The 57,671-nt window shown below is 43.3% G+C and carries 56 protein-coding genes and 1 pseudogene (1 of these 57 running past the window's edge); 14 read left to right on the forward strand and 43 right to left on the reverse strand.

Annotated elements, in window-relative coordinates; all coding sequences use genetic code 11:
- Positions 1–26: 26 nt before the first annotated feature.
- The 32 genes and pseudogenes from AC1XUF_RS14960 to AC1XUF_RS15115 all read right to left on the reverse strand — a co-directional run bounded on the left by AC1XUF_RS14960 (position 27) and on the right by AC1XUF_RS15115 (position 34,703).
- Positions 27–377, reverse strand: coding sequence for an ISAon1 family transposase N-terminal region protein (locus AC1XUF_RS14960; protein WP_483342613.1), 351 nt, complete (start codon positions 375–377; stop codon positions 27–29).
- Between the two features lie 894 nt (positions 378–1,271).
- Positions 1,272–2,639, reverse strand: a complete 1,368-nt coding sequence (locus tag AC1XUF_RS14965) for a sugar transferase (protein WP_483342614.1) — start codon at positions 2,637–2,639, stop codon at positions 1,272–1,274.
- A gap of 202 nt (positions 2,640–2,841) precedes the next feature.
- A complete protein-coding gene (cmk, locus tag AC1XUF_RS14970; RefSeq protein WP_483342615.1) occupies positions 2,842–3,516 on the reverse strand; it encodes a (d)CMP kinase in 675 nt (224 codons plus the stop codon).
- 268 nt (positions 3,517–3,784) lie between these two features.
- Positions 3,785–5,002: a capsule assembly Wzi family protein gene (locus AC1XUF_RS14975; RefSeq protein WP_483342616.1), complete on the reverse strand. Its 1,218-nt coding sequence runs from the start codon at positions 5,000–5,002 to the stop codon at positions 3,785–3,787.
- 199 nt (positions 5,003–5,201) lie between these two features.
- Positions 5,202–5,651: a NanQ anomerase/TabA/YiaL family protein gene (locus tag AC1XUF_RS14980; RefSeq protein ID WP_483342617.1), complete on the reverse strand. Its 450-nt coding sequence runs from the start codon at positions 5,649–5,651 to the stop codon at positions 5,202–5,204.
- Between the two features lie 63 nt (positions 5,652–5,714).
- Complete coding sequence (locus AC1XUF_RS14985; protein WP_483342618.1) at positions 5,715–6,848, reverse strand: endo-1,4-beta-xylanase; 1,134 nt, start codon at positions 6,846–6,848, stop codon at positions 5,715–5,717.
- Positions 6,849–6,929: 81 nt separating this feature from the next.
- Positions 6,930–7,997 carry a 6-hydroxymethylpterin diphosphokinase MptE-like protein gene (locus tag AC1XUF_RS14990; protein ID WP_483342619.1) on the reverse strand — a complete coding sequence of 356 codons (1,068 nt, stop codon included), beginning with the start codon at positions 7,995–7,997 and terminating at the stop codon, positions 6,930–6,932.
- Between the two features lie 91 nt (positions 7,998–8,088).
- Positions 8,089–9,141, reverse strand: a complete 1,053-nt coding sequence (locus tag AC1XUF_RS14995; RefSeq protein WP_483342620.1) for a 6-hydroxymethylpterin diphosphokinase MptE-like protein — start codon at positions 9,139–9,141, stop codon at positions 8,089–8,091.
- An 18-nt stretch (positions 9,142–9,159) separates the two neighbouring features.
- Positions 9,160–10,257, reverse strand: coding sequence for a 6-hydroxymethylpterin diphosphokinase MptE-like protein (locus AC1XUF_RS15000; RefSeq protein WP_483342621.1), 1,098 nt, complete (start codon positions 10,255–10,257; stop codon positions 9,160–9,162).
- Positions 10,258–10,340: 83 nt separating this feature from the next.
- Complete coding sequence (locus tag AC1XUF_RS15005) at positions 10,341–11,099, reverse strand: HpcH/HpaI aldolase family protein (RefSeq protein ID WP_483342622.1); 759 nt, start codon at positions 11,097–11,099, stop codon at positions 10,341–10,343.
- Positions 11,100–11,105: 6 nt separating this feature from the next.
- Positions 11,106–11,783 (reverse strand): acylneuraminate cytidylyltransferase family protein, encoded by a 678-nt coding sequence (locus AC1XUF_RS15010; RefSeq protein ID WP_483342623.1) that lies wholly within the window; start codon positions 11,781–11,783, stop codon positions 11,106–11,108.
- A gap of 1 nt (position 11,784) precedes the next feature.
- Positions 11,785–12,240: a NanQ anomerase/TabA/YiaL family protein gene (locus tag AC1XUF_RS15015; RefSeq protein ID WP_483342624.1), complete on the reverse strand. Its 456-nt coding sequence runs from the start codon at positions 12,238–12,240 to the stop codon at positions 11,785–11,787.
- A complete protein-coding gene (locus AC1XUF_RS15020; protein ID WP_483342625.1) occupies positions 12,237–13,331 on the reverse strand; it encodes an AroB-related putative sugar phosphate phospholyase (cyclizing) in 1,095 nt (364 codons plus the stop codon). Before AC1XUF_RS15020 ends, AC1XUF_RS15015 begins: the two co-directional genes overlap by 4 nt.
- Positions 13,309–14,067: an SDR family NAD(P)-dependent oxidoreductase gene (locus AC1XUF_RS15025; RefSeq protein WP_483342626.1), complete on the reverse strand. Its 759-nt coding sequence runs from the start codon at positions 14,065–14,067 to the stop codon at positions 13,309–13,311. Before AC1XUF_RS15025 ends, AC1XUF_RS15020 begins: the two co-directional genes overlap by 23 nt.
- Before the next feature lie 147 nt (positions 14,068–14,214).
- Positions 14,215–14,814 carry a D-sedoheptulose-7-phosphate isomerase gene (locus AC1XUF_RS15030; protein WP_483342627.1) on the reverse strand — a complete coding sequence of 200 codons (600 nt, stop codon included), beginning with the start codon at positions 14,812–14,814 and terminating at the stop codon, positions 14,215–14,217.
- A gap of 29 nt (positions 14,815–14,843) precedes the next feature.
- Positions 14,844–15,836, reverse strand: coding sequence for a Gfo/Idh/MocA family protein (locus AC1XUF_RS15035; RefSeq protein WP_483342628.1), 993 nt, complete (start codon positions 15,834–15,836; stop codon positions 14,844–14,846).
- A 59-nt stretch (positions 15,837–15,895) separates the two neighbouring features.
- On the reverse strand, positions 15,896–16,813 hold the full coding sequence (locus AC1XUF_RS15040) for a phosphoglycerate dehydrogenase (RefSeq protein ID WP_483342629.1): 918 nt from the start codon (positions 16,811–16,813) through the stop codon (positions 15,896–15,898).
- A 48-nt stretch (positions 16,814–16,861) separates the two neighbouring features.
- Entirely contained in the window at positions 16,862–17,773 is a 912-nt protein-coding gene (locus tag AC1XUF_RS15045) for a glycosyltransferase family 2 protein (RefSeq protein WP_483342630.1), read from the reverse strand.
- 5 nt (positions 17,774–17,778) lie between these two features.
- Positions 17,779–19,140: an O-antigen ligase family protein gene (locus AC1XUF_RS15050; RefSeq protein ID WP_483342631.1), complete on the reverse strand. Its 1,362-nt coding sequence runs from the start codon at positions 19,138–19,140 to the stop codon at positions 17,779–17,781.
- 35 nt (positions 19,141–19,175) lie between these two features.
- Complete coding sequence (locus tag AC1XUF_RS15055) at positions 19,176–19,817, reverse strand: CatB-related O-acetyltransferase (RefSeq protein WP_483342632.1); 642 nt, start codon at positions 19,815–19,817, stop codon at positions 19,176–19,178.
- Positions 19,814–20,785 carry a hypothetical protein gene (locus AC1XUF_RS15060; protein WP_483342633.1) on the reverse strand — a complete coding sequence of 324 codons (972 nt, stop codon included), beginning with the start codon at positions 20,783–20,785 and terminating at the stop codon, positions 19,814–19,816. Before AC1XUF_RS15060 ends, AC1XUF_RS15055 begins: the two co-directional genes overlap by 4 nt.
- 412 nt (positions 20,786–21,197) lie before the next feature.
- A complete protein-coding gene (locus AC1XUF_RS15065; RefSeq protein ID WP_483342634.1) occupies positions 21,198–22,337 on the reverse strand; it encodes a polysaccharide pyruvyl transferase family protein in 1,140 nt (379 codons plus the stop codon).
- Positions 22,338–22,364: 27 nt separating this feature from the next.
- Positions 22,365–22,847, reverse strand: coding sequence for a KdsC family phosphatase (locus AC1XUF_RS15070; RefSeq protein WP_483342635.1), 483 nt, complete (start codon positions 22,845–22,847; stop codon positions 22,365–22,367).
- A gap of 12 nt (positions 22,848–22,859) precedes the next feature.
- Entirely contained in the window at positions 22,860–23,684 is an 825-nt protein-coding gene (locus AC1XUF_RS15075) for an SDR family oxidoreductase (protein ID WP_483342636.1), read from the reverse strand.
- 10 nt (positions 23,685–23,694) lie between these two features.
- Positions 23,695–24,684 carry a Gfo/Idh/MocA family protein gene (locus tag AC1XUF_RS15080; protein ID WP_483342637.1) on the reverse strand — a complete coding sequence of 330 codons (990 nt, stop codon included), beginning with the start codon at positions 24,682–24,684 and terminating at the stop codon, positions 23,695–23,697.
- Positions 24,681–25,406, reverse strand: a complete 726-nt coding sequence (locus tag AC1XUF_RS15085; RefSeq protein WP_483342638.1) for an acylneuraminate cytidylyltransferase family protein — start codon at positions 25,404–25,406, stop codon at positions 24,681–24,683. The genes AC1XUF_RS15080 and AC1XUF_RS15085 overlap by 4 nt, the downstream gene beginning before the upstream one ends.
- Positions 25,407–25,417: 11 nt before the next feature.
- The gene (locus AC1XUF_RS15090; RefSeq protein ID WP_483342639.1) at positions 25,418–26,299 is read right to left on the reverse strand and encodes an N-acetylneuraminate synthase family protein; all 882 of its coding nucleotides are present in this window, start codon (positions 26,297–26,299) and stop codon (positions 25,418–25,420) included.
- Positions 26,300–26,416: 117 nt separating this feature from the next.
- A pseudogene (locus AC1XUF_RS15095) lies at positions 26,417–27,052 on the reverse strand (ATP-binding cassette domain-containing protein); the annotation flags it as partial.
- Positions 27,053–28,336: 1,284 nt separating this feature from the next.
- Positions 28,337–30,727 (reverse strand): GumC family protein, encoded by a 2,391-nt coding sequence (locus AC1XUF_RS15100; protein WP_483342640.1) that lies wholly within the window; start codon positions 30,725–30,727, stop codon positions 28,337–28,339.
- A gap of 79 nt (positions 30,728–30,806) precedes the next feature.
- Positions 30,807–31,622 (reverse strand): polysaccharide biosynthesis/export family protein, encoded by an 816-nt coding sequence (locus AC1XUF_RS15105; protein WP_483342641.1) that lies wholly within the window; start codon positions 31,620–31,622, stop codon positions 30,807–30,809.
- Positions 31,623–31,831: 209 nt separating this feature from the next.
- Positions 31,832–32,572 carry a tyrosine-protein phosphatase gene (locus AC1XUF_RS15110; RefSeq protein ID WP_483342642.1) on the reverse strand — a complete coding sequence of 247 codons (741 nt, stop codon included), beginning with the start codon at positions 32,570–32,572 and terminating at the stop codon, positions 31,832–31,834.
- Between the two features lie 358 nt (positions 32,573–32,930).
- Positions 32,931–34,703 carry an ABC transporter ATP-binding protein gene (locus AC1XUF_RS15115; RefSeq protein WP_483342643.1) on the reverse strand — a complete coding sequence of 591 codons (1,773 nt, stop codon included), beginning with the start codon at positions 34,701–34,703 and terminating at the stop codon, positions 32,931–32,933.
- Positions 34,704–34,793: 90 nt separating this feature from the next.
- On the opposite strand from AC1XUF_RS15115, the gene AC1XUF_RS15120 reads away from it, so the two are divergent.
- Positions 34,794–35,435 (forward strand): 3-keto-disaccharide hydrolase, encoded by a 642-nt coding sequence (locus AC1XUF_RS15120; RefSeq protein WP_483342644.1) that lies wholly within the window; start codon positions 34,794–34,796, stop codon positions 35,433–35,435.
- A 5-nt stretch (positions 35,436–35,440) separates the two neighbouring features.
- Positions 35,441–35,908, forward strand: coding sequence for a YdeI/OmpD-associated family protein (locus AC1XUF_RS15125; RefSeq protein WP_483342645.1), 468 nt, complete (start codon positions 35,441–35,443; stop codon positions 35,906–35,908).
- A gap of 4 nt (positions 35,909–35,912) precedes the next feature.
- Here the strand turns inward: AC1XUF_RS15125 and AC1XUF_RS15130 are convergent, their stop codons facing one another.
- On the reverse strand, positions 35,913–36,839 hold the full coding sequence (locus tag AC1XUF_RS15130; RefSeq protein WP_483342646.1) for an AraC family transcriptional regulator: 927 nt from the start codon (positions 36,837–36,839) through the stop codon (positions 35,913–35,915).
- A 168-nt stretch (positions 36,840–37,007) separates the two neighbouring features.
- Here AC1XUF_RS15130 and AC1XUF_RS15135 point away from each other — a divergent pair, with 168 nt between their 5' ends.
- The 6 genes from AC1XUF_RS15135 (at position 37,008) to AC1XUF_RS15160 (ending at position 42,747) form a co-directional block, all read left to right on the forward strand.
- The gene (locus tag AC1XUF_RS15135) at positions 37,008–38,561 is read left to right on the forward strand and encodes an aldehyde dehydrogenase family protein (protein ID WP_483342647.1); all 1,554 of its coding nucleotides are present in this window, start codon (positions 37,008–37,010) and stop codon (positions 38,559–38,561) included.
- A gap of 12 nt (positions 38,562–38,573) precedes the next feature.
- Positions 38,574–38,939, forward strand: coding sequence for a DUF779 domain-containing protein (locus AC1XUF_RS15140; RefSeq protein ID WP_483342648.1), 366 nt, complete (start codon positions 38,574–38,576; stop codon positions 38,937–38,939).
- 189 nt (positions 38,940–39,128) lie between these two features.
- Positions 39,129–40,406 carry a DEAD/DEAH box helicase gene (locus tag AC1XUF_RS15145; protein ID WP_483342649.1) on the forward strand — a complete coding sequence of 426 codons (1,278 nt, stop codon included), beginning with the start codon at positions 39,129–39,131 and terminating at the stop codon, positions 40,404–40,406.
- A 230-nt stretch (positions 40,407–40,636) separates the two neighbouring features.
- Positions 40,637–41,293: a DUF1361 domain-containing protein gene (locus AC1XUF_RS15150; protein WP_483342650.1), complete on the forward strand. Its 657-nt coding sequence runs from the start codon at positions 40,637–40,639 to the stop codon at positions 41,291–41,293.
- Between the two features lie 11 nt (positions 41,294–41,304).
- Complete coding sequence (locus AC1XUF_RS15155; protein WP_483342651.1) at positions 41,305–42,036, forward strand: class I SAM-dependent methyltransferase; 732 nt, start codon at positions 41,305–41,307, stop codon at positions 42,034–42,036.
- Positions 42,037–42,747: a pseudouridine synthase gene (locus AC1XUF_RS15160; RefSeq protein ID WP_483342652.1), complete on the forward strand. Its 711-nt coding sequence runs from the start codon at positions 42,037–42,039 to the stop codon at positions 42,745–42,747.
- Between the two features lie 7 nt (positions 42,748–42,754).
- On the opposite strand, the gene AC1XUF_RS15165 is transcribed toward AC1XUF_RS15160, so the two are convergent.
- Positions 42,755–43,729 (reverse strand): c-type cytochrome, encoded by a 975-nt coding sequence (locus tag AC1XUF_RS15165; RefSeq protein WP_483342653.1) that lies wholly within the window; start codon positions 43,727–43,729, stop codon positions 42,755–42,757.
- Between the two features lie 204 nt (positions 43,730–43,933).
- Here AC1XUF_RS15165 and AC1XUF_RS15170 point away from each other — a divergent pair, with 204 nt between their 5' ends.
- From AC1XUF_RS15170 to AC1XUF_RS15180, 3 genes are read left to right on the forward strand one after another with little or no spacing between them, the layout of a single operon-like run.
- Complete coding sequence (locus tag AC1XUF_RS15170) at positions 43,934–44,470, forward strand: LVIVD repeat-containing protein (protein ID WP_483342654.1); 537 nt, start codon at positions 43,934–43,936, stop codon at positions 44,468–44,470.
- Between the two features lie 52 nt (positions 44,471–44,522).
- Positions 44,523–45,293: an LVIVD repeat-containing protein gene (locus tag AC1XUF_RS15175; RefSeq protein WP_483342655.1), complete on the forward strand. Its 771-nt coding sequence runs from the start codon at positions 44,523–44,525 to the stop codon at positions 45,291–45,293.
- Positions 45,290–45,982 (forward strand): DUF3575 domain-containing protein, encoded by a 693-nt coding sequence (locus tag AC1XUF_RS15180; protein ID WP_483342656.1) that lies wholly within the window; start codon positions 45,290–45,292, stop codon positions 45,980–45,982. Before AC1XUF_RS15175 ends, AC1XUF_RS15180 begins: the two co-directional genes overlap by 4 nt.
- A 68-nt stretch (positions 45,983–46,050) precedes the next feature.
- Here the strand turns inward: AC1XUF_RS15180 and msrB are convergent, their stop codons facing one another.
- The 6 genes from msrB to AC1XUF_RS15210 all read right to left on the reverse strand — a co-directional run bounded on the left by msrB (position 46,051) and on the right by AC1XUF_RS15210 (position 52,239).
- The gene (gene msrB / locus AC1XUF_RS15185; RefSeq protein ID WP_483342657.1) at positions 46,051–46,617 is read right to left on the reverse strand and encodes a peptide-methionine (R)-S-oxide reductase MsrB; all 567 of its coding nucleotides are present in this window, start codon (positions 46,615–46,617) and stop codon (positions 46,051–46,053) included.
- Positions 46,618–46,711: 94 nt separating this feature from the next.
- Positions 46,712–47,440 (reverse strand): bacillithiol biosynthesis deacetylase BshB1, encoded by a 729-nt coding sequence (gene bshB1 / locus AC1XUF_RS15190; protein WP_483342658.1) that lies wholly within the window; start codon positions 47,438–47,440, stop codon positions 46,712–46,714.
- 11 nt (positions 47,441–47,451) lie between these two features.
- Positions 47,452–48,528 (reverse strand): peptidoglycan DD-metalloendopeptidase family protein, encoded by a 1,077-nt coding sequence (locus AC1XUF_RS15195; protein ID WP_483342659.1) that lies wholly within the window; start codon positions 48,526–48,528, stop codon positions 47,452–47,454.
- A 77-nt stretch (positions 48,529–48,605) separates the two neighbouring features.
- Positions 48,606–49,565 (reverse strand): thioredoxin-disulfide reductase, encoded by a 960-nt coding sequence (gene trxB / locus AC1XUF_RS15200; RefSeq protein WP_483342660.1) that lies wholly within the window; start codon positions 49,563–49,565, stop codon positions 48,606–48,608.
- 176 nt (positions 49,566–49,741) lie between these two features.
- Positions 49,742–51,583: an OmpA family protein gene (locus AC1XUF_RS15205; RefSeq protein ID WP_483342661.1), complete on the reverse strand. Its 1,842-nt coding sequence runs from the start codon at positions 51,581–51,583 to the stop codon at positions 49,742–49,744.
- Positions 51,584–51,657: 74 nt separating this feature from the next.
- Complete coding sequence (locus AC1XUF_RS15210) at positions 51,658–52,239, reverse strand: 7-carboxy-7-deazaguanine synthase QueE (protein WP_483343111.1); 582 nt, start codon at positions 52,237–52,239, stop codon at positions 51,658–51,660.
- Between the two features lie 170 nt (positions 52,240–52,409).
- On the opposite strand from AC1XUF_RS15210, the gene mnmE reads away from it, so the two are divergent.
- Entirely contained in the window at positions 52,410–53,777 is a 1,368-nt protein-coding gene (mnmE, locus tag AC1XUF_RS15215; RefSeq protein WP_483342662.1) for a tRNA uridine-5-carboxymethylaminomethyl(34) synthesis GTPase MnmE, read from the forward strand.
- A gap of 383 nt (positions 53,778–54,160) precedes the next feature.
- On the opposite strand, the gene AC1XUF_RS15220 is transcribed toward mnmE, so the two are convergent.
- Positions 54,161–55,054 carry a LysR substrate-binding domain-containing protein gene (locus AC1XUF_RS15220; RefSeq protein ID WP_483342663.1) on the reverse strand — a complete coding sequence of 298 codons (894 nt, stop codon included), beginning with the start codon at positions 55,052–55,054 and terminating at the stop codon, positions 54,161–54,163.
- Between the two features lie 119 nt (positions 55,055–55,173).
- Here AC1XUF_RS15220 and AC1XUF_RS15225 point away from each other — a divergent pair, with 119 nt between their 5' ends.
- Positions 55,174–55,722 (forward strand): hypothetical protein, encoded by a 549-nt coding sequence (locus AC1XUF_RS15225; RefSeq protein ID WP_483342664.1) that lies wholly within the window; start codon positions 55,174–55,176, stop codon positions 55,720–55,722.
- A 427-nt stretch (positions 55,723–56,149) separates the two neighbouring features.
- A complete protein-coding gene (locus AC1XUF_RS15230) occupies positions 56,150–56,356 on the forward strand; it encodes a hypothetical protein (protein ID WP_483342665.1) in 207 nt (68 codons plus the stop codon).
- A gap of 53 nt (positions 56,357–56,409) precedes the next feature.
- Here AC1XUF_RS15230 and AC1XUF_RS15235 read toward each other — a convergent pair whose 3' ends face one another.
- Both AC1XUF_RS15235 and AC1XUF_RS15240 read right to left on the reverse strand, forming a co-directional pair.
- Positions 56,410–56,823, reverse strand: coding sequence for a hypothetical protein (locus AC1XUF_RS15235; protein WP_483342666.1), 414 nt, complete (start codon positions 56,821–56,823; stop codon positions 56,410–56,412).
- A 384-nt stretch (positions 56,824–57,207) separates the two neighbouring features.
- Positions 57,208–57,671, reverse strand: partial view of a redoxin domain-containing protein gene (locus AC1XUF_RS15240; protein WP_483342667.1) — the 3' end only. The gene runs 658 nt beyond the window's last position; 464 of the gene's 1,122 nt are visible here — the last part of the coding sequence; the start codon falls outside the window, past its right edge; its stop codon occupies positions 57,208–57,210.

Below are 57,671 nucleotides of genomic sequence, written 5' to 3' on the forward strand. Positions count from 1 at the left end.
GTTGAGAGCAGCTAACAGGATTATTATCAATACATTGTTTTTAAAAAATCAGCGAACTCCTTAGTCATCCGAGTTCCCTGTTGCACCACATTCCAGTCTCTGCTAATTTTCTCGCCAGTGTCTTTGACTTCCCAGCGCCGACGTTTGATACAGAGCGTAACCTTCTGATTGCGAATCGGAAAATCCTGAATGTAAATCTCGGGCAAAAAGCCCTTGGATTCTGATTTTTGTTCCTTGTATTCGGAAGGGGGGAGATTTTTCTCTTCCAGATAGATGTGCAGGCCAGTGAGGCCTTCAACGATTTTGGAAAGTTCAAAGTAATCGAGGATACCCTCGGGTAACAGGAAACGGACTAGGGCTAAATAAGACTCTTGCAATGTATTTAATATTGATTCACTGCAAACCAACTACTTTTTTCACCGCCCCCCAAGTTTTCGGACTGATCCCAAAATTCTAGGAGATGGTTGCCGGTGAAGCTTTGAAAGAACGAGAATCTTTGAGCGGATTGGCGACCAGATTCTAGATCCACCCAGCTCAGGTATCGACTTGAAAAAAGAGAATTTTTGGAACTTGTGGAAAAATCTTTCGGAGATGAGCCCTTCAAAGAAGAGGAATCTGTTGACGTTGACAACCTTTTTAAACAGATCGGTCAGCTGCAGGTGGAGAATGATTTCTTAAAATAAGCCTGCCGGTGTAAGAAGAAAACCTGGTGCTGATGCAGACCATGGATAAACTATTTCTTCTGATCCAACCCTGGGCCTGAGCTTCCAGGAACTTCTACCGGTGAAAGATCAGGGCTTGGAGATACTGATCCCAGGAAAGGTCATTTTTACAGTCAGATCGACTATTTTACACATGAGTTAAGTCAGCCGTACGGGAGTCACTCGGTTGGTGTTCTGGGAGAATATATCAAAGAGAACCCCGACGGCTTGCAGAACCTGGAGTATTGCAGGCCGTCGGGGTTCCTCGAAGATCTTGTGCAACGTATTTTTCAAGCGCACTCCCCTGAATCGTGTCCGACAATTTGATACATATAGTAACAAAAGCTGTGATTCTTTATAATCAAATGTTCACACAGATTCCGGTTAATTTATATCACAATAACTCTGGACGGGAGATGATAAGATATATCAAAATTCGATAAAGAATTTTAATATTTAATCTGGAGGTGTTTACCAAAATAACGCATATACCCTTTCAAAGTCTCAATTTATTTATCAAAACCTAATAGCGACTTTTCAGGACTAACTAATATTAAAAGTATCAACCTGTTACTGCCCCCTGCCGAGAACCATAACCTGCACGGTACGGAAAATAAGTCTGACATCGTCAAATACGCTATAGGTCTTAAGGTATTGAAGATCATATTTCAGTCGCTCAACATTTTTCGCCACAGTGTCAGCATACCCAACATTGATTTGCCCAATAGATGTAATACCTGGTTTTACAGTAAGCAAGCGCTGAAAATCATGCGGAGCTGCCTCCATCAGCATGTCTACATCATATTTATATAGCGGGCGAGGACCTACCACGGACATCTCTCCTTTGAGCACATTGATAAACTGAGGAAGCTCATCCAATCTGGACTTCCGGAGGATATGTCCAATCGGAGTGATGCGCGGGTCATTGCTTCCTTGAGAATGTTTTAAACCCATTTTATCAGCATCTACATACATGCTTCTGAACTTGTATATCTCAAAGATTTCGCCCCAACGGCCTGAACGCTTCTGCTTGAAAAACACGGGGCCAGGAGAGGTTACTTTGATTGCCGCCCATACCAGAAAAAAGATCGGTGCGCCCAAGATCATTACGCTGACGGAGAAAACCAGGTCAAAAGTCCTTTTTAATGTTTGTTCGTTAAAGCTGGAGAATGGTTTTGTATTGACTTGGATAATGGGATACATATCGTGATATTCAATTGTAGCCATATTGGTCATAAAACCTCTGAAATCGGGAACAAGACGTATCTGAGTCTTTCTGCGTTCACCCATCTGAATTACCTTGCGGACCTGCTCATCACTCATTTCCGAAAGACAGCAGTACAAATAATCCAAATGTTTATCTTTCACAACTGATTCAAGAGAATCGAAACTGTCATCTTTATCATTCAGTTTAAACATTCCAAAATACCGGTACCCCAATTCTTTTCTTTCATTGTAAAATTCCCGTATCAAAGTCGCAAGATCCCCACTACCAATAATGGCATAGCGGTTATAGTTATAACCAGCCTGGCGATAAAATTTCAGAAAGATAATTGAACCTGCTCTGAAGGTTGTCGATAAGGTTACGAATAATCCGTATGTCATCAAAAACTGATATCTGGAATACTCTTCACCAGTCTTAGACAAATACAAAAATGCCGTCATCATTGCGATGTGAACTACCACCGCTTTCAGAAACTTGGCCATTTGAGTATTGAAATGGTAGGATAGTCTTGTAAAGCGATAGGTATTGGAGACGTGAATAATGAATACCCAGGCCAGATTGGCTACTAAAAGTAAATTGATGTATTGATTTTCAAGTCGCGTCCCCAAAAAATGAAACTTGAAAAGATACGCAATGAAGAAGGATAGATTTAATAATGCAACGTCGGTCCACAAATGGGCCTTCGGCAGAGTTCCTGAATAGTAGTTCTTCATAATATAGTGACGTTGAGTGAATTTACTTTTGAGGTAATTAACCTCAGAATACTAGAAGGATGAAATTAACCTGCTATGCAATACAAGTATAAGACATTTATGTGAAATTTGCATTCTTGTTTTAATTATATTTTTTTTAAATGAAAAAGCCATCAGACTATTTTCGACAATCTGACTGCCAATCCCTTAGACGGTACGCTTGTTATGCCGTCTGAAATATGCGCATATTAGCAAGGTCTATTACTACCTGCACCTGCTCCTCGAATGACATGAGAGAGTTATCAATCAGGATAGCGTCCTCAGCCTGCCTGAGGGGACTTTCTGCACGATTCATATCATCAAAATCTCTTGATCGAAGATTTTCGGCTATATCTTCGATGGCAACTGTCTCTCCTTTCTGAGTTAACTCCAAATAGCGTCGCTGAGAACGGATTTCTAGTGAAGCTGTTAAGAAGATTTTCAGCTCTGCATTTGGGAAAACAATAGTTCCGATATCCCGGCCATCCATAACGATACCACCGTTTTCACCCATCTTTTGCTGTTGGGCAACCAGAAATCTCCTCACTTCGGCAATAGCGCTAAACTGGCTCACCTTTTCGGACACATACATTTTCCTGATCTCATCTTCGACATTAGCACCATTTAAGAATGTCTCGTTTACGGATTCAGGCGAACGTCTGAATTCGATATCAATATGATCTAACGCTAAGCTGACATCGTTTGCAGCCACATTGTTTTGTAAGAAGTATAATGTTACGGCACGATACATTGCACCTGTATCAACATAAGCGTAGTTAAAATGTTCGGAGATTTTTTTTGCAGTACTGCTTTTGCCGCAACTGGACAGGCCGTCAATAGCGATCGTAATTTTCTTCATGTCGTAGAATTTTTTTAATGATTGGTGCTGGACATTAAGTGCGGTGATTTTGAAGCCAGTGGAACCGGGTTAAAAATAGTTGCTCAAATAGTTACATGCAAGGTATGTTAATCAAATCAGGAAATTCTTTCAAATCTTAGTTTAATAATACTACTAAGGGTATTTAGTAGCGGTATCTCGTTGTACATATAGGTTCTATGCAGTGCCAATTCAACACATTTGTACACGCTTCGATGAGATAAAAAGATTTGGAAAGTACGAATGTCTTTCAGAAAGACTTACTAATCCTTGCAAGTATAGCGGCCGAATTATATAGCAATTTTCCACTGTCAAATGCTACAATACCACCAATTTGAAGTCCCGGCCTAATTTCCCGATGACTGTCAACCAGTGCCGAAAACTGGTTGACTTCTTTAAAGTCCTCACGTGTGCCATGGGTACCGAAGTTTCTTGAAAATGAAAACTTAGCCAGAGTTTCCCATTTGCCAATCTTTCCAACTACCCCGGAATGAAAAGCTATGACCCGGTTGTTAATGAAGTAATTGTCTCTGAATGATGCCATTCCTGCCTTCGCTTGGTTGGCGGGAGTGATGAAAGGAGTACCTAGTCCTACACCCTTGTAAGACCAGCCGCTCCCGTACATATAATGATTCAAATAATTTTCATCTCCCGACGGAGTAGGCTTAGACCATGGTTCGCCTGCTTGATTTTTTGTATAGAGCAATTCAAGCAGGAATTTTCGCCACTGTATGTTTTGGGTTCCTGGTTTTTTATTCAGGAAAGAAATGCCATTTAGACCATCAGCAATATTTGCTAAGTGATATAAAGCTCCAACCTCATAAAAGCTCTGCCTGTACGCGGCAACCTGAATGTTTTTGAAGTCATATTCCAGTCTGAGATCAATGATACCCACATGATTTCCAACTTTGCTGCCAAGCCAATTTTTGCCAAATGTTACATAACGATAGGTTTGCCAGTCTGTCATAATGAAGCTTTCAAAAATCTTTCGCTCATTGCCCCAGAATACATTATCGTTAAATCCTGCATAAAATTTTAGTCTCCATTCCTCCTTACCAAACCTTCCCCAGAAAGACTTTTGCTGAAAATATGTGTTCGCACTGCTTACTCGTTTGTGCATAATAGGCACTTCTCCAACCCATCCGTGCGCAAAGTTTCCTTTGAAAGACAGTACTCCACCCAGTATAGGCAGTGTGTAGAACCGAGGGATAGATATTTCAACTTTCGGAATTCCCAGGGCGTTCCCTGAAACAGCAAAGTTACCCGATGTAAGTAATGTGTCGCTTAGACCCATTGACTCCTTGACACGGCCTCCTTTAAACTCAAATATCCATATTTTTATTTTTCCGTATCCTTCGATCAAAATCAGCTCAGAGCCTTTTCCACCATTAGCTCTACCCTCAAAAGACGCACCCCAGTCCAGTACCTTGTGGCGGGTAGTGTCATAATCCTTTTTTAACCTTCCCAAAAGACTGGCGGATGGCCCAGATAGCGGAACATTGCCATACTGATTGCTTCTGAGCCAGAAAGGGACATGGTCGGGAGTAGTATAGGATGTCTGTGCTTCAATTCCAAACTGAACTTTACCGGATTGCGCGAACGCTGAAAAGCAAGAAAAGATAAAAAGCGAGAAAAAGGTAAAGTTGCTTTTCATTGAGTGTTATGCCTTAAACATTAACCTTGATAACAATTTTTTTTATATAGCCTGGTGCGCCATTGGCATAAACAGGAGCGTGCCCGTCCTGTGGAAAGAACACGGCAAAAATGCCGTTGCCAATAACAACTTCTCCTTGTCTTTCAATTTTATTAAAAAAAGTATAGTCCTTTTCAGCATTGTATTCCATGCTGGGAGTTAACCTTTCGAGATTTGACCATGGTATCAGTTCAGTGCCTTTAATACAGTATTGTACATCAATTACATGTTTATGCGCTTCATAGCCGAAGTCATTTTCAACTTTGGTTTCGTATTCCATTACTACTGCTTTGGCGGTTTCAGTGATAGGGTAAGTACCCAACTCTATTTCAGGATCGGCATTCTTGATGAATAGCAATCCCTGATAAATGTCGTTGTTAATACTTTTATAGAACTCTATGTTTACAAGCGAATCTACTATCATTTTGAATTGGTTTGGTTAAAGTATTCAAGTTTAAATTAATATTTATTAAGTGGTCAGATAATATCAAAACTCAACGATCCTCTTCAATACAGTCTCTTTTGGCTTCATATTTCGATCAAATAGCAGTTGATAATTTTTTTTCTTCATCTGTTTTTCGAAGGATGAGCTTAATCCGTCAGCGTCGCCCCATAAGGTAATACCGGTGATTTTTCCCTTATTTTGGCGACAAACTGAAAATATAGTATCAAAATTTCTAGCTTGTTGTTCCTGAACCGAGGGGGAATAGCTGTCGCTGAGTGCGCTCAGCTTGTCCGCATCCTTCGTGCCAAATTTGTCATAGATGGACACGTCTAATTCTGTAATTTGTACTTCAAGGCCAAGAGAACTAAATTTATCAATACATGACTGCAAGAATTCTCTAGTCATTCCATCTCTACCCAAATGACATTGAAGACCCACACCGTCAACCGGAACACCCTGAGCTTTCAGTTTTTTTAGCAGCCGGTAGATCGCATCTCTTTTTACATCCGTGTAGATGCCATCGTTATAGAAGAGTTTGGCGGAAGAATCCGCTTCACGAGCAAACTTAAATGCACTTGCAATGTAATCCTCGCCAACAATCTGCATGAATTTGTCTTGCGGAAAGTACAACGTTTTTTTTGCATAAACAGCCTCATTCACGACATCCCAACTTCCGATTTTGCCTTTGTAGTGTTTCATGATAGTCGAGATATGATCCCGCATCCTTTTCAGGACCAATTCCTTCGACGCAACTTCATCGCCATCTTCGAAAAACCATTTAGGCGTATGCGTGTGAAAAACAAGCACGTGTCCGCGTACTTTGATGTTGTTTTCCTGAGCAAAAGCCACTAGACGGTCTACCTTATCCCAAAAAAAGGCGCCTTCCCGGGGTTGAATTTTCCACGGTTGAAGTCCTGTTCTTACGGTTACGCTGTTGTATTGTGACTTAATGAAATTCAGGCGAGATGGCGTGAGTATTGTGTCTGTACCAATTGCCGCACCGATTGGAAAATAGTTTTTGTATGCATCTTTCAAAGCAGGAAGTCCTTGTTTTGGCGATAAATTGTCGCATTCTTCCGAGTGATTTAACGAGTTTTCCGGGGAACTCATCCCCAAAAAACTGAGCAAAGTGGCGAAGCAAGCCACAAGAGGCCTTTTGAGATAATTTTTCATCATAAAAGAATTAAGAGACGATGTCTTTGAAAAGTAAACGTTTTCACTTCTCAAAAATTTGGAAAGTGCCAGTGCCCGTCAACTTTATCTTTTAACAAAAAAATACTGACCTTTAAGTGGTCCAACTGGCAGATAAGACAGAATCACTTTTGGAATAAGCGTTACACCGAATTCGTGCGAGCTGCGAAATACATCTGGATAGGAATCAAGTTCCGTTTCTATATGGGGTGCTATCAGCAAGTCATCCATACACAAATTACGATCCACCAATACCTTGCTCGAATTTAAAAGTTCCTTGGTAGCAACCTCATCGAAATCGAACAGCGACTCGAATTTAACCCTTGGGAAAATTTCCAGTTTTCCGCCATCTCCCGCGTTATAAATCTTGACGTTGCGATTTTCAAAGAAAGCCTTCCCCTCGTTGAACTTTTCAAGCATTTCGTGAACCGTCGGGTTATGGTATTTTCTCCCTTTACCAAAATAGCGTGGATCGAAGTGATTCGGGTCATGCTCGTCTGCTTCCCAATTGCGTGAACTGAGCTTCTTTACTTTTTGGTCAGCAAAAGTCATGTCAACTCCCACCAGATAAATTTCTTCAAAACCCAGGTAGGCTGCTACTTGCAGCGCGCCGTTCACAACCGTCTTGTTTATACCACAATTGGGAAGATCATCACTGAACTCGGGGCTGTCCGTATTAAGCCAGTATACATTTTCCCTGTTGTCAATATATTTGGTGAAGTCGACATTTGAAGGGTGGAGATCTGGGAAAAAGGCATAGTCTACCAGTGGAAGAATCTCGTTATTAATTTGTTCGTACATATCTTTCACAACGAGATCATCAGTGACCATATAAAAATTTGGCACCCAGTTATTCCTTTCGAACAACAGATTGACCCTGTTAAATCCTATTGTAAATTCATTTTGCAAAAGATAAAGAGGCATTCTGTTGAGGCTAGGTCCATTACCAATAACAAAAATTCTCTTTCCTTTGTACTTATTTTTTAAAAGCTTCCATTTCCTGAGGTTGTCCTTATTTGTTGATGACGAAAAGCGTTTAAATTTTACAAGTGTATACTTCCAGGTGCGAGTCGTAAATACCTTAATACCATCATTTTGCACGGTGCTCAGACCTTTGGCAATTAAAGCTTTCATTGGATCATTAGTTTAATCAAATAGTGGTAGTAGATTCCGTAACCATTCATTCGCTTGTGATTGACAAGTATAAAGTCGACACAATTCCCATTTAGATAAAAAGTTCAGAAACAATAGCATCCCTTACATCCCTACGTACAAAAATATATTTGTCCTCGATAGGGCCATAGGGGATGTATCGCGTAACCAATTTGGGAATCAGTTTTTTCGCATCACTTAACGTAGTAATAAAAATTTGGTCATCTGCCTGGTCTGTCACGTTGTCGCGGACAGGCGAAGATTTAAGGAATAGCTTAACCTTTTCCACCGAGCAGTTGGGATCGATGGTCGAACAAAATAAGGCATAAATTTTGTCGAGGTCGTAGTCGAAGAGATCGGTAAATTTGACTCTTTCGTACACCTCCAGGTTCCCCCCGATACCGGCGTTCTTAACTTTGATCCCGAGCTTTTCGGAAACATCTTTCGCCTTTTGAAATGCTTTAATCATTCTCACCTGAGTCGCAACAACGGGTTGGTGGTACTTCCTTCCTTTGCCAAAATACCTTGGGTCAAAGTGATTTGGATCATCGTCGGCCTGCGACTCTATCCTGATACCACTAGTGGTTTTTGCGGTTTGATGTATTACATAATTTTGGTCTACGCCGATCAGTATCACCTCGGAGAATCCCATATAGAACAGCATCTGCAAGCCTGCATAGGCAACAGTACCGCCCGATCCAAAAAAAGGCAGCCTGTTTGAGAAATAAGGCACCTGAATCAAATGGTGCATTTTGTATACGTTTTCCTTATTTAAAATCTTCGAGGAATGTAAAGAATGAAAGAAGGCGTATTGATAGTTATCCAGATTTGCGTTGATCTCGTCTCCAATATCGGGCAAAACTTCTGGGTCAACACACATATAGAAATATGGGAACCAGTTCAATCTTTCGTGGAGAAGATAAAATCGATTGAAGCAAAGCGTGTATTCATCCTTTAGCAGGTATAGAGGCGTTTCATTTAAGCTGGGACCGTTACCAATCATAAATGCTCTTTTCCCCTGAAATTTATTCCGTAACTCATTCCACTTATGAGTATTTTCGTCGAGGTTGAGAATGGTCTTAACAACGTTGAGTGACTTGAAGACTTGTCGTGTAGCAAAATTCATAATAATGTAATAAGAGAGTTAAACTGCCAAAGAAGACCTGTTGATAAAATAAGTTTTTCCCTTATAAGGACCAAAAGGTATATGACTGTAAATTAGTTGATTGACTGCCGTACCTGTCTTTTCGCTATCAACTGCAATAATTGTATCTGTTGCATTATACGATCCAGGATCTTGCGGTACGGTATCCAGTAAGGTTTGGAGATCGATTTTAGAATTGGTCTTTATTTGCAGAAGCGACACAAACAAATCTCTTTGCTCATCCTCAGATGCTCCGACAGCAGCGGTAAATTCCTTTCTTTCATAACAATCCAGAACACCACCCATTGTCGCATTGTAAACCTTACAATCCGTATCTTTGAAGTCAGAAGCGATCCTCTTAAACGAATCTAGAATGGTATCAACAATTTCTTTTTTTGGTTGGTGATATTTGCGACCAGTTCCAAAATATCGCGGATCAAAGTGGTTTGGATCGTCATTATCTTTTGATTTAATATCGTTTCCCTTGATAACCTCGGCAGTCTGATGAATTTTATAATTCATATCGATTCCGATCAGATAAATCTCAGAAAAACCGAGATACTTCAATACCTGGAGACCCGCCACTGCAACCGATCCCCCCACATTTACATACGGCAAATCAAAATCAAAAGCACTGTTTACACCCTTTGGAAGCATCCAATTTACATTAGGCTTTTCAATAATGAATTCTTTAAAGTTCGTTCCCGTAGTCAGAGATGTGTGAGTGAAGAAAGAATGCTCTACCAGATTTGTCATCTGATTGATCTCATCGGCCATATCTTCTGCGACCAAGCCGTCAACACACATATACATTGTAGGCTTCCAGTCCAACCGCTCAAGAAAGATGTTGAACCGATTGAACGACAATGTGTACTCATCCTTCAGCAAATAGAGGGGAGTTTTATTTAAGCTGGGTCCGTTACCAATCAAAAATACTCTTTTTCCCTGGTAGATGTTTTCTAGTTTCTTCCAGTCATTCTTGTACTTCTTATAGTAGAAACGATTATTTACTTTAACCTCCAAGATATTGATCCAGAGCTTTATAAATTTTGCTATACCTTGATCTCTTAAAGTCTCTAGAGATTTAAATCTTTTCATTCCTATGTTTAATTACGAAGTATTAATACCTTGAGAGTAGCTTACTTTGATACTCAGCAATTTTTATCATGCTGATTCCATCTTTACAGCTTTTTCATTTCCTCACTAGCTTTTCTTCCCATAAAAAAGAAATCTGTACTAAACGCGATGAAATTATATCCTGCCTTATTTTTTTCTTTAACAAGTTCAATATTGGGGTCGATCACGTGGTAGCCCATCGAAAATTTACGGTCGTTGCAAACCTGCTCGACTTTCTTGAGAGCTTCCTGTACGACAGGCTCATTGTATTGTCCAGGGATTCCAAGTGAGCCAGACAGGTCATAAGGACCAATAATGATCCCGTCAATACCTTCTGTAGAAATGATTTCGTCAATGTTGCGAACTCCGTCAATATGCTCGATCTGAGCGATCACAACTAAATGATTGCTTACCCAGGCTTTGTAACCTTCGAAGTCGTAACCATAGCGTTGTGCACGGTTGAGCCCTACGCCACGTTTTCCCGCAGGAGGATATTTGGCATAGTCAACAGCCTGTTTTGCGTCCGAAGCAGAACAGACCATCGGCACAATAATACCGTCCGCGCCGGCATCCAATGCTCTCTTGATTACCACTTCTTCATTCTTCGAAACACGTACCAGTGCCGCCATGCCACGCGCCTGGATAAAGCCGATCAGGATCTGCAATTCGTTATAGTCGATGGAAGTATGCTCCAGGTCGATCGTTAGCCAGTCGAAACCGGCTTCCGCCAGAATGTCGATCACCGCCTGATGCGGAATGGTAATCCATGAACCGACCGTATTTTCTTTATTTTTAAGCTGTTGCTTTAATGTTGTGTTTTTCATAATTTGTTATTGAGCGTTTGCCAATCTTCTCTGTAACAAAAACTCAGCCCAGTAAAAATCTTCCATATCATCCATATCCGCTGCTTCCAGTCTTTCGATCGGATACATCATCGGGTTTGAACCTAGTCTGTTTTTGATTTTGTAGTTGGTTTCTCTTGAGAAAATATAGAAGCAGGAGTTCTCGTGGTAAATTGGCTCCAGATCCTGGGTGCGGATCAGTTTCTTAGGATCATGGTTCACACCGCTGCCATCGGGCCAGTAAAAACGCTGCTTTGTTTCGGTTACCGAAAAAAGGGCGTCGTGCTCTGTCTGTGAGAAAAATGCTTCGATAGCTCCATTGATCGTCTCGGTCGTCAGCAGTGGATTGGTGCTGTGGGTCTGCAGGAAATACGACGCGTCGGTCTGCTCAATGTCATATTCGATCAGAGGCTGAATGCTCACCATATCACCCAGCAAAAAATCAGGACGCATAAATGCCTTGATCTTTGGAAATGCCTTGGTGCTTTCGAAAATCTCTTCAGAATCTGTATTCACCAGAATTTCAGAGATATATGGGCTGGCAGACAGTGCTTCCATCACCCAGTGAAAAGCGGGCTTACCCACCAGTGGCCGGATGTTTTTGTGTGGCACCCTTTCGGAATGCCCTTTCATTGGGACGAGCGCGGTGATTTTTGGGATCTCCATTTTAACTGATGGCAATTTTGATTGTGATTTTTTTGATGAGCTGAGGTTGATCAATAAAATGCTGCGGGCCGTGACCGTCTTCCGGGAACATAATGGCAAAAATACCTTCACCAATGTCTACATGTGTGCCGCGGGGCGACGGGTCTTTGAAGAATGTACGGTCTTTCGCCTCGTCGTAAGGAATGTTCACATTCATCCCCTCAATTGGCGACCATTTCACCCTCTCCAGCCCGATCACCGGATATTGAATGTCGATCACGTGCTTGTGCGCCTCGTAACCTCTTGTAAAATCCGCAACGGTTTCATACTCACTTACAATTGCCTTCACATTTTCGCTGATGGGATAGGTGCCCAGCGCGATTTCAGGTTGGGCATTTTGTAAAAACTGAAGTCCGACATAAATGTCGGGCGACAATGTTTTATAGGTGTCAATGTTGTTCAGGGTACCGAGGATCATACGGCTTCGGGCGCAGTTAGTTGAGTTTCAAAATATTCTTTCATCCAGCCGACAAATTCTTCATCAGCCGGGCGCATATCGCGAAAAATTTTGCCAATACCTTTGTTCAGGATCAGACCCAGTGTTTTGCCCACATTCTTCTTATCCTTGCTCAATGCAACCAGGAATTTATCAAGCTCAATGTCCGAAATTGAAGTTCCGCTCCAGATCTGCGACAAAAGTTCGCGGATATAAAGGCGCGTTTCTTCGGAAATATAGCCCAACTTGACTGACACAAAATTGGCCATATCCATCCCATAGCTCACTGCGATTCCGTGCGGTATGCGGTAGTTTGTCAACGATTCGATAGCGTGGCCGAAGGAATGTCCGTAGTTGAAAACTAGGCGCTCATTCTGGTCGAATTCGTCCATTTCAATGTAGCCTTTTTTGATCTCAAGGCTGCGGTTGATAATTCCAGCGAGTACTTTTTTGTCCGTCAGCGCATCTGCATATTCTCTCTTTAAGCGAGCAAAATCTTCCTCTCCCGAAACAACATAATAATGCGTCATTTCACCCAGACCAGATTTCAGCTCAGAGTCCGAGAGGGTATCTAGGAATTCGAGGTTGATGAAAATCTGATTGGGGGGATAAAAACCACCCACCTGGTTTTTGAATTTGTTAAAATTGATGGAAGTCTTGCTCCCGATGCAGCTATCTCCTTGCGCCAGCAGCGAAGTAGGGAAGAAGTACCATTTCACGCCGCGGTACATGATCGACGCGATAAATGCAGTAGCATCCTGCGTGATCCCGCCACCAATCGCCACCAGGCGGTGGTTTTTGCGGAAACCGTTTTCGATCAAGTCCTGCATGATCGGTTCGACGCCCTGGTAACTCTTAACCGATTCGTGTGCATCAATGCCAATGTGCCTGAACTGTTCCAACACGGGCTGCAAAGTTTCCTTATACAGTTCTTTGATTTTATTGTCAATGATAATGACATCGCCTTCTTTTAGTTCTGAAAGCAGCGTCTTTTGGGTATCCTCGATGAACGTGACGCTATAATCGTGGATTACGGACTTTACGGTGAAATTATACATTGGTATATCCTCCATCAATGATTAAGTTTTGACCAGTCAGGTAGCTATTCAAGTTGCTACTCAGATATAAAATAAGGTTAGCGATCTCCACCGGCTGCGCCATGCGGCGGATCGGGATAATGTCGGAGATCTTCTGAATTTCTTCGGGTGTGTTGGTGCTCGCCGTCAGGTCTGTCAATGTAAAACCCGGACCTACTGAATTGACCAGAATGCCATGCTCAGCCAGCTCGATGGCGAGTGTCATCGTCAAACCGCGGATCGCGAATTTATTGGAAGTATAAATGGACCTGCCCGGGCGGGTGATCGTGCTCCATATCGAGGTAACATTCACAATGCGCCCGTAGCCATGTTTTTTCATGATTTTGCTGACTTCCCGGCAGAGGATATACGGACCTTTGACATTGATATCAGACAGAAAATCGTAATCCTCGGTCGTAGTTTCGGTATTGACCGCAATTTTGTTAACGCCGGCATTATTGATCAGGATATCGATCTTTTTATCCTGGATCGCGGCGGTGAATGTGGCTACCGAAGCCTCGTCCGTAAAATCGACTTGCAGGTAGGAAACCCGCTGATCAGCATTCTCCTGATTCAATTTTTCTACTTCTTCGATTTTGGTACCGGTCAATATCACCGTGGCCCCTGCGTCGAGAAAACGTGCGGCTATCGCTTTGCCGATTCCCCTTGTGCCGCCTGTGATCAGGGCAAGCTGGCCGGTCAAATCAATAGAAACATTTGATAGACTGTTCATTAGCGCTTATAAAAAATGGCTTCACTAACCCAGCCCGGAATGAGCCGTCATGAAGATGATAGGATGAAAGTCTTTGGGGAGACTTTTCGGAGAAAACCACATCCAACCTTCTGCCGGGCAAAAGGTTGGATCAACATTGCATTGCAACTAGGTCAATGCCAGGAACTCTTCGTCCGTAGCCAGATAGTTCACAATAATGTGGTTCAAAATCATGTGCACGTCCTCGATCGGGCCGTAATCACCTTTTGGGTTTGGCGTGTACAAAGGCACTTTGGAGATCTCGTTCAGTTTACCTCCCAGGAAGCCAACAAATGCGATAGTTGTACCACCTAGTTCATTTGCAAATTCGGCGGCTTTTACCAGGTTAGGTGAATTGCCGCTGGCAGAGATCGCGATCAGAACGTCGCCTGATGTAAACTGGCCGCGCATTTGCTCTACAAACACGTCATCAAAATTGTTGTCATTTCCGATCGCCGTGATCATCGGAACATTGTCAGTCAAGGCGATGATTTTTGGACGGAATTTTGAGAAATAACGAACGAAGAACCGGAAATCGGCCTGCATGTGTGATGCTGTTGCCGCGCTTCCGCCGTTTCCAACTACATATATCGTATTTCCATTTTTGAATGCTTCGATGAAAGTAGTGATAACCTGGCCTAATTTCTCAGGGTCGATCTGGTTTAAAATGTCGGTCAAACGACCTACATAATCCTGTAAATAGTTTTTTGCTAATTCGGTCCTTTCCATTTTTCTAGATTTGGTTGAGTAAAATTGAATTAAAAATCTTTCTGTTCGTACACTTTGTCGATAATTTTCATGAGTTTCATGGCATCATCCGAATTCCCGTAAATGATTGGTTTGTTTTCAGTGATGGAATCGAAAAAGTGATCCATTTCGTATCTCCAACTGTTGTTGTTTACGTATTTTGTGATCACCTCATCCTTCCAGGTCGCAGCAGGGGCGGTAGAACGGTTTCTCGCTACAGACAATGTTTCCTCACCGTAAGACATGGTGGATGTAATCAAACCATTCAAAACCATGTAACCCTTTTCAAGGAATATCTCGAGCGAGAACAGGTGGCGCCACTGCGACATCGTCGAGTGCAGGGAAGCAACTTTACCTGTTGCCGATTCTTTCAGGATCACGAAGGCGTTATCTTCCACATCCATGTGCCAGTAAAGATTTGATAATTCAGCTTTAACTACATCAAAGTCACCAGAGAGGAACAGGAAGAGATCCAACATATGAATACCCTGGTCCATGAGGATACCACCGCCTGCAAGCTCTTTTTTAGCTCTCCATTGATTGTAGTAATCCTTAGTTACACTTTTTCCATAACGTCCTCGAAGCCATAGTACTTTACCATATTCACCGCTGTCGATCAAGCGTTTCATATGCAGCACGCTGTCGTGGTGACGGTGGTTGAAACCGTACATCAATGTTTTGCCACTTCTCGCTTCGGCTTCTTTGATTTCGACGATATCTGCAGCGGTAAATGCTGGTGGCTTTTCGCAGAACACGTGCTTGCCAGCATTGAGCGCGCGAATAGTGAGATCTTTATTCAGAAAGTTGGGAGTACATACGATCACAACGTCCAGCTCAGGGTTGTTTATAATTTCGTCGTGGCTTACATTAGGAATACCGTTGACTTCAGGCCCGATACTTGGTTCCGATACCATCAAAACTTGCCCTTTCTTGATTTCGTCGATGGCGGTGTGCCGGGTTCTGCCCATGACCCCGTAGCCGATGATGCCAATTTTGTAGTTCATAAATTAACTAGTTGAGTAATTTTTAATTGAAATGATAAGCGCCCCGGTAAAATAATGACTTATTTAATTTCTTCGAGCAGATTTTTCACTGCTTCGATCTCCATCAATAATTTACCTTCTTCTGCATAGGATCCCAGGTGGGGTGTGAGCACGATGTTATCCAACTCAGTAAGAGGCCCACCATAAGGTTCTTCCACGAATACGTCCACAGCCGCACCTGCGATCTGCTTTGAAGACAATGCCTGGAAAAGCGCATCTTCGTCCACAATACCACCACGGGAAATGTTGATTAGCAACGCCGACTTTTTCAAAAGGGATAGTTCTTTTTCGGATATCACAGGCGATTTATCCTCATTACCAGGAACATGTAATGTTACAATGTCTGCATCACTCAAAACGGTATTGAAGTCCACCAGCTTTACACCGGTTTTTTCAGCCCACTCCGCATTCGCATAAGGGTCATATCCAATCACCGGGTTACCAATTCCGCGGAAAAGCTCTGATACCAGCCGACCAATACGTCCCAATCCGACGACGCCTATGACCTTGTTAAGTATGAGATTACCAGTTTGTTTTTTCCAAATTTTATTTTTCAACGAAGCATCTGCTTGCGGGATTTTTCGCAGCAGAGAAAATGTCATAGCAAATGTCAGCTCAGCCACAGCACGGGTAGGTCCGTCTGGTGTATTCCTTACGATAATGCCTTTTTGTTTCGCATAAGGCAAATCAATGCTATCCATCCCGATACCAACGCGACTGATTACTTTCAAATTAGGTAAGGCATCCAATACGCGGGCATTCAAAGTCTCCACGCCTGCTACGATCCCTATGCAATCCTTGGCCAATTCAATCGCCTCATCTTCTGTAAGCTTTCGACCATAAGGGTTGTTGATGACTTCAAATCCAGCTTCCTCTAGCATTTGAAATGGTTCTTTGCCAATTTGCCCGAATGAGGAGGGGGAGGTTAGTACTTTCATAAATTAAATAGCGTTACTTGATGTTACTTGTCTTAAATCCTCAAATTATTATCTCAGTAGATGAATTCTGCCTTCTTTAAAGTTACTTTTATTAAAATCGCTGAATGCCCATAAATAGCTTTTTATTAATAATGTGTTATTATCAGTTTTTCCGTATTCTTTTCTGATCGTATTTAGGCAACGCCGCAGTGTTGTCATATAAATTATGAAAAAATTGAAGCGTTTCGAATGTTCACTAAAAAAAAGCAGTCTGTTACGCGTTCTCAGGTAATTACGGATATAACTTGTTGACGAACGGCTAACTTTATGGAGCAAATGTGATTTGGGATTAAAGCCTACTTTATAGCCTAGTTTTTTTGCTCTGGCACAAAAATCGGCATCTTCATAATAGGCAAAAAAAGCATCATTCAAGACTCCTATTTTGTCAATTACATCCCTCTTTATGATCATAGAAGATCCTGGCACGTAGTCGGATTCTATGAAATCGTTGTTTCCAATTTTACTGCTATCAATTTTTTCCGTACGACCGGAATCGAAATCCAGATTAAACCCATCCTGCCACTTCTCACTCGGATTATCATAATAGTAATTTGAAATCCCGGCCACTCCAATATCCACATGATTTTTCATATACAGAAGGGTGTCAATGAGAGAAAAATCTGTCAAAACGGTGTCGTTATTGAGAAGCATAACATATTGGCATTGATCTTCCATGGCCATTTCCATACCTATGTTATTGCCGCCGGCAAATCCATAATTGACGTCATTCTTTCTGTAAATAATATCAAGTTTAAAAGGGGCTAGCTCTTCTTCTTCGATAGGCAACTTGGAGTTATTATCCAGTAAATAAATTCTAAATTGAAAAGCGTCAGACCTGAGGTATGTCTCCAGACTTCTAAAACACTCTAATGTGTCCGTATTACCATTGTAGTTCAACAAAACGATACCAACTAATATCATAAAAATTATAATGACGTTTTCAATTGTACACCGTCGCTACTTCTTATTCTCTCTCGCTCCCTTCGACTGAGCTCCCATCTTTTCCTTTTACTGTCTTTATTAACCAGATAAAAGATTTTACTAAATATTCCAATGAGAATGAAGAAGAAAGGCAATGTATGCATTTCGCCAGTGAGCGAGATAAATAGTATATAGCTAAAAATTGTAATCAATAGCAGATTGACCGGCTTTTTTACCTCCGGTGTCTGCCTTTTGATTTTGAAAAAATTTCTGACTAGCAATACAAAAAACATGATGTAGCCAATCATTCCAAGTATGCCGTGATTGTATAATACTACCAGCCAAATACTTTCAAACGCCTGTAAGCTTGTGTCACCCCCGACCTCTGAAATAATTTTACTTGTAGCACCAAAGCCTTTACCACCGATCAAATTTCCCTGTATTGATTGCAGCGTTGTACTGAACTGAAGTAATCTCATATCGGCAGAACTACCTCTCAAACCACCGTTGTCATTTGATGTGCTAAAATAGGGTGCAATTTTGTCTATAAGAGCAGGATTGAGAAGGACAACTAAGAAAATAACAGACGCGAAGGCAACCATCAAATTTATCCGTCGGCCAGATCGGCCAGAATTAATAAGCATTGCAAAGGAAAGCATCATACTCAACGGAATAATTGCAGACCGGCTTCTCGTGAAAAATACATTAAAGCAAATGAGGCCAAGACATATCAAATAATATCTTCTGTATTTTGAACTTCTATTATTGAGAATCAGATATAAAAAGATTGCTGCAACAAGAATTAATACGCCGCCCCAGGGATAAGGGTGGTAATAAAGTGACTGTACACGATAACCTCTATCCTCAGTTGTATAAGACATTATTTTATTCTCGATTGGAATCATATCCCGAAAACTATCTAAAATAACATTCTTCTGCATTGCTAACTCAATCACACCGTAGAAACATAGGACAACAAATAGTACAAGAATATATTTGATCAGCTTTGTTCCGTTTTGCATAGAGTCAACTGCAATCCAGCCAATATAGAGATAAAGTATTCTCCTAAGCAGAAAATTAAAATATCCAACGGCATTTTCGCTCGTATCACTAAGAAAGATCGTCAAAAACAGAGGAATACACATCCAAAGCACCGCATTTGTATGAGGAAAGGCTCTGATCTCAGACCTTAAATTTTTAGCATTTAATAAATAATTGCCGACAATGAATACCGCAGTGATTTGCAATAGGACTGACTGCACACTAAGGCTGCCAATATCTATACGCATAAAAGGCTGTGAGAGTAAAAACAGCATGATATAAACTCTTACGCCGTTAAGTACGTTGGTACCTAATGCCGTAAGCATATACACTGTGAGTACTAAAACTAAAGCCGTAAATATCATAATGTCGTTGTGTGTCTGCCAGTGTTCTGATGATTCTTATATTTACTTACAAACTCTTCAATTGCACCACTTGATAACAATGGTACAGCTTTCAGAACTTTCTCTTCTTCCCAATCCCACCATTTAATTTGTAGCATCTCCGTCACTATATCTTGAGGGAACCGATATTTTATGAGCTTTGCAGGAACGCCGCCTACCATTGCATAGGCAGGAACATCCTTATTGACAATTGCGCCGGTCGCAATAACAGCTCCGTCCCCAATCTTGACACCGGACAGTATGGTAACTTTTGCACCAATCCAGACATCGTTACCGATTACGATATCACCTTTGCTATAAGGCATTCCATCTTCGTATTTTCCTTCCATATTCCATTTGGCCCTAAATGGAAAAGTACTTACCCAGTCAACCGGATGAATGCCGCCTGTAATTATTCGGACGTTTCGAGCTATCGAACAGTATTTCCCAAAAATTATTTTGCTGGGTGTGTCTTTAACAAAAACTTCTATTTCGAGATTGTTGAAGCCGTACGTATGTTTTCCGAGAATTAAATTCCCTTTTTTTAATTGTTCGCTTACTTTGCTCTTCCTTGATGCAGCTTCCAGTCTGCGAAACAAGCCGATTATCCTGGTTTTCATAGACATGCGTACTTCAATAATTCATTTTTTATCACGTTACTTGCGTCGTCTCCGATATTGGAATAAATAACGCCACCATTTTCTATTGCCGTACCGGAACTAGTACTGTTGGTGATAAATTCTTCGACCTGTGCATGCGTTTTCAAAAGTGGAACGCCAACGAATTTGTTCAGTTCTACACCGTTTCCGGAAGAAATGCTTAGCATATCTAATATCCCAACCGGTATACCATAATAGTAAGATTCATTTGCCAACCCTGTGCTATGGGCTAGCAAAACATCGCAAATGTTAAAATATTCATCCTGTGTTAGAGACTTACCGAAGACCAGAATTCCAAATTTCTCGGTACACCATTCAAAGTCTTCCAGCTTATGTACGGGGTGAAGTTTGATAATAAAATTGAACTGTTCACGAAAATCTATGCTGAGTTTTGAAAAAATCTCAATCAATATTTGGTTATATTCCGCCTTAATCGGTGTGATGCCAAGGATAATATTTTTTTTCCCCCTCGCAATCCCATGTTTCTCCAAAATTGCGTCACGTTTTTCACGGGAAATTTCTGATCTTTTTATAATTGGTGTCCCGGTAATAACCAATTCGCTTTCGCTAGCGCCCATTTCAATGAATTGTTCGGCTTGCATCCTGCCCCACAAAAAGACCTTGTCCGCTATAAGCGGGGTGAAAGAGTAGGGCGGACTAACCGCACCATGCTGAATGACAACAGAAGGAATGGACCATTTTTTGGAACAGGCAAAAATTACAGACGATTCATGACCTCGATCAAAATCGCCAACCACCAGTTGAATATTTGACGATGCTTCAAAAAAGCTATCCCAGAAAACTGCACAAAGTAATTGGTAATTCAAATCAAGAAGCATGCTACTGATCACACGGCCGGGTAGCACCGAACTTTTGAGTTTTTTCTTGATTTTTCCTTTGTTCTGAAAAAACCAGACTTGCACTTTCAACAACCGAAGTAAAGAAACATGCGAAATGCTCTTTCGGGACAAATCGGATTCTTTACTGCCTCCAAAAACGAAAAGGTCATTCGTCTCAAAAGTATTTTTTACACTTAGCCAAATCTGATCAAGGTGAGGCCTATCCGCCGACCGGTAGTAAAACACACGTCTGTCCGTGTAGTGTTTTTTGCCGAAATTGAGGAGAGAACCAACAAGTAGTTTCGAGATCTGTTGCAGCTGCTTGCCAGCTTTCGGTTCATATTTGTCTCTAAATATGAAATAAAGCGGGTGAACCAAAAGTTGGCCAATCATCACACCATTACACCGGAACCTGTTAAGATCCAGTTCCAATGCTCTGAATGCGTTCGCTTTATCTATATCTGACATCATAAAAAAGTATTAGTGCCGTTAAACGTCCAAATTATCCAAGGAGAACATTTCTCATACCTTCATAAATCTTGATTGTCTCGGCCTTTTTTACTTCCAGGTGATTGTGACTTTTTTGCACCAAACCCTCCTTGTTTTGCATCGTCGGTTCGATCCGATTGATCAGATCCGCAGCAAATGGCCGGTCTACAGGAACTATACGATCTTCCAACCCCAGAGTTTTGTATACACTTGCCATTCTGTCCGTCGCGGCCAGCCCGATGCTGATCTTGTCCATCGCAAGGCTGCAGACATTCGTATGAAATCTCATTCCTACTACAAGCGAACTGTTCTTATAAGCAGAAAAAATCTGATCACAACCAAAGTCACCTTGTGTATAAGGCATAATTGCAACACGGCTGCGAATGTGCCAGTCGTTCACGTTTTTCAGCAATACGTCAATCGCCTCATAGTCGCTGTAAATGTGCGGGGCGAAAGCAATATTGTAGTGCGTGTTTTCTAAAAGATGGTTAATGACTACCGAGAGTTCCTTCACATAGGCGTCCTTATCAATCGCGCTGATTCCCTTGCTCTTCATAGCAAGTTGATCTACGGTGCTATTAATAACAATATAGTCACTTTCAAACGCTTTGTAAAGACTTCCGTCATTGTCGTAAAAGAAGCCGCTGTCCAATACTTCTGGTATCGCGTTATAATATTCGATCCCGATATCGTCATGCAAAATACCTTTTGAACCATCGTTTCTGACCGCCACGAATGTTTTATCTCTGCTCAAAAGATTGTCCAGGAACCGACGTAATTTTGGGATATTTCCTTCCGGTACTTCGTTTCTGGGCATACAACCAGTACTGGTAATAACGATAGGTACTTTGATCCTTTTCAACAATTCATCATTGATATCGAGCCCGGTGCCAGTCGAGCTGTTTTTTAACCAAAAGTCGAGAAAATGGCCTCCGCCAATCAATAGCAGGTCGTATTTATTTACCCGGTCTGCAAAATCATTATTGAATCCCCATTTATCGGGCAGGGTATAGACGCCATACGTTTTTCTTATCTCGAGCGTATCGATAGTATAATCGTCCCCTACAAGAGAAGAAAGTATCTTTCTAAATCCAATGTGGCTTGCGTTGTCGCCAATGTTGCCAATAAAGGTTGCCAGGTGTAAGATTTTCATTTATCGGGTCTTAAGTACAAATTTTAACTAACAATACTGGTTATCGAATAACCATTCAACAAATTCTCTGACAGCCCCACTCCCGCCAAATTTTTCCAAATGCAAGATGCCTTCAATCTCTTTTACGCGTCTGGTGGCATTTGCCGGGCATGCCTTAACGCCCGCTGCTTTTAAAAGTTCGACACAGTTGATGTCATCGCCAATATAGGCAACTTCGCTCAGGTCAATGTTCTCAGTTCTGCATATTTCCTGCGCAACTTCGAGTTTCACTCCAAAACCTTTGCCCTGAAATAAGAAGTCGACCTTCAATTTTTTGGCCCTGCGATCGACCATGTCTGTGTGTTCTGTGGTGATGATCCCGGTTTTAATACCGGCCTCTCTCAATAATTGAAATCCCATTCCGTCAAGCGTGTTGAATTTCTTGAATTCATCACCATGCTCGGTGTAGTACATGCCGCCGTCGGTCATCACACCGTCAACGTCCGATAAGAAAAGTTTTATCTTTTTCATTTTATCAGGATATCACCAGGCAGTCCAGCCCCCGTCGACCATTAATACGGCCCCGGTAATGTAGCTGGATGCTTCGGACGAAAGAAAAGTGAACGGACCATTGAGTTCTTCACGGTTACACATTCTTCCAAGAGGGCTCATTTTAGAGAAATTAATCAAAAACGGCTCCTCATGATTGTTGAAAATTCCGTGTGGCACGATAGCATTGCAACGAATATTATCCTTCGAATAAAAAGTTGCGATATATCTTGTAAAATTCGGTATGAATGATTTCGAGGCGATGTAATCTATTGGCTTGAAGTTGCTAACCCCGTGACCGAAATCATATAAGGATTGGTTGGGGGAGACGATCGAATAGGTTGAAGCAACATTAATAATGTTGCCGCTGCCTTGCTTCAGCATCTGCCGACAGGCATACTGGGTCATGATAACAGTCCCGGTAAGATTCACGTCCACCGACCTGCGCAGCAGATCCAGCGGATAATATTCAAACCGGCTCTGATTTACTTTTGATGTATTCTCTTTATCGAATTTTGCGTCGATGGCGGCATTGTTTACCAGCACATCCAACTTTCCAAATTTTTCAACCGTTGCATTGACTGCGCTTTCAACGGAAATTTCACTGGTGATATCCACCTGTACGAACAGGTAGTTATCGGAGCTGACGTCAGCCACCTTTTCGACAAAATATTCCTTTGCTGTTGTGTTAATGTCAGCCAGAACGACCTTGGCACCCTGTTTCAGAAAACTTTGGGATATTTCCATCCCTATAAGTCCCAGAGCACCGGTCACCAGGATCACTTTGTCAGTTATATCAAAAAGATTCTCATTCTGCATGTTGTCAATTTTAAATATCGTTGGTTTGCTCACAAATTTGGACAAGCAAGGCGGCGCTGTCTATCTGATCAAGCGAGTATGCAATTTTTTCAGAAGCTGATAGTGTGTTTATACTTTCAAAAAAGTCGGATGTCTGATCCCTGAACATATTGTTTCTATCAAAAGAGTGGAAATTTATGGTCTGTTCATCTTCGACTGACTTTATTTTAAGTTCATTTTCGAAGTAATTGTATTCCAGAATTGCCTCTTCAAAAATGATCTGATAATGCCGGGACGGAATCTTCTGGTAGAAATTCAAATGTACGTGTCCAATAACTCCGGATTTGTACTGGATAAGGAAATCCGCTCCGCTCTCCACATCCACTTCCAGTTGTGAGCTCCTGTTATAGACAGAAGAATAATTTGCTGGAAGCTCATCCAACCACCAGTTAACGATATCCAAATCATGGCTCAACGTCAATGCTGCGCCGCCACCCAGTTCTTTTTTTGCAGCGTAAGACATTCTGTAATCTTCCCAGGGATGCCAGTCAGGAAGGTATTCGCCCCAATGTGTATGAAAACTCAGTACCCTACCATAAACTTTATCCCTGATTAGGCTTTTGATTTTCCTCATCGCCGGATGGTAGCGTAGCATATAAGCAACTTTTACAAGCACGCTATTTGCTCTGACCAGATCTTTCAGGGCATCTAGGTTGTTTAGTGTGTCAGAAATTGGTTTTTCAATGAGTAAATGAATTCCCCTTGACGCACAAAACAAGGCTTGCTCCATGTGCAATGCAGTTGGCGTACATATAATAGCTGCAAGAGGTTTTATTTCATCAATTTTGTCAATTTCTGTAAATATCTTGACCGAGTCCTTATCAATGTTTCTGAGTGGGAGATTCCTAGTTCTGTAAACATGGATATTAGTAAAACCGGCTTTCTGAAGAACACCTATGTGACGCTCACCTATTGATCCTGCCCCAAAAACAACCACCGGTGACTGAAAGAGATCGATCATGAAGAGAATTTAACAGAACCTAACTTGCTAATTGTTGCTCCCACCTTTTCAAAGCTGTTGATGTCGTCAATGTCGATCGCCTCTTCGTTAGTGATAATATGTGACAGGACTTTCTCTCCTGACAAAGAATTCTTTTCAGTGATACTTGTAGTTCTGATCACGTCCAATGTCCCCACCTGCCAAAATACCTTTGGCAGCTGCTGGCGTGGCATATTATAAGGTTCTGAAACTCCGTCCAGCACAAGAAGCGGCTCCATCAGGCCAGTTTCTCTATTAACTCGCCACATTTTGTAGGGCGTGCATGGAGACTCGGTTACTATCCGAAGCGAATCTGCATCTGAGGCAACCAGGTTGTCAATACAAGCATCAATCACTTCCGCAAACCGGATGGGCGAGGTGGGCCTTAGCTGAACTACAAATTCGGGAACATATCCTTCATTTTCCTTCAGCCAACCCAACGCATGCTGAAACATTTCCATGTCGGTACTTAAATCCTGAGATATTTCATCAGGCCTCATAAACGGAACTTCAGCATTGTATTTCAGCGCAACATCGGCAATATCCAGCGAATCGGTAGATACGATTACCCTAGTAATACGGTTAGACAACTGTGCAGCAAGGATACTGTAAGCAATAAGCGGGTGTCCGAAAATCGGAAGGATATTTTTGTTTTTCAGCCCCTTGCTTCCCCCTCTTGCAGGAATAATTGCCAGAACATTCATCAAGCTATTGATTAAACTTTACGGAATTTCAATTTATCTCTCTGTACTTTTTCGATGTCAAGGATTTCAACATCTTTATAGGTAAGAGCCTCGTATGCATGCTTAAGATCTCGGATGATTTTTTGCAATCCAGTTGGCTCAAGTGACGCTGCATGATCAGTGCCTTTCCAGGTCCTGTTTTTGGTGAAATGCCTCTCGATCCAATAAGCACCAAGAGTATAAGCAGCAATATCTGTACTAATTCCCAGATGGTGCCCGGAAAAGCCAATCGCTTTTACTCGAGAATCATATTTATCATAAAGGTTTTTAATCTCCAGCAAGCAAATATCTTTAAAAGGCACTGGATAACCGGAAGTGCAGCTGTAAATCACTAATCTGTCTTTGCTCTGCCCTGTTTCTTCAAAGAAATTAACAACCTGTTCAACCTCATCTTTTGTCGTCATACCAGTAGAAAGGTGTATTTCTCCTGCATACTCATCTCTCAACATTCCCAGCATTTCATAATTGTTATTGCAGGCGGATGGTACCTTGATGAATTCTGGATCAAGTTCAATGATTTCTCTTGCAGAAACATTGTCCCATACTGAAGTTGCGTATCCTATGCCTATTGATTCGGCGTACTTCTTAAGTTCTGCATGCTGATCCTGATTGAATTCCAAATATTCTCTATGAGCGCCATACGTATCACCGTAAGAATTATATGGGTTTGGGTGAGGAGAATTGTATTGCTCCTCCGTTAATAAAGCCTTGTTATTCCGTTTCTGGAATTTACCATAATCAGCACCACAATCCTTTGACAGTTTTATAAGTTCTTTCGCTATTTCAAAATCACCCATGTGGTTGCAGCCGATTTCGGAGATAACCCTGGGTCTTTGGTATTTAAAGTCAAACATATCCGTTATGCGTTAAAATGTTATTGTTTATTTATTGTGAAAAATGGTTTATGAACGTTAAGTATTTAAATTTGAATAGTAGCGGAGTTCGACTTAACGAATTTCCGGTCTTTTGAATTAAACTTCTTGAAGAGATATCATACGTTTGAACCGTTCGGATTTTTCCAGCATCATTTCAAAATTACCGGATGCAGCAACTTTTCCTTTTTCGAGAAGATAAATAGTATCGGCATTTTTAATGGTCGATAACCTGTGCGCGATAATGATCATCGTGTAATTTCCGTGAAGTTTATCCAGGTTTTCCTGAATGATTCTCTCCGTTTCTGAATCAAGCGCCGAGGTTGCTTCATCGAGAATTAGAACTTCTATATTTTTGAATAGCTCTCTAGCTATTGAAATTCGCTGTTTCTGACCACCGGAGATTGAAATTCCGTTGTCTCCGAGTTTGGTAAATTCTTTTTCAGGTGACTGTTCAATAAAGTCTGAAAGAGAAGCCAATTCTACCGTATTCCAAAACCTTTGAATGTTCTCGGGTGTCCGTTCGGCCCAAAATGTAATATTATTATAAATGTTATCTGTGAAGATCACAGCCTCCTGAGATATGTAACCTATTTTGTTTCTATATGAATTCAGGTTGTAGTCAGTAAGCGGTATTCCGTCAACCAGAACCGAGCCCGACTCGGGTTCTATCAGGCCTGCAATTAAGTTTGCAAGCGTTGTTTTTCCGGATCCACTTTCTCCGATTAACGCGATAGTGGTGTTTTTCGCAATTGTTATATCAATCTGATTCAGGACTTTTTTGTTTCCATAAGAGAAAACAGCGCTTTTAACTGAAAGATCTTTTTTAAGCGGGGGTACTTCCATAGGGTTTTGCACTTCCTGCTTGTCCTCCATTGCGTTCATTAAATGAGTCACTGACTGGATGGAGCCAATATTCTGAATGAAATTCTGCCAGTTATTCTGAATAAGTAACAAAAAACTTAGTGCTCTGTAAAAAAGAAGCAAGCTCAGAAGGATACTGCCAATTGTCGTGTTCATGTAATTCACTTGTATGAATATTACAGCAACAACAATTACAAATATCATAGGCTCTTTGGCAGCAGAAGTAACAGCAGTACCAAAGCCCATATTTCTATTGATCTCTTCCGATTCCCTGATCACTTTTCTTAAATGCACGGAAAACCCTCTAAAAAAATTAGTCGATTTAAGATATTTGAAGTGATGTACCGCCTGAGTTAAAAGACCATTGAATTCACTCGCTTTTGCAGAAAAGTTAATGGAAGACCGTTTCATGGAAACAAACAATCTTCGGTAAAGTAAATTGGAGAGACCTGCACCAATACTCACTAATATTGCAAACTGATAATTTGCCAGAAATGCCATTGTGACATAAGTAAGGAGCATCGCTGTCGCCTGTGCAGCATTAAAATAGAATCTGATTGAGATAGATAGACGCTGGGCTTCGGTAGTCAGCGTATTATGAATGTTTCCTGCGTCCAAGTTCAGAAACCCTGAATAGGTAAGCCCTTGCAGATTTTCCAGCAACGCATATCGAATCTTTCTCATAAAAAGATTCCACAGTGCTACTTGCGAATTGAGTTGTATGAACTTACATATTCCTTTGAAAATAAAAAGGAACATCAATAATAAAAGTACTGAATTGAAGGTAAGGGTAAAGCCAATTATTTCCAGGAAATCAGTGATGTAATGCAGTTGGCCCATCTCAGACTTGCCATGTTGTGGCGTGTTACTGAAAGACTGAAGTAGGGGCATAAACAACGACAGTCCCACACCGTCCAGAAAACTTACTGCTATACCCAGGCAAAGATTGACAATAAGTTTATTTCCTAGAACTCCATAGTAGAATCGGAAGTAGCCTATAAAATTATTGCTATAGTTTAAGCGCATACCAGTAATTCAAAATATATAACGTTGAGTAAATGGTTAGACTTTTGCAAATAAGTCCAAACCTCGCTTATGTCCAGATTTTATTCTCCTTACAGCGATCGATCAGATTTAGGAGAAGATCGAAGACGATCAGCTAGGCGTAATCAGCTTTTTAAGCCGACTAGAAAGAGATTTCGAACTCTTACTATCGTCATTATCGTAATACCCGTAGCCATAGCCGCCGTAACCGCCGTATCCATAACCGTATCCATAACCATAGCCAGCTCCGTAATTGATACCATTGAAGATGACCGAAAGGTTTGCAAATCTTTTATTTTTATTGAGATCCGCGATTCTCATTACATGATCACGCAATGTGTAATTAAACCTGACTAGGTACAAAGTAGAATCAACATATTCTGAAACAATAGAAGCATCTGTAACTAGACCGAAAGGAGCGCAGTCGATCAGAACATAGTCATATCTAGACCTCAGTTCTGTTAGGAGTGCGGGCAATCGACCATTGCCAATAAGTTCAGAAGGGTTCGGAGGTATCGGCCCACTGGTTAACACATCAAATTTTGGATGCACACCTGTTGACTGAACGAGATCGTCAATCTCTCCGTAGCCAATCAAATAATTGGTAATACCCTTTGCGTTAGAAACATTTAGGCGCTCGTGTAACGTAGGCTTGCGAAGGTCAAGCCCAACAAGAACAACTCTTTTATCAGAAAATGCGAGGCTCGCCGCCAGGTTGATACTGACAAAACTTTTACCTTCTCCACCTATCGAAGATGTAAACATTAAGGTGCGACACCTTCCGTCACCTAAATATTGTAAATTCGTTCGTAGGGCTCTGAATTGCTCAGCTACAGCGGAACGACTGGTAATAGTAATGATCGCGTCAGGGGAATCTGTAGCTTTTAAAGTACCAATTTCTCCGAGCACAGAAACCTTACTCATTTTTTCAATTTCATCCCTGCTTTGAACAGTATTGTTTAAAAGAAAAATTAAGTTGATAAGTAAAATTGGAATACCGAATCCTGCGATAAGAGATCCAAGCCAGACGACCATGCGTTTCGGCTTGATAGGCAAAAGATATGCTTGTGGAGCATCGATAAGTCTGCTATCAGTAACTGTTGAAGCATAGGCAAGCGCAGTTTCCTCACGTTTCTGCAGCAAGTAGAGATATAAACCTTCTTTTATAGTTTGCTGCCTTTTTATCCCAACATACTCACGTTCTTTCTGAGGGATGCTCCTAAGTCCGGTTGAAAAACGCGTATTGATACCCTCAAGATTTTGTTTCGTAACATCCATCCCCCGTCTTAAATTCTGCACATTTTCTCTGATGGCCTGCCTAGTTTGTGCAAGTTGCGTATTGATTGTCTCTAAAAGTGGATTGTTAGCCTGGGTAGTCCTTGCGTACTTTTCGCGCTGTAGATCAAGCTCATTATATTTTGTAAGAAGAGATACCAGGACAGGGTCATCTATCATATAAGTCGCTGGGGCAGGAGCGCCGCTCCCTGCATTTTTGATATAATTGTCGACGCTTTCTAAAATCTTTATCTGAGTATTGATTTCGTTGAGCTTAGTGTCATTCTCCTTTATATTTTGCAGAAAAAGTTGAGACTCGGTACTTATATCGGTCAAACCTTTCGATGTTTTATAGGTTTCGACATCTCTCTCAACGTCACCCAGCTCACCTGTTATTAAGCCAAGTCTGGTCTCGATAAATTTAAGCGTGTTACTCGCTTCGCTGTTCTTATCATTTAAGGACGACTGAACGTATACGTCCAACAACTTATTTAGTACATCCTTGCCACGTTGCTTCGACGGATCTTCAAACGTCAATTCCAACACAGTGCTTTTTGCATTCGGCAGAGTAACAGTCAGGCGCTCAAGCATGTTGGCAGTTAAAGCTGGAACATGCTTAAACCGGACATTGATGTCCATATATTCGAAAGTACCACTCCCAGGATAAACAGAAAAAATACCCCAGGGATTACGGAACTTTTGCCCAAATGTATAAACCCGTTCTTCATCGTTAATCCTGTAATGAGTGCTGTCCACCATATGGATCGCCAAAGGGTTTTCCAAGGCATATTGGGTTACAATGTCAGCTTTAACTAATACCGGACTTTTACTGTAAAGATCTATAGTCTTAAGGCCGTCTTTTGCATCGAACGAAATATCCAATGAAAGTTCTTTGATCACCTGACCCATTAATGCCTGGGATTTGAGAACTTCAATTTCGTTTTCAACCATTTTATGACCTCCGAATTGTGCCATTTCCTCAAGAATAGAATTCTCATCCATTCCAAGACCTTTCTGTTCGTCTTTTATAAGAAGTGATGCTCGGGACAGAAATATAGGTTGCTTGACTTGCAAATACAAAAATGCAACCAGTAAAGACATTGTTATTCCAATTGGAAAAAGATACCAATACCTGAAGTATCGGCGAATGTACATTTGCACATCAAACTTTTCCTCTTCTGGTTCACGGAAATTTTGTTCCAGGATAGTATCGCTTCTATCATTCATAATGGCGCTGTCTTAAATACTAAAATCTTGTTGAGTATAGTTTATTGAAAAGCCTTACCTATTTTAAAAAGAATAGGAATCAGCGGATGCGAATAAGAATAAGAGAAAGCGCTGTTAATAAGCTTATGAATAATGGAGCCAACTGAACAGTTCTATCGGTAGCATTCATTTTCGCCTTAACAGGTTCCACATATATAACATCATTTTTGTGCAGGTAATAATATGGAGAATCAAAAATTTGTCTCGATGTTAGGTCAACTCTTGCATACTCCCGCTTGCCATTTTCTTCCCTTATAATCATAACATTTTCCCTTTTTCCATAAATTGTCAGGTCTCCGGCGAGGCTCAATACCTCCGGTAATGTTATTTTTTCGTCAGGAATGTTATACACTGCCGGTCTGTTAACCTCTCCAAGAACAGAAACTTTAAAGTTTATATTTCTCAGGGTAACGGAAGGTTCTTTCAAAAACAAAAGCAATCTATTTCGGATTGTATCAGCAGCGATTTTGGTTTCCAACCCCTCAACCTTCACCTTGCCGACTAGCGGCAGCTCAATTTTCCCATCTCCATCAACTAAATAACCAAATGGTTGAACAGCCGCAGAACCAGCGTTTGCCCCATAACTGGATGATGCCGATGCGTATCTGTTGGCAGCATTGAATACCTCATTCGCTTCCGAATTCAAACTACCGACAACAATTGATAGCATGTCATTTTTCTGGACTTTCGGAATGTAGTTCTGCACTATCGGAGACGAAGAAAGCCGTGTTGTATCCCCTTGGAAATATACAATGGTCTTTGGTGATACGCAGGAAGTCGTTCCTTTAATAATCACGACGCTGATTAAGAATAAAAAGCAGGTTGACTTAGAAAAAGACCTGGTGTGCGAATTCATAGTTGAACGGTGAGTAAAACAAAAAAAAACTAATTACTTGATTCTCAATATTATATTTAAATAAACTCAAGAGCCAGCGGATAATTTTTTGCAAATCTGTTTGTAGAAATCGACAGAGTCTGCGAAGCGCTGAGCGAGATTTTCTTGGTATTGTTCAAACAAGTGTGTGAAGGAAGACACTTACAAATATAGAATAAATTCAATTATCGTCATGGTATATCTATAAGTTTTTTATTCTGGAACGGATATTTCGTCAACCAGTTATTTTTATTGCTTCGCTGAATCATTTCGAGGTGCTGAATTTTGTGTGCGTCAGTCCCTAAAAAAGTAATCAGATTGTTGCGTAAGAGCCACTCGGCCATTTTGGTAATGTTTTCGCCATAATATCCTGTTAGCGACAAGATATTCACCTGAAGTTCGCAGCCCTGATCTACCAGCCTTTTATAGATATTGGGATCTGCATAAAAATAGGTGTATCTCTCGGGATGCGCTAATACCGGCTGATACCCTTTTTGAATGATCGAAAAAAGTGTCTCAGAGGTATTCATCAAAGGAGTGGAGTAGGGGAGCTCCACCAAAAGCCGATTGCCGGGAAGTGTCAGAAATTCTTGGTTTGTGGAAAGCAGTTCACTGAAGTGTTCATCGATAAAATATTCTGCTGCAGCATCGAGCTGGGCAGTGAGTCCGGCAGCCCTCATGGCCTGTCGAACTTTTTCTAGGCCGGATCGGATAATCTCAGGAGTATTTTTGTAACAATCCCATATAATGTGAGGGGTAGTCACAATATTTGTGTAGCCCAGTTCCTGCATTTTTTTGATCATTGCAACGGACTCTTCTACCGTTTCAACGCCATCGTCTATTCCCGGAATGAGATGAGAATGTATATCTATACCGATGTGGTCTAAACTTACATGCTTATCCTTTTTCTTGTCAAATAACCAGTTGAGCATATGAAATTCGGCCTTGGAGTCTGCGTTTTTTTTAAGATATAAAATCGAAGCTGCTGACCGGAATTTTGATTTTATTAAAGTTGGACAAATTTAAGATAAAAAATATGACTTCTTACAGAATTTTCTACGGAAAATTTTCGCAATCCATAAAAGTGTAAAATTGTACTATTCTTTTGCACCATTCATCGTTGCCTGTTTGTAGATTTGTTCCCCTTCCTGCTGTACGAATACCAAAAACGCTATATCAATCATTACGTTGCTCACGGTTACATCAAAACGGCACATCTGAGATCCCCACAAACGTTTACTTGTAGTTTTCAAAAGTAGTTGTATTTTGAAATATTCTCCGAAATACTTATTAAGCGTTATTTGCTTCATCCTGGTGTTTCCATAAATCCAGAAAAACTGTACTATTCTTGCGCAAGTCTGCAAAAGTGCCTTCGTCGACAAGACGGCCGTCACGGAGTATATAGACGTAGTCAAATTTAGTGAGCAGGTGCAAACGGTGTAATGTTGATATGATCGCTTTGCCTTCGAATTCTTTGAACATTTTATCGTAAATCTGGGCTTCTGTTTTAGGATCCACACTGCTTGTCGGCTCGTCAAGCAACACAATGTCACTGCCTCTTGCTGCCAGGATACCCCTGGCCAAAGCCAGGCGTTGTTTCTGGCCTCCCGAGAGGTTTACCCCTTTTTCCTGAATATTTGATTCCAGCCCATGGGGCAGTTTTTCGATGACCTCGTCAAAATGCGCAATCCTACTTACCTGGAGCATTTCCGTTTCGTCAAATGGAAGGCCGAGCGTAATATTATAGGCAATTGTATTTTCAAAAATCTCGGGATCCTGTGGAAAAAGTGTGACGAGATCAGCGAGCATTTCAATATCTGCGGGATGATTTTCGTCTACCGTTACTTCAGTACTTCGTTCTGGCTGATAAAGGCCACGCAGCAATGCAAGCAAAGTACTTTTACCACTTCCGCTTTCACCGATAAATGCAATTTTCTGCCCTTTCCGAATCCGGATATTGAGGTCATGTAAGCTGTGTGCTTTTCTTGTGCTGTCGTAGGTTTCTGAATGAGAGAAATGAAGGTTACGTATATGAATCTCCTTCCAATCCGCAGGCAGTTCTTCGATTTCCTGCTTTGTGTGCTGCTGACGATACGTATCTTCAATGACACGCGCCGTTTGCACTTCTGTATTATAGCGTATGATTTCCGTGTACTGCCAGGCGATATCCTGAAATACGCTGGTAAATTGATTGACGTAACTGAGCAAGGTAACAAGTCCGCCGACGAAAAAGACTTCACCCGGAATGTAATGCTGGTGGACGTATCCGATCGTCACAACAATGTATATGATGCCGATAAATACGCTTGCCACAAACCATTTCCACTCATTGATCACGATAGACCTTTTAAAGGGTGGAAGGACGTCGTCGACTTTACCCATCAGGCTAACTTTCATTCGTTTTTCTAGACGTAGGGTAATAACGGTTATGATATTCGAGAGGCTGTCAAAAAGCGTGGAAGAGACAATATGTTCCTTTTCATTGGTTTCGTCCAACGCTTTGATAAATGGTTTGTCGAAGCGGAAAATGACCCAGATATTGATGATGCCGATCAATACGCCGATCGCTCCGAAAAATGGTGAAAACCAGACGATAGCTATGAACGAAAACACAAATTTTGCAAAAGCATGAAGGAACATGAAGCCATTTTGAAAGAAATCCTTGAGCGCTTCGTAAGCTTTCCGGATACGGTTGATGGTTGCGCCGCTATGATGGTCCTGGTGCCATTTGATGGGCAGGTGAAGTGCCTGATGGTACATTTCGTCCAGAAAATTCTTACTGAGGTCAAAAGCGAGCTTTCGTTCCATAATCCGTGCAGGACCATGGAAAGCCCATTCCAGTAGTGACAACCCAAGATATCCCCCGGCATAAAGCCATACATTATAAAGAATTTTTGAGGGATTTTTTTGAATGGATTGCACAAACCAGCCGTAAAGCAGCGGATTCATCGCTAAAACGACATTGGCCATCACAAACATCGAATATACCAGCAGATAACGTTTTCGTTGGTGTCGCGCATACTTCCATGCCGTGGCAAGAAGCGACAAATAAGGATTCTTCATTTAATACCAGTAGTTTTTGCCGGCTTCTGAATTTTTGATCTAGAACCGTTCAGCAGAATGGTGTCAAATTTATAAACTACAAAAAGATATATGAAAAAAGGACTCTGTTCAACCGGTGTTATCTTATTGTTAATCGCATTCACAACTGTCGCTTCTTTTGCGCAGGACGGCTGGATATCACTTTATAATGGTAAAAATTTCGATGGCTGGAAAATAGGCGCCAACGCCAGTTCCTTTACCATCGTAGACGGGAACATTCAGGTTGCGGGCCCGCGCGCCCACTTGTTTTATGACGGACCCGTTAAAAATCACATGTTCAAGAATTTTGAATTCAAAGCAACAGTGATGACGAAACCCGGCGCTAACTCGGGCATTTTTATTCATACTGCTTATCAGGAAGACGGCTGGCCTTCACAAGGATATGAAGTGCAGGTCAACCAGTCGCACACGGATTACAAGCGTACTGGAAGCTTGTATAACGTGGTGGACGTAAAAGAAACTTATGCAAAAGACAACGAGTGGTATACCGAATATATCAAAGTAGAGGGCAAACACATTACCATCAAAATTAACGACAAGGTTGTGGTGGACTACGAGGAAACCGATGTAGACAAAAGAGAGGGAGATATGAAAAATAAATTTCTGAAAGCCGGTACATTCGCTCTCCAGGCACACGATCCTAAAAGCGTGGTTTTATACAAAGATATTATGGTCAGACCGTTGACAGAGTAACCAATTTGGAAGAAATTATTCATTTCGAATCTACACTGGATCGCTTCCCAAGAAAGGGAGGCGAATTTTATATAATGGTACCTGATGAAGTAGCGGCGCAATTTGTGGAAGGGCGGCGCCCGGCACGAGTCCGTTGCTTGTTGAACGGCCATGTTGATTTTCAATGTGCGATCCGGCCCAAGGGCGGCGGAGGTTTTTATATCAATATCGGTACACCTTTGCGGCAAAAAGGTAAGCTTGTATTAGGACAAACATTGCGACTAGCCGTCCGGAAGGACGATAGTGAGTTAGGGCGTGACATGCCCGAAGAGTTACAGGAACTTCTTGAAATCGACGAAGAAGGTAAACGGCGATTTTATGAATCGCTACCCAGCCATCAAAGAGCCATTATTCATTATATATCGGGCGCCAAATCGGTACAGGTGCGAATTGATCGTTCCATTTTGATGATCAACCGGTTGAAAGTGAAATAGAGGGCTACATGTCCCTGCCACTTACATTCCTGTACTGACTTGGTGTAATGCCCTCGGACTTTCTGAATTGCCTTCCAAAATAGTTAAGATCTGAAAAGCCCAGCTGGTAGCAAATGTCGGTGACGCTGGATTTGGTTTCCGAAAGAAGATGTTTGGCTTTCTTTATTTTTTCCCTCAGAATAAAATCCAGCGGGCTTAAGCTATATTCTCGTTTAAACGCCCGATAGAACGACGCCCGGCTCATGCAGGCTTTGTCGCTCAAATCATCTACTCTGATATTTTCGCTAATGTGCGCGCGGATGTAATTAATGACAAAGGCAAGCGGGCTGTCTTCGTGAACGAAATTGTCTCCATCCGTCGCCGCCAGGTTTTGGGTCTGAATAATAAGCACAATCAGTTCCTGCAGAGTAAGATCTGCTAGTATATCCTTGCCTAATGCTGATCCAGAGCAAATTTGAATGAGCCTATTTAAGGTTTGGGCTAGTTCGATGTTATTGAGAAAATGGTATTGGTTATGGTGCAGGTTCCAGTACGGCTGCTTACCCTCACGGGGATAGGCTTCATTCAACCGGTCTACAATTTGCTGAATTTTGTTCTGGTCCAACGCCAGAGCAATGCATTGGGTAGGGTTGTCCCTGTTGGCCTCAGGAAAATCTATTTTCATCGTCACATTGGCCGGTACCAGTACCGTTTCGCCCGGCAGGTATTCAAAACCAGGCTCTTCAAACAAATGCATGACCTTCTTTCCACGGAGCATACTGGTAATCACAAAGTCTGAGAAAGTAAGCGGTACCAGCTGCGATTCCCGCAACGTTTCGAAAAGGTTCAGCTCACAGTTCTGAAGCGTGAAGGCCCGCCGGTTCTCAACCAGCGTTTTGAGTGATTTTTCTTCGGATAGCGCTACCTCGTTTAGTTTATATCCTGCTGCCATTGCTTTGAGATTTGCTCAGTTTTTGATCCAGACCGTGGAATTGATAAATATAAATCTTTTTTGATAAAATGAGATATTTATCCTATAATCTGGAACGATCGTACCAATGGATAACGCGGTAAGAAGTTACGTTTGTATCGCAATATTCATTTAATTAACCTTTCAGACATGGATACGATCACCGAAAACCCAAAAACAGAAGTCAAAAGTTACTCAAGCGAAAACCTGGCTAAACGGCCTGATTTTAAAGAGAAGTACGGTAATTATATCGACGGTCAATTCGTAGAGCCGGTGAGGGGAGAATACTTTGAAAACGTCTCTCCGATAGACGGACAAGTCTTTACGAAGGCAGCCCGGTCGACGAAAGAGGATGTTGACAAGGCATTGGATGCAGCGCACAGGGCATTTCCAGCATGGAGCAAAACGGCCGCAACATACAGAAGCAATTTGTTGTTAAAAATCGCCCAGGTGATCGAGGATAATCTGGAATATCTCGCCATTGTTGAAACGATCGACAACGGGAAAGCGATCCGGGAAACCCGTGCTGCCGACTTGCCGCTTTGTGTAGACCATTTCCGGTATTTCGCCGGCGTAATTCGTGCCGAAGAAGGCAGTGTTTCGGAGCACGATGAGAATACGGTTTGTATTAACCTGCACGAACCCCTTGGTGTGGTTGCTCAGATTATCCCCTGGAACTTTCCGCTTTTGATGGCCACGTGGAAAATCGCGCCCGCTTTGGCGGCTGGTAATTGTGTGGTGGTAAAACCCGCAGAGCAGACACCTACTTCCATCATGATTTTAATGGAGTTGATTGGTGACATCCTTCCGGCAGGGGTACTAAACATTGTTACAGGGTTCGGGGTGGAGGCAGGCAAGCCTCTGGCGTCTTCTCCAAGGGTTGCCAAGGTTGCATTCACTGGAGAAACCACCACGGGTCGCTTGATTATGCAATATGCTTCGGATAACCTTATTCCTGTTACCATGGAGTTAGGTGGTAAATCGCCTAATATTTTCTTCCCTTCTGTTGCGGACGAAGACGATGCTTTTTTTGACAAGGCCATAGAAGGCGCCGTTCTTTTTGCCTTAAACCAGGGAGAGGTTTGTACCTGTCCTTCGAGGATGTTGGTACATGAAAGCATTTATGAGAAATTCATGAGCCGGGTCATCGAACGGACCAAAGCGATTAAAATGGGACATCCATTGGACAGTACCACCATGATGGGCGCGCAGGCTTCCAATGATCAGTACGAAAAAATCCTTTCGTATCTCAAGATCGGCAAGGAGGAGGGGGCCGAGGTCCTGGCGGGCGGAGCTGCCCAGACTTTTGAAAATGGGATCTCTGGCGGATACTATATTCAGCCAACTATCTTCAAAGGGCATAACAAGATGCGGATATTCCAGGAAGAGATTTTTGGGCCTGTAGTTTGCGTAACTACTTTCAAGACGACTGAAGAGGCAATCGCAATTGCCAATGACACTTTATATGGTTTGGGAGCAGGCGTGTGGACGCGTGACGCACATGAAATCTACCAGGTTCCGCGTGCGATCCAGGCGGGCCGTGTGTGGGTCAATAATTACCATGCTTACCCTGCACATGCTCCTTTTGGAGGTTACAAGAAATCAGGGTTTGGGCGGGAGAATCATAAGATGATGCTCGGATATTATCGCCAGACCAAAAATATGCTGATTTCCTACGACAAGAATAAATTGGGCTTTTTCTGATCAGCAAACAATATGACAAGCAGGGTCCTGGTAACCCCAGAGGCTGAGAAAATAATTGATCAGCTGCGGGAACAAAATGGGGAATTGATGTTCCACCAAAGCGGTGGCTGTTGCGACGGTTCGCAACCGATGTGTTTTCCAAAAGGCGAATTCCGGACATCGGATAGTGACGTATTGCTGGGTGAGATCGCAGGCTGCGAGTTTTTTATGAGCCGCGACCAGTTTGAATATTGGAAGCATACACAGCTGACAATTGATGTTACCGCAGGAAGAGGGTCTAGTTTTTCGCTGGAAATTCCCCTAGGTGTACGGTTTATAACCAAATCAAGGCTGTACACGCCTGAGGAAGCGGGCCAGCTCACCGCTGTGAACGAATAATGCCTTTTGGGACAGGAATCGGAAACGGGGCTCAATCTTTGGGCCTCGTTTTCTGTTGTTATTTTACAATACGGCGCGATTTTTTTACATTTGTTCAAATCAAGCGGTTTGCTGACTGGGAAATTTGAAGTCAGCTCTTTCCATAACATGTCTGCAGAGAAAGTTTCTGCATTCCTTAAAAGCTGAATTTTGAATTTCAACGAATTTGAACTCCACGAAGACGTGCTTAGCGCCGTGGATTCCATGAACTACCAGCAGGCTACACCCATCCAGGAACAAGCAATTCCTTACATTCTCAGCGGCAAAGACCTGCTCGCCTGTGCTCAAACCGGTACCGGTAAAACCGCCGCTTACCTGATCCCTATCCTGGACAAAGTTGCACATGAATCCAGTACACACACAGGTGCACTGATTCTGGTGCCGACCCGCGAACTCGCCGTACAGATCGATCAGCAGATTCAGGGATTGGGATATTTTGTGGGCGCTACGAGTATTGCGGTTTATGGTGGAAATAAAGGCCCCGAATGGGACCAGCAAAAAAAGGCACTAACCCAGGGTGCCGATATTATCATAGCAACACCTGGCCGCCTGATCGCCCACTTGCAATTGGGATACGTGAGTTTCCAGGGTATCAAGCATTTGGTACTTGATGAGGCCGACCGGATGCTCGATATGGGTTTTCTGAGTGACATCCTCAAAATCATGAGCTTTTTGCCAGCCAAAAGGCAGACACTCATGTTTTCGGCCACGATGCCTCCAAAAATCGGGGAACTCGCCAAACGCATCCTGCATAATCCTGAAGAAATAAGGCTTGCCGTTTCGAGGCCCGCCGATCGGATAGACCAGCAATTTTATCTGGCCAAAGATGAACAGAAACTTCCTTTACTGATCCACTTGCTGAGTGAAGTGGAAAGTACCAGCATGGTATTGTTCACCTCACGTAAGTCGACCGTCGAGCCCATTGTGCGTGCATTACGCAAATTAGGAAAAGTTGCGCATGGGATATCGTCAGATTCGGAACAGGCCGACCGTGAAATTGTATTGAGGGATTTTAAAAACAGGAAGTTTCCAATCCTGGTTGCGACCGACGTATTGTCACGCGGCATCGACATTGATAACCTAAGCCACGTAGTCAATTATGATGTACCCCGTGATCCTGAGGATTATGTGCATCGCATAGGGCGTACGGCGCGGGCGGAATCCAAAGGAACTGCCATTACCTTTATCAATGAAATGGACCAAAAATATGTGCTGAAAATCGAGCGCCTTTTTGAAAAAGAGTTAGAGAAAAAAGCAATTACCCAGGAGCTGGGATTGGGAGAGGCGCCCGTTTTTGAACCCAAAAAATTCCGCCCGATTAACACCAAAAAGAAAAGCGGCAGCAGCAAACCAGGCGAAAAGAGTGCTGCACGTCCTAAAAGACGTAAACCCAAAAAAGAGCAAAAAGGCAACCCTTCTCAGGCATAAGCCTGCATTTCAGAGTTCGTCAGACACCGACAACCAAAAAAGTGGAGCATTGGTAATATTTCAATGTTTGTTGTAATGTAACCAATGATATAAATGTGGTATGCATTTTTTCCATTTCATTTGCCTGCTTACAATTGTCATGCATGAACCTAAATTGACTACTGTTGGACCGACTAATAGATTGGATAAGAAATTATAAGTTTAGCGTATCAGATCCTCCGATAGTGACCATGGAAGGTTTGTTCTCGCTCCTTCTGCTTTTGATTTTAAGCCTGGCGGCCGTTTTTTTTCATCTGATCAGAATACTTTTCAATGCGCCCGTAGATTTCTCGATGGACTGGAACCTGTTTCTAAGCTGGATTCCGTTGATCGTCGCCTTTTTTGCGGATAGCCTGACCAAACGGTTCGGAGAAATTCCGGTTGGCCTGACAATCTTAAGTATAACCTGGCTTGCATTCCTGCCCAATGCTCCTTACATGATCACAGATTTGGCACATCTGACAGTAGATTACCAACGTGATCTTACCTGGCACGACACCATTATGCTGTTTTTTTACGCCGAAGTAAGCCTTTTCAACGGCCTTGTATCATTGTATTGGATACACAGGTCATGGCGAAGGGTTTTTTCCAAGAGAACAGGTAATGTTCTCTTGTTGCTGAGCCTTCCCACTGCGGGCTTTGGCGTTTACCTGGGTAGGGTACGCCGCATGAACAGCTGGGATATTGTCCACGAACCGGGCCTCATCATTGACAATTTAATCGAAAGTATCCTGGATAGAACGGCGATGGTGTTTAGTTTTGAGATTGGATTGCTATTGGGACTTTTGTACCTCGTGCTTTGGGGCGTCATTCGATTCAGGATCAGATATAACAAAAAAAATACCTAGACGATATTATCATGCAGATTTCTGAAAACGTAAAGGAATCTTATTCAGGGCAGTACGACGACGATCTGGCCGGCTGGCGGAGTACCGGCGCCAAGTTCAAAGCACTTAACATTGTTGAACTTTCGAAAAATATCAACTTTAAGAATGTGCTCGAAGTAGGTGCTGGAGAGGGAAGCATTTTGAACTGGCTTTCGCAATGGAATTTCTGTCCGGATATGAATTGCGTGGAAATTTCTGAAAGCGGTATCCAAAGGATCAAAGAAAAGAACATCAGGAACCTCCATGATATTTTGCTCTTCGATGGTTATAAAATCCCTTATCCCGATAATCATTTTGACCTGGTGTTCTGTTCGCACGTAATGGAACATGTTGAACATGAGCGGATTCTTTTACGTGAGATAAAGAGGGTATCGAAATACCAGATATTTGAGGTGCCCATTGATTTTTCTTTTTATGTAGACAAAAAAATAAAGCACTTTCTTTCTTACGGGCATATCAATATCTACACGCCTGCTTTATTCCGTTTTCTGCTTCTATCCGAGAATTACCAGGTTCAAAAAGGTATTTGTCATTTGTATGATGATGAGGTGATCAAACCAATTTACAAAAACAATCCTTCCGGTTATTATCTGACCAAAATCAAACATTTCCTGTTAAGACTTTCTCCTTATTTCCTGGGGATCAAGCCTAATGCTTATGCAGTTCTGACTTCGAAAACTGAAAAGGAACTATCTATTTTCTAAGTGGCGGAAGAACCCTTTACCCCACTTTCCATCGTTTATCAGGACGATTTTTTGGTTGCTGTTAACAAACCGCATGGTTTGTTGGTACACCGGTCCTCAATTGCTGCTGATACCAGTGTATTCGCCGTTCAGATGTTAAGAGATCAGATTGGTCGGAAGGTATATCCTGTGCATCGCCTCGACCGAAAAACGGGCGGGGTACTTCTGTTCGCGCTAAATGAACAAACAAACAGCCTGATGCAGCAACAATTTCAGGACGGGATAGTTGATAAAATCTATCATGCCGTCGTCCGGGGATTCACTGACGGTAACGGCAGTATTGACTATCCGCTTAAAAAAGAGGATGGTACCGTGCAAGAAGCATGGACAGATTATACGACTTTAACACATTCGGAAGTACCCTTTCGTATTGGAAAGCATGATACGTCGAGGTATTCGCTAGTGGAATTAAAGCCGAAAACAGGTCGGATGCATCAATTGAGAAAACACATGGCACACATCTTCCACCCGATTATAGGGGACCGCCCTCATGGCTGCAATAAACAGAACAGGTATTTTAAAGAATATCTGAAAATGGACAGCATGTTACTCCATGCCGTCCAAATCCGATTCAAACATCCTGTATCTCACCAGTCTGTTGTGATTCAGGCCCCTTATCAATCTGAATTTAAGAGGATGCTCGTGGAGCTGAAATTGAACGTACCTCTATGAGCCTGAATTAATAAGGTTGGAATTTCACAACTGCATTGTCCTGCACCGGGACAGTTTTCAAATAAGCATAAATCGCCTTAAGGTCGTTTTCTTTCATGCCAGCGTACATCATCCAGGGCATTGGCGTGTTCGCTCCGCGGGCTGCCACCTTGTGAGGAGAATAGGTTGAGTCTGCGTAAGCTTTGAAACGTCTTACAAAAGCAGCTTCACTCCAGGAGCCAATCCCGTGTTTTTTATTTGCTGTAATATTGGGGGACCTGGCGATACCGGTTGGCAAGTTGAATTCCATACCGCCGCCAAATTCGGTACCAGGCACGCGGGCACCCTTTTCCATTTTGCTATGACATTCTACGCATGCGGCTGCCGTAACCAGGTATTTGCCATAGTTAACGGTATCTGTCTCGGCGGGCCTTTTGCCAAGGCTGGCTTTGGAGGGCATGGTATTAAGTAAAATGTTTACCGGAAAATCGGCTTCTGACGGGGACACGTCATGCTTGACCGGCTCTAAGGATCTCAGATAAGCGATGATGCTGTACAGGTCCTCCTGATCAAGCATACCGTAGCTATGGTAGGGCATAACCGGGAACAAAGCTTGACCATCCTTGTTTACTCCGGTTGTAATTGCCCTGAACACCTCGCCGTCCGTCCAGTTGCCAATTCCATAAGGTGTGATATTGCGTGCGTAAAAATTACCCGGAAATCCGGCATCCTTGCTGAATTTTTCGCCACCCCCACCAAAGTTGCCCGAAACGAGCGGACCTGCATACAAATTCATGTCGCGGGTGCTATGGCAATCCATACAAACAGAAACGTGGTTGGCCAGGTACTTACCCCGCTCGATCCGGGCTGGTGTTTTTTCGACAGCGATATCGGGGGCGTCGCCGACATCGGGCAATGCGGTTTTTACATAGATAATGGCTGCCAGCAGACCAAGAAGTAGTACAAGCAGAACGATACCGGCAATTTTTAGAATTTTTTTCATACGCAATGTGAGGAGTTGATAAAGAATACAGTTCCGAATCTGAAAGGATAAATGGCGTATGATGTACTGTAAATTCCTCTATTTCAACAGAAATTTTTTCGCATGCCGTTTACTCAGTGATGGTTATTTTCCCCCCGGATCTTGCAACGTAATTTTGTAACCCTGTGTCTAAAATGAGAATTGCGAAATATCACGTTCTCGGCTATGAAAAGATCTCTTCTTTTAACTCTCCTTATTTTTATTTCTCTGTCTTGTGTTACCGACAGCGAGCCATTTTTTAATGGTGTCAAGTTTGATGGCACAGGGTATAGGCCGGTTTACGCTTCGGTTGAGGAAATAGCTCGTATTCAGGTCGGTGCCGCCCAACCACTCTCACAGCCGGGAAAGATCTATGTGTTTGATCCGTATATCTTCATCAATGAAAGTGGGAAAGGGATCCATATCATCGACAATTCGGATCCTCAGAAACCGGAAAATCTGTCTTTCATATCCATTACAGGCAATTATGATATAGCTGTAAAAGGCAGCTGGCTGTATGCGGATAATCTTTCCAATTTACTTGTCTTTGACATCAGCGACCCCAAAGCACCGAAGCTCGTCAAAACGATTACCGACGCCATACCCGTCAACAACTACCCTCCCTATAATAACATCTACTTTGAATGCGCCGAAAGTAAAAAGGGCGTCGTAACTGCCTGGGAAAAAGTACCCATGTCGCAGCAGCCCAAATGCTTCAGATAACACCCGTTACTCAATTCATCAATCAGACACGCGTCATTACTTGTTACTTGCCATGAAGAAAAAGATAATTCCCGCATTGTACCTCGGCCTTGCCATTATTGGCCTTTTAATGATCCTCTCATCCTGCGACGATGGCAAGACAAGTTCCGACCTCACGCCCCAGGCTGGTACGGGCGGCTCCCTGGCGCGTTTTGCTATAACCGGAAATACGCTCTATGTTGTTTCCAGGCAATCGCTGGAAGTATACGACATCACTGACGGAGGGAATCCGGCCAAAGCCGTGTCGAAAGATATGAGCGTTGGCATTGAAACTATTTTTCCTTATCAAAATAATCTTTTCATCGGCGCAAGCGATGGGATGTATATCTACAATAACTCCAACCCAACCAATCCTTTATTTTTGAGTAAATACACGCACATCCAATCGTGTGACCCGGTGGTGGTGCAAGGGAAATATGCTTATGTAACCTTGCGCAATGGTGTGGTGTGTCGCCCGGGAAATTCGTTGAGCTCATTGGATGTCGTGGATGTCAGCGATCCGACGAGGCCTGCACTGCTCCATTCACAGGCTATGGACTCGCCTTACGGGCTCGGTGTTTCGGGAAACAGGTTATTTGTTTGCGAAGGGGATAAAGGGTTCAGAGTGATGGATATTTCCAATCCCGCGCTACCTGTGAGCAAGCAGTTTTTTCAGGAAATGCCTTCCTATGATGTGATTGTCAGGAACAAACATTTGATCATAACGGGCCAGAAAGGGCTTTTCCAATATCAATTTGACGACGCTGACCATTTCGAGTTACTGAGCAAAATCCCTGTTTTATGAAATTGTTGTCGCTGTTAGGCATATTGCTTATTTTTTCCGGTTCAGATTTGTGTGCGCAGATTGATGCGGAAACCTCCAAAGATCATGTGATTGTCAAATATTCTCCCCTCCCTATGTTCGATACCGACAATACGATTCAGTTCGGCGTCGAGGTTCCTCTTGGGAAAAGTGGATTTTCCATTCAGGAGGATTTGGGTTACGGTCATTCCAGTTTCGGTATCTGGTACCAAAATACCAACGATGCTCCCAATAAGGCGACTTACAAGAGCAGGACTCAGCTTCGATACTATTATTTTGACAAGCGAAGGGTAAGGGGATATCTGGCCGGCGAATTTCTGTACAAAAAAGTGGTTTACCGCGAAAACCAGTGGGTCGGAATGGATTGTTCTGGATCCGGAGGCTGCAATTACTTCGAACAGAAGGATTTCAAAATTGGCCGGTTTGTCGGTGTCGGGCATTTTCGTATGGGCTGGCAGTTTTATTTTGCCAACCGGATGACACTTGATTTATTCTCAGGAATTGGCTGGCGCGCTATCAATGTTCGCGCCATAACGCCGGGCCTGGAAAACGCAAGGATCTCAACGCCCGATGAGTTTTGGAATGACATGAGGCCGGGAACCCGCGAGTTTATACCGAGCCTTGTACTCGGCGTCCATTTCGGGATCGTCTTAGGGAAGTTCGACCACTGAATTCCTTCGTAGAAAATGAAAAAAGCCGCAAGAGCATAATTTCGCGGCTTTTTTCATTCCCGGACAGGCTAACTACCTGTATTGCCTTTCGTCTTTTTGTTGTATTTGCTTTCGGCTGTTTTTGCTTTTTCAAAGTCGAGTACCACCCCGTTGATGCAATAACGCAGGCCTGTTGGTGGCGGGCCGTCATCGAATACGTGACCTAAATGCGACTTGCACCTGCCGCACATCACTTCAATCCGATGCATTCCGAGGCTATTATCTTTTGCCTCTATAATGGATTTTTTACTGATAGGCTCAAAGAAACTTGGCCACCCGCAGCCACTTTCGTACTTGGCGTCGCTTTTAAAAAGAGGATTACCGCAAACCGCGCAATAAAAGGTGCCTATCTCCTTGGAATGTTCAAACTCACTTGTAAAGGGCCGCTCCGTTCCTTTAAGACGGGCTACATCATATACTTCCGGCGAAAGAATCTTCTGCCAGTCCTGATTGCTCTTATTGACGGGTGCTGATTCGGTATGCGAATATTCAGGGCTCTTTTTCTGCTCAGCAGATGAGGTTTTCGACTGTCCGTAACAGTTCTGGAGCAGCAACATTATCATGCCCGATAAAGCAAACATCACTATTGTTTTCATGCTGTTCAATGGATTAATGATTTCTTATATGTACGATATTTTTCCGCGAAAGGTTGATCTACGCAATTTTATTATAAAATATCGTCAGGAAAAGTCAGATAAAAACGGATAGGTCTTTAACCCCCAGCCCTCTGGCGCTGGTAAACCCCTCGCCGAAAGTAACTCCTATCGCATGTCCCATTTCCCTTTCCCGTGCAATGATAAATTCCAGGAACTCGGGTGTTGAAATATAGCTCTGCGGCTCATCGCCTCCCTCATATTCAGGAACGTGGAACTGGCTTTTAAATGCCCTGATCGCATCGACTTTTCTATCATGAAAATCGGTAATGTCAACGATGAAATCCGGCTGGATATAACGGTCCTGAATGGCCTGAAATACATGCTTTGGTCTCCAGGCTTCCTGTTCTGTGCCGTTTTCGTCGAATGTCCTGATCATTCTCAGACCAGAGTAGAAGCAGCTGTCCGAAACGAGCTGCCCGCCCCTGCCGTGATCGGGATGCCGGTCGTGAAGAGCATTGGTAATAACGATATCAGGCTGGTACTTGCGGATGAAAGGAATAATCGCTTTTTGATAGGCTTCATTATTGGCAAAAAATCCGTCAGCCAGGCCTACATTCTCTCGTACCGAGACGCCCAGAATCACAGCGGCATCTTTTCCTTCCTGTATTCTGCCTTCGGGTGTGCCTCTCGTTCCCAGCTCACCGCGGGTCAGGTCAATAATTCCTACTTTCTTTCCCAACGCCATTTGGGACAGGAGGGTACCTGCGCAGCACAATTCAACATCATCGGGATGAGCTGTGATGGCGAGAATATCTAATTTCATATGGTTGCCGGTTATTTGATGCGGAGTTTCTGGCCTATCCGCAAAGTGGAGCGCGTCGACATGCGGTTACGACGCGCAATGGAAGAGATACTGACACCGTATTTAGATGCGATGGAACCCAATGTATCGCCAGATCTAACCCTATGCAATATCGAGCGGCTGTATGCAGCCGGGGCATCGCCAGATTCGAACTCACTCTTGGTTGATTTGCCACGTAAATGATCCCATACACTGCTAGTTAGCAGGAAGTGGTCCGATTTGATTTGGGCATTGTCCCAATCAAAGATGTTTCTTGGGTCGAACGGATTGCCCTCGTACCGGTTTTCATAATGCAAGTGAGAGCCGGAACTTCGGCCGGTACTACCGCCCAGTCCAATCATTTCACCAGCCTTCACCAACTGTCCGGACTCAACCGATTGTTTTGAAAGGTGACCGTAAAGTGTTTCGAGGCCATTGTAATGTCTTACCACAATAAACCGTCCGTATCCACTGCCGTCCCAGGCCACGATCCTCACCATTCCGTCATACGTGCTGCGGACCGTATCGCCAGTTTCTAAATCGAGGTCAGTACCATTATGCCAGCGTCCCCAGCGATAACTGAAATTGGATGTAGTCGGAGTGCGGGTCATGGGCGCGCTCCATTTGCGGTTCAACGCTTCGTTATATAAAGTTAGGTCCACGGGTTCATCAAATTCTAAAGCCTTCAGACCGTAAGGATTAATGGTACGTGCGTCCCAGATCACATAGTATTCCGCGGCTTTCACCCACTCATCTGCCACCTGCAATGAATCTTCCACGATAACTACCTCCGTTTCACCTTCATCGATGGTTGTAGTATCTTCGTTAACCACCGGATTGAGCGGTTTTACGGGTTCGAACTGACTTTGAAATTTGAGATTGGAAGTTTCTACCTGGTATTCATCTTCTGGCTGAGGGGTAGCGGCTTTGGTGGTAGGCCCTTCGTTGGCATTGTTGCCGGACTGATTGATTTTCGGGTTTCTCTTGAACTTGCCTCGCTCCTGCGCTTGTGCGTTCCGGGAGACCAGGCACAAGATTAGGAGCATGCTTGCTAAAAAAGTCACTTTCATAGTAAAAAATGGATCAGACTATACACAACCCGCGGGATGCATATAGTCTGATAGAATTTTAGGGGTTGGGCAAATAATTAAGCTGTTTCTTCGATAATCGTTTCCACTTCACGTTCCATTAAAAATCGCTCGGCATCCAACGCAGCCATGCAACCTGTTCCGGCCGCAGTTACTGCCTGGCGGTACACGTTATCCTGTGCATCGCCACAGGCAAATACGCCTTTTATGTTGGTACAGGAGCTTCCCTTGACAGTTTGAATATATCCGGTCTCGTCCATCTGCAGGTAACCTTTGAATATATCCGTGTTTGGTCTGTGACCGATTGCTACAAAGAAACCGGTTGCTTCTAAAAGTTGCTCCTCGCCCGTTTTATTATTTTTGACCAATACCGATTCGAGTTCGTGTTCACCATTCAGTTTCACTGTTTCGGTATTCCAGAGAATCTCGATATTTGGCAACATTTCGACCCTTTTCTGCATGATTTTCGAGGCACGCATTTCGTCACGGCGGACCAGTAAATATACCTTGCGTGCCAGTTTGGCCAGATAGCTCGCTTCTTCTGCGGCCGTATCGCCGGCGCCTACCACAACCACGTCCTGGCCCCTGAAAAAGAAACCGTCACAAACAGCACAAGCCGAGACACCCCTTCCATTCAAGCGCTCTTCGCCATCCAGCCCAAGCCATTTGGCCGAAGCGCCGGTTGAAACGATCACCGAATCGGCTATAATTTCGTGTTTATGATCAATAATGACCTTATGCGGGTAGGAAGTAAAATCGACAGCAGTAGCCAGGCCATAACGGATATCAGTACCAAAACGTTTGGCTTGTTTTTCGAAATTGATCATCATCTCAGGACCACTGATTCCATCGGGATAACCAGGGTAATTGTCAACCTCGGTAGTGATCGTCAGCTGACCTCCTGGTTGTGTACCCTGATAAAGTACCGGATTCAGCCCGGCGCGGGAAGCATATATGGCAGCAGTATAACCGGCGGGGCCGGAACCTATGATAAGACAAGAAACTTTTTCAGATGACATATTTATTAAATACTAAATGTTAATAACGAATCTTCCGTAATATTTTGATAATCAGGAAGGGCCAAATCAGGCGATATTTAGTGTGCAAGTGGAGCCGATTCAACGGCTACCTTCGTCACCTAGAACAATGGCTGATCGACAAAAGTGCGAAATTTAACCTCTTTATGCAAATCGTATCAGAGTATGCGCCATTCGATCCGGCGGTTCTTTTGGCGGTTACTTTCCGAATCATTGGGCGCCACCGGTTTGCCTTCTCCAAAGCCTTTTGACAGGATTCTGTCTTCACCAATACCGGATTTGTGCAAATACTGTTTGACCGATTGGGCACGCCTTTTAGAGAGTTCCAGGTTTTCAGATTCAGTCCCCACGTCGTCCGTATGGCCGGAGATCTCTATTTTGACTGTTTTATTGCGGGTGAGAAAGTCCGCCATTTTATCTAGCTCTACTTTCGACTTGTCGTCCAGGTCGTATTTGCCGGTTTGAAAAAAAATATTATTCAAAATCTCCGCACGGTCTTTTTCAATGGCCTCCAAAGGAATGTCAAGATCGACAAACGAAGTCGTGTCGTTCACCGCAAATGAAAGACTTTTGAAAAGGTAACCATTTTTAGATACGTAAAAAGCATATTGGCCACCACTGTTTAATACCGTCAGGAATGTGCCGGTTTTGCTGTCGGAGGAAAATTCACCTACTTTTTCCTGAGTTTTCAAATCAAACAGGTCTATATCCGATGCCAGCGCTGCACCCGTTTTTTTATCAAAAACCTTCCCCTTTGCATACCGGGTAGGGACAATCATTTCCTTTAAAGATTCAGGAACATTAAATGTATAAAGGAGCGATCGCCCTTTTCCTTTGTCGGAGCTATCGTCAGTATAATAAGCCTTTGCGCCACCAGAGGCTATAAAAAGCCCTACCTGGTCTGAGACCGTATTGATGGGATATCCAATGTTTTTTGCAGGCGACCATGTTGTGTCCAGACGTTGAGAAATGAATATGTCGAACCCGCCCATGCCAGGCAATCCATTGGATGCGTAAAAAAGCGTGCGTCCGTTCGCATGGATAAAAGGTGCATTTTCATCGTCTGAGGTGTTGATTGCCGCCCCCAGGTTTTTGGGAGTTGTCCATTGCTTTTTCTCGTTCAGAGTGGTTACCCATATATCACGCCGGCCCTGGCCGCCTTTCCGGTCTGAAGCGAAATAAAGGACGTGCCCGTCAGCCGAAAGGGATGGTTGCGACTCCCAATCGCGCGAATTGACTGTTTCTCCCAGGTTAACAGGCGCGCTCCACTCCTTGCCACTTTTCTGAGAAATATAAAGGTCGCAGCTTCCATAACCGTCTTGCCGGTTGCAGGCTGTAAACACCAGCGTCCGCCCATCAGCGGAAACACTGCAGGTGCCTTCGTTATTGGTAGTATTAATGGATTTTGAAATTTCCTCCGGGATGTCCCAGCGGTCCGCCGCGCGGCCGCCTTTTCTTCGCTGGGTAATGTATATATTTTCGTCGCGGTTTTCGGTAAGTCCGGTGAAGATCAATGTTTCGTCATCGGCCGTCAGCACAGGGAAGTACTGCGTATTCAGAAAATTGACGGTATCGCCCATCGATTTTTTCTCAATTTTTAAAGGGTTTTTGATGGCACTCTGGGCGAAGCGGGAAGACGCCAGCGATTTCTCGGCCAATCTCGAAAGACTTGATTTTGCAGGAAAAAGCGCCAATGCCCTTTCAAAATAGACCTGGGCAGAATCATAACGTTCCAAGCCGAAGAAATGCCTCCCCAGCCACTGAAAAGCCGCTGCCGACTGTGGCGCAGCCGGTTTTAGCAGTACGGCCCGCGAATAGTACTTTTTAGCCAGGTCAGCATTCCGTTGCAATTCATAAATCTGTGCGAGGCGAAGATTGCTGTCGTAACTGTTGGGATCTTGTTCAAGTACTTTTTCAAAAAGGAGAATTGCTTCCGGCAATTTTCTTTCCTGCCACGCTTTTTGCGCCCTATCGAACGTTTCGCGACCTTTTTTTGACAAAGCGGCCTCCTGTGCAGAAGTCGAAACAGATAGGAGGAAAGTGAAAAAGCAAAAAAGGCAAACGGCGCGGCACATTATGGAATGTTCATGTACTTGTGCGTTTGTAACGACATTTTCCATTTTGGATTGTCTTTGATATAATCAATGATCAAAGGCAACATCACGTCCTGCTTACTCCACTCAGGCTGTAAGAGCAGCGCGCAGTCGGTTGAAACGAGTGCCGCATGTTCTTCGGCAAAATCAAAGTCACTTTTATTGTAAATGATTGATTTCAATTCATCCGCATTTTCATAAATATCCGGATGCGGCTTTTTGAATTTCTTAGGGGAAAAACAAACCCAGTCCCAACGTCCTGTAAATGGATATACGCCGGAAGTTTCAATGTTGGTTTTAAAACCTGCCTGCTGCAATGCACCAGTCAGGTCGTCGAGATTGTACATAAGCGGTTCCCCGCCGGTAATCACAGCGAGCCGTCCAGGGTATTGCAAGGCACCTGCAACGATAGAGTCGATAGAAAATTTGGGATGAATGCTGGCGTCCCACGACTCTTTCACGTCGCACCAGTGACAACCAACGTCACAGCCCCCCAAACGGATAAAATATGCGGCGCGGCCACTGTGCTGCCCTTCACCCTGCAAAGTGTAAAAGGCCTCCATGACCGGAAGCTGGCTGGTGACGATGGGAGAAGTTTCTGTAAGCAAAATTCTAAAAAGGAATGTTCTAAGATGGAGGAACAAATAATGTTCTTCAAAAATCCCACAAAGGTACACATTTCAAAAAAGCGGGATTATATGTTCAGTCCTTCATTTAATCGCATATTTGTAATATGAATACAATGCCGGTCCATCAACAGGAAGTAATTTGTGCGCTCGCAACCCCCTCAGGCGTAGGGGCTATCGCCATCATCAGAGTTTCAGGTCTCGGCAGCATTGCCCTGGTGAACGCCATTTTCAAAGGTAAAAATCTGGAAAATGCGGAGAGCCATACCGTACATTTTGGTACTATCTATAATCAGGAAGAAATGATTGACGAAGTGCTGGCAACCGTTTTCAAAACACCCAGGTCCTTCACCAAAGAAGATTCCGTAGAAATTTCCTGCCACGGTTCCGACTACATTATCCGGCAGATTTTAAAACTTCTGATCACCAAAGGCGCCCGCATCGCCAAACCCGGGGAGTTTACGCAAAGAGCATTTTTGAACGGACAATTCGACCTGGTACAGGCCGAAGCCGTGGCCGATCTGATTGCCGCCGATTCCCAGGCAAGTCATAAAACGGCATTGAACCAGCTGCGAGGAGGTTTCTCCAAAAAACTGGCATCGTTGCGCTCCGAGCTGATCCATTTTGCTTCATTAATAGAACTGGAGCTCGATTTCGGAGAAGAGGATGTCGAGTTCGCCCAGCGCGACGATTTGCGCAGGCTGATCAATGCATTACTAGATACCAGTGCGCCACTGATCGAATCCTTTGATTTTGGAAATGCGATCAAGGAAGGCGTGCCGGTGGCAATCATTGGCTCGCCGAATGTTGGAAAATCGACCTTATTGAATGCCTTATTAAACGAAGAAAAAGCCATCGTCACCAGCATCGCCGGCACCACCCGCGACGTGATCGAAGACACGATTGTCCTCGAAGGCCTCAAATTCCGCTTCATCGACACGGCCGGCATCCGCGAAACCACCGACCTGGTAGAATCCATCGGTATCGAACGCTCCAAAGCCGCCATGGAAAAAGCCGACATCATCATTTTCCTTTTCGACAGCGAAGAAACATTTCTGGAAAACCGCGAGCTGGCCAAAATGCTTCCGCAAAGCAAGCAAATATTATATGTCCAGAACAAAATCGACATCCGCGATCTGGCCCCGAAAACATTCGGCGCATTTCAGGATGAAATCATTCCCATCTCAGCCCAAGTCCAAACCGGCCTACCGGCACTCACCCAAAAACTAGTATCACTAGTCCACAAACAAGCCGCCAGCGACACGGTAGTCACCAATCTGCGGCATTATGAGCATTTGGTTAAAACGCATGCATCATTGACTGATGTAATTAATGGACTGACGCTTGGCATTACGGGCGATTTTCTGGCGCAGGATATCCGGTTGGCGCTGCATCATTTAGGGGAGATTACCGGGACTATCGTAACGGATGATTTGCTGGATAATATTTTTTCGAAGTTTTGTATTGGAAAATAGACACACAAAACATCGATAAGTATATGCCAATAAACGGGTGAAAATTAAGCTGTCAGAAATAATTTTCACCCGTTTTACCTGCTCATCTGCAAAGCCAATGATCGTATCCAACTTGTATGCCCCGGAAAGACTACGCTCTTTCGCTTAAAGGGGGGAAACTCGTAACTTCTATATCAGCTTACGGGCAGAACTCGACCACGCCGTCACATTCAAATAAAAAGCAATGAAGCATTCAGCCTCTTAGTTCGTGTTCCAGATACTACCATACGGAGCTCACGCAGAAGGTCAACCCCAGTGGGATGCGTTGATCGAGCATTGGAAATCGGAGGGTATTAATAAACAATTGCTGCTCACACCGAATTTCGTATTCCGACATCTGGCATTTATGAGCCGCTATCGTAAGCAGATGCATGTTTTCGTAAAGCATCTGCCAGTACCAATGCTGATTTCTTCCGGTATGCATCTTTCGGCCAGGTGATTGTAGCCTCCCGGCCCATACCTTCCCCGCTGATAGCGATGGCTTTCAGCTCAGGGTCATGTGCGACCGTGGAGCTCATCAGTACCGTCACCCAGCGACCGGTTCTTACGAATTGCAGCAGCATGTGAATATCATTGGCCTCCATGCTTAAAGCCGGATGTAGATCCTCATTTTGAAGGATGATGTCCAGTTGGTGCCGTATGCTATAACCATTTGAAGGCAGGATGAGCGGAAGGGAAACCATTTCTTTCAGGCTGACAGAATCCTTTGCGGCGACGGGGTGACTGGTGTGGGCAATCAGGGAAAGTTTCGATGAAAATAGTGGCTCCGGTGTCATCTGGTCATTGTCAATTTGGCTATAGAAAGAAAGTATAAAGTCCATTTTGCCGATCTCCAGTTGTTGAAGCAGTTCCTGAGTCGTGCCAAAGCGGATCATTAGTTTCACCTGGGGATATCCACGGCTGAAATCGGATACGGCTTTTGCCAGCAGGTCGGTGAGCCCATAGGTGGCGCCGATGTTTAAAACGCCCGTTTTCAAATCCATCAAATCATGCAGCATCACCCTGCCGTCCTCCGAATCCTGCACTGTCTTCTTTGCATAAGGCAGGAAGGCATTTCCGGCCTCGGTAAGCCGCACGCGCTTGGCAATCCTGTCGAACAGCGGCAGCCCGAGCTCGTCTTCCAGTTGCTTGATTTGCTGCGATAATGTACTTTGAGTGATAAACAGCGACTCGGCTGCATTGGTAAAGTTTTGCAGTTCGGCTGCCTTAATGAAGTATTTCAACTGTCGTAGTTCCATGAAGGCAAGTTAAATCCTTAATCGGTTCTAACGATGAACTATATCGAAAAAATGAGTTTAGACGATTGAAAGATCGGTGCGACCTTTGATTCATCAAAAAAATCAAAAACAAACAGATCATGGAAATCCAACAAACCGCCGCTAACGCTTTATCTCATGTTGTAGCCAAAGCAATTATCAACGCCCCGATTGAGAAAGTCAACATCGCCGACTGGCTGCTGAACCTGCCGGATGCAGAGTACCAGAAATGTTCCGTCAACCATATCGCTGCCGGAGTAACCAGTACCTACGAAGGACAGCCGATGTCCATTAATGTGGAAATGATCGGTGATGCACTCGTCATCCAGCATTATATCGCCACCGAGCACCGCGCCGACTACTGCCGTATGCTATCCCAGTCGGATGTGATCGGAAAGAATGGTCGTAGTAAGGTACAGGTGCTTTGGGAACTAAGGGCTACGAGAATTGACGACAACACCTGCGAGTACACCAACGAGATCCACGCCACCGCAACCCACGAATTCCTCGACTTTATTGCAGCGCATGGCATCACACTGGCACAGGCGGCGGCAAGGCAAGCTGCATCCGACCTGCACAACCAGGAAGAAACACCGCTTTTTGCCAAAAGCATAGAGAAGAAGGCATTAACCGGCAGGTACGGTATCTGATCAGCCACCCCCCAATTCAGCAAAGATTTGCTTGTTGTAACCAAATGGCCTATCGTCCCTGTGCTTTGAAAGGAAACGACCTCCCAGTTCCTGGAATTACACGGAAAAGTACAGGTTGGTTTGGAAAGCTATGAAGTGCCGTGATGTTTCGGGAGGCTGCCAAGTTATCGGTTGGCTTCATTCTAATCGTTCTCGGTTTACAGTAACCTTGAGAAAAATGCAATTTGGAATGTAGCGACGAAACGTGATATGGTGCTGATTGACACTGATCAGAGCACGGCATAACCCTCAATCACGTACCCTAAATCGTAATGCAGACAGCATTCAGAAATTCAAATTACTAGTTCTTGCATATGGACGCCTAAAATCTGCCGGTACTGGTTTCTATGTCGACCTTACTGAAACGGATGTGGTAAAAACAAAATATATGCATTTTCACCCGGATTTTGTTTCGGAACCTGTGAACCGCAAAAAAGGTGAACAGATCGTTCTTGGAACAACCGCAAAACCTGGCTTTGATGCGCTTGTAGCAGCGGACGGTCAGGTACTGAAAGTGCCGTATGTTTCCTTAACAGTATTGCAAACCATGAAAGATTCCTCCTCCCAAATAACAACTCACTATGAACGACAGTAGTTCGACTTCCGAATTACATCAACAACAAAGCACGAAGCCGCAAGGAGTATGGTTTATTTGCCAAAAATTAATGTTTTGCCGCCGCCATTGTGTGCTTTGAGTACAGTATTGGTAGATTGATCAATTCGCCAGTCTTCGTTCAAATCGGCTAAGTCTTCTTCGGGTAGTAGCGCGTCGATTCTCAACACAATTGTACCCGTCCAATAGCTGGAACCGTTTGTCCACGTGCCCTTTTTATAGAGGGTTGTATCTTTTAGCACTTCCAAATTTCCTCCAGTTGTGAAAGAGAAGTTGTAGCTATTGAAGCGGGATGTTTTGTCCCTGCCCTTATTATCGACGTAGGAAGTAATTTTCCAAACTCCAATTACTTGTTGAATGGGTACTTGCGGGTCAGGTGTTGCGTTGTCTTGTTTTTTGCAGCTAACAAAAACAATCGAAGCAAGGGCGAAAGCAAATAGGTACTTCATGAGTGTAATAGTTTGATCATGCAATAAGTACGGATCCAAACCCCAAAAGGTTGCTTGCTGACATTAGTTTTGAACTCGTATTTTGCTATTATACAATGAGTTACATTCTAGCTTCACTAAAGACAGAGTGGTGAGATTTATGAATGTTCCGGATCAGACAGGTTCCGTGTCACGTGAGGTGAATTCATACGTTTCGAGGTTGAGTGGGTATCAATATATCCTCACTATATAAGTGGCGAAGATAGCCTGATATATAGGAGCTGATACAAGCGTATAGTCCTTATTCAATAGAGCAAAAGTCCTGTGAATAATGATAAGGCTATATCATATGATGGGGACGCAAAGATGAATATAGGCAACCATTTCTTACCTGCAGTAAGGCGTTTACTTTAAAATGAAATTTAATGTATCGTTCAATTTCATTCCTTTCAGATTTAGCGCAATAATTCTGCCTTCTGGATCAAGCAATAGATTGAAAGGAATACTACTGACCGAGTAAGCCCTGGCAACTTGATTCTTCCAATATTTCAGATCACTTACGTGGTACCATTTCAGGTGATCCGCAGCAATGGCTTTCACCCACTTGGATCTGTTCGAATCAAGCGAAACAGAAAGGATTTGGAAGTTTTTATTTTTAAATGCCCTAAATGCATTCACAAGATTAGGGTTTTCTTCCCTGCATGGACCGCACCAGCTGGCCCAAAAATCTACTAAGACATATTTCCCTTTAAAATCTGAAAGCTTTATCTCATTGCCCGATGTATCCGGTTGAGAAAAATCGGGTGCGGGCTGCCCAATAACCAACTTTTTAGCCCCCTCATACTCCTTTCTGAAATACGCTACTTGTT

It is taken from the genome of Dyadobacter sp. HNCC25DJ185 (genome assembly GCF_056895195.1).

Coding starts and splice junctions, on each gene's coding strand:
- AC1XUF_RS15065 (WP_483342634.1), bottom strand. CDS start 22,337: ATGAAAATCTTACACCTGGCAACCTTTATTGGCAACATTGGCGACAAC.
- trxB (WP_483342660.1), bottom strand. CDS start 49,565: ATGTCATCTGAAAAAGTTTCTTGTCTTATCATAGGTTCCGGCCCCGCC.
- AC1XUF_RS15180 (WP_483342656.1), top strand. CDS start 45,290: ATGAAATTGTTGTCGCTGTTAGGCATATTGCTTATTTTTTCCGGTTCA.
- AC1XUF_RS15045 (WP_483342630.1), bottom strand. CDS start 17,773: ATGATATTAGTTGGTATCGTTTTGTTGAACTACAATGGTAATACGGAC.
- AC1XUF_RS15010 (WP_483342623.1), bottom strand. CDS start 11,783: ATGGAGATCCCAAAAATCACCGCGCTCGTCCCAATGAAAGGGCATTCC.
- AC1XUF_RS15220 (WP_483342663.1), bottom strand. CDS start 55,054: ATGGAACTACGACAGTTGAAATACTTCATTAAGGCAGCCGAACTGCAA.
- AC1XUF_RS14980 (WP_483342617.1), bottom strand. CDS start 5,651: ATGATAGTAGATTCGCTTGTAAACATAGAGTTCTATAAAAGTATTAAC.
- bshB1 (WP_483342658.1), bottom strand. CDS start 47,440: ATGAAATTAGATATTCTCGCCATCACAGCTCATCCCGATGATGTTGAA.
- AC1XUF_RS15030 (WP_483342627.1), bottom strand. CDS start 14,814: ATGGAAAGGACCGAATTAGCAAAAAACTATTTACAGGATTATGTAGGT.
- AC1XUF_RS15105 (WP_483342641.1), bottom strand. CDS start 31,622: ATGAATTCGCACACCAGGTCTTTTTCTAAGTCAACCTGCTTTTTATTC.
- AC1XUF_RS15000 (WP_483342621.1), bottom strand. CDS start 10,257: ATGAAAAGATTTAAATCTCTAGAGACTTTAAGAGATCAAGGTATAGCA.
- AC1XUF_RS15115 (WP_483342643.1), bottom strand. CDS start 34,703: ATGAAGAATCCTTATTTGTCGCTTCTTGCCACGGCATGGAAGTATGCG.
- AC1XUF_RS15050 (WP_483342631.1), bottom strand. CDS start 19,140: ATGCTTACGGCATTAGGTACCAACGTACTTAACGGCGTAAGAGTTTAT.
- AC1XUF_RS15015 (WP_483342624.1), bottom strand. CDS start 12,240: ATGATCCTCGGTACCCTGAACAACATTGACACCTATAAAACATTGTCG.
- cmk (WP_483342615.1), bottom strand. CDS start 3,516: ATGAAGAAAATTACGATCGCTATTGACGGCCTGTCCAGTTGCGGCAAA.
- AC1XUF_RS15210 (WP_483343111.1), bottom strand. CDS start 52,239: ATGGAGGCCTTTTACACTTTGCAGGGTGAAGGGCAGCACAGTGGCCGC.
- AC1XUF_RS15120 (WP_483342644.1), top strand. CDS start 34,794: ATGAAAAAAGGACTCTGTTCAACCGGTGTTATCTTATTGTTAATCGCA.
- AC1XUF_RS15035 (WP_483342628.1), bottom strand. CDS start 15,836: ATGAACTACAAAATTGGCATCATCGGCTACGGGGTCATGGGCAGAACC.
- msrB (WP_483342657.1), bottom strand. CDS start 46,617: ATGAAAACAATAGTGATGTTTGCTTTATCGGGCATGATAATGTTGCTG.
- AC1XUF_RS15055 (WP_483342632.1), bottom strand. CDS start 19,817: ATGAAAACCAGGATAATCGGCTTGTTTCGCAGACTGGAAGCTGCATCA.
- AC1XUF_RS15025 (WP_483342626.1), bottom strand. CDS start 14,067: ATGAACAGTCTATCAAATGTTTCTATTGATTTGACCGGCCAGCTTGCC.
- AC1XUF_RS15020 (WP_483342625.1), bottom strand. CDS start 13,331: ATGGAGGATATACCAATGTATAATTTCACCGTAAAGTCCGTAATCCAC.
- AC1XUF_RS14995 (WP_483342620.1), bottom strand. CDS start 9,141: ATGAATTTTGCTACACGACAAGTCTTCAAGTCACTCAACGTTGTTAAG.
- AC1XUF_RS15165 (WP_483342653.1), bottom strand. CDS start 43,729: ATGAAAAAAATTCTAAAAATTGCCGGTATCGTTCTGCTTGTACTACTT.
- AC1XUF_RS15230 (WP_483342665.1), top strand. CDS start 56,150: ATGCATTTTCACCCGGATTTTGTTTCGGAACCTGTGAACCGCAAAAAA.
- AC1XUF_RS15170 (WP_483342654.1), top strand. CDS start 43,934: ATGAAAAGATCTCTTCTTTTAACTCTCCTTATTTTTATTTCTCTGTCT.
- AC1XUF_RS15085 (WP_483342638.1), bottom strand. CDS start 25,406: ATGAATGTTCTGGCAATTATTCCTGCAAGAGGGGGAAGCAAGGGGCTG.
- AC1XUF_RS15135 (WP_483342647.1), top strand. CDS start 37,008: ATGGATACGATCACCGAAAACCCAAAAACAGAAGTCAAAAGTTACTCA.
- AC1XUF_RS15150 (WP_483342650.1), top strand. CDS start 40,637: ATGGAAGGTTTGTTCTCGCTCCTTCTGCTTTTGATTTTAAGCCTGGCG.
- AC1XUF_RS14990 (WP_483342619.1), bottom strand. CDS start 7,997: ATGAAAGCTTTAATTGCCAAAGGTCTGAGCACCGTGCAAAATGATGGT.
- AC1XUF_RS15070 (WP_483342635.1), bottom strand. CDS start 22,847: ATGAAAAAGATAAAACTTTTCTTATCGGACGTTGACGGTGTGATGACC.
- AC1XUF_RS15110 (WP_483342642.1), bottom strand. CDS start 32,572: ATGCTCAACTGGTTATTTGACAAGAAAAAGGATAAGCATGTAAGTTTA.
- AC1XUF_RS15080 (WP_483342637.1), bottom strand. CDS start 24,684: ATGATCGATCTCTTTCAGTCACCGGTGGTTGTTTTTGGGGCAGGATCA.
- AC1XUF_RS15005 (WP_483342622.1), bottom strand. CDS start 11,099: ATGAAAAACACAACATTAAAGCAACAGCTTAAAAATAAAGAAAATACG.
- mnmE (WP_483342662.1), top strand. CDS start 52,410: ATGAATACAATGCCGGTCCATCAACAGGAAGTAATTTGTGCGCTCGCA.
- AC1XUF_RS15140 (WP_483342648.1), top strand. CDS start 38,574: ATGACAAGCAGGGTCCTGGTAACCCCAGAGGCTGAGAAAATAATTGAT.
- AC1XUF_RS15175 (WP_483342655.1), top strand. CDS start 44,523: ATGAAGAAAAAGATAATTCCCGCATTGTACCTCGGCCTTGCCATTATT.
- AC1XUF_RS15040 (WP_483342629.1), bottom strand. CDS start 16,813: ATGAAAGTACTAACCTCCCCCTCCTCATTCGGGCAAATTGGCAAAGAA.
- AC1XUF_RS15195 (WP_483342659.1), bottom strand. CDS start 48,528: ATGAAAGTGACTTTTTTAGCAAGCATGCTCCTAATCTTGTGCCTGGTC.
- AC1XUF_RS15090 (WP_483342639.1), bottom strand. CDS start 26,299: ATGTTTGACTTTAAATACCAAAGACCCAGGGTTATCTCCGAAATCGGC.
- AC1XUF_RS15235 (WP_483342666.1), bottom strand. CDS start 56,823: ATGAAGTACCTATTTGCTTTCGCCCTTGCTTCGATTGTTTTTGTTAGC.
- AC1XUF_RS15130 (WP_483342646.1), bottom strand. CDS start 36,839: ATGGCAGCAGGATATAAACTAAACGAGGTAGCGCTATCCGAAGAAAAA.
- AC1XUF_RS15075 (WP_483342636.1), bottom strand. CDS start 23,684: ATGCAGAATGAGAATCTTTTTGATATAACTGACAAAGTGATCCTGGTG.
- AC1XUF_RS14965 (WP_483342614.1), bottom strand. CDS start 2,639: ATGAAGAACTACTATTCAGGAACTCTGCCGAAGGCCCATTTGTGGACC.
- AC1XUF_RS14985 (WP_483342618.1), bottom strand. CDS start 6,848: ATGATGAAAAATTATCTCAAAAGGCCTCTTGTGGCTTGCTTCGCCACT.
- AC1XUF_RS15100 (WP_483342640.1), bottom strand. CDS start 30,727: ATGAATGATAGAAGCGATACTATCCTGGAACAAAATTTCCGTGAACCA.
- AC1XUF_RS15225 (WP_483342664.1), top strand. CDS start 55,174: ATGGAAATCCAACAAACCGCCGCTAACGCTTTATCTCATGTTGTAGCC.
- AC1XUF_RS15155 (WP_483342651.1), top strand. CDS start 41,305: ATGCAGATTTCTGAAAACGTAAAGGAATCTTATTCAGGGCAGTACGAC.